Annotated in this window: 49 protein-coding genes (2 of these 49 running past the window's edge); 27 read left to right on the top strand and 22 right to left on the bottom strand. The window is 62.9% G+C overall.

Annotated features, from left to right (window positions below; all coding sequences use genetic code 11):
* The 6 genes from AC0969_RS06525 to AC0969_RS06500 form a co-directional block, all read right to left on the bottom strand.
* Positions 1 to 378 carry the 5' portion of a DMT family transporter gene (locus AC0969_RS06525; protein WP_479623324.1) on the bottom strand. It extends 528 nt beyond the left edge of the window, so 378 of the gene's 906 nt are visible here — the first part of the coding sequence; its start codon is at positions 376 to 378; its stop codon lies beyond the left edge, outside the window.
* Positions 375 to 872, bottom strand: a complete 498-nt coding sequence (locus AC0969_RS06520; protein WP_479623323.1) for a methylated-DNA--[protein]-cysteine S-methyltransferase — start codon at positions 870 to 872, stop codon at positions 375 to 377. The genes AC0969_RS06525 and AC0969_RS06520 overlap by 4 nt, the downstream gene beginning before the upstream one ends.
* Positions 873 to 899: 27 nt before the next feature.
* Complete coding sequence (locus AC0969_RS06515) at positions 900 to 2,459, bottom strand: DNA-3-methyladenine glycosylase 2 family protein (RefSeq protein WP_479623322.1); 1,560 nt, start codon at positions 2,457 to 2,459, stop codon at positions 900 to 902.
* Positions 2,460 to 2,532: 73 nt separating this feature from the next.
* Positions 2,533 to 4,692, bottom strand: coding sequence for a glycogen debranching protein GlgX (gene glgX / locus AC0969_RS06510; protein ID WP_479623321.1), 2,160 nt, complete (start codon positions 4,690 to 4,692; stop codon positions 2,533 to 2,535).
* Positions 4,680 to 6,854 carry a 1,4-alpha-glucan branching protein GlgB gene (glgB, locus tag AC0969_RS06505; protein WP_479623320.1) on the bottom strand — a complete coding sequence of 725 codons (2,175 nt, stop codon included), beginning with the start codon at positions 6,852 to 6,854 and terminating at the stop codon, positions 4,680 to 4,682. The genes glgX and glgB overlap by 13 nt, the downstream gene beginning before the upstream one ends.
* Before the next feature lie 57 nt (positions 6,855 to 6,911).
* Positions 6,912 to 9,380, bottom strand: a complete 2,469-nt coding sequence (locus tag AC0969_RS06500) for a glycogen/starch/alpha-glucan phosphorylase (RefSeq protein WP_479623319.1) — start codon at positions 9,378 to 9,380, stop codon at positions 6,912 to 6,914.
* A gap of 186 nt (positions 9,381 to 9,566) precedes the next feature.
* On the opposite strand from AC0969_RS06500, the gene glgC reads away from it, so the two are divergent.
* The 6 genes from glgC (at position 9,567) to AC0969_RS06470 (ending at position 17,227) form a co-directional block, all read left to right on the top strand.
* On the top strand, positions 9,567 to 10,835 hold the full coding sequence (glgC, locus tag AC0969_RS06495) for a glucose-1-phosphate adenylyltransferase (RefSeq protein ID WP_479623318.1): 1,269 nt from the start codon (positions 9,567 to 9,569) through the stop codon (positions 10,833 to 10,835).
* Positions 10,832 to 12,310 (top strand): glycogen synthase GlgA, encoded by a 1,479-nt coding sequence (glgA, locus tag AC0969_RS06490; protein WP_479623317.1) that lies wholly within the window; start codon positions 10,832 to 10,834, stop codon positions 12,308 to 12,310. Before glgC ends, glgA begins: the two co-directional genes overlap by 4 nt.
* A 132-nt stretch (positions 12,311 to 12,442) precedes the next feature.
* Positions 12,443 to 13,840, top strand: a complete 1,398-nt coding sequence (locus tag AC0969_RS06485; RefSeq protein WP_479623316.1) for a phosphomannomutase/phosphoglucomutase — start codon at positions 12,443 to 12,445, stop codon at positions 13,838 to 13,840.
* 26 nt (positions 13,841 to 13,866) lie between these two features.
* The gene (gene waaC / locus AC0969_RS06480) at positions 13,867 to 14,865 is read left to right on the top strand and encodes a lipopolysaccharide heptosyltransferase I (protein ID WP_479623315.1); all 999 of its coding nucleotides are present in this window, start codon (positions 13,867 to 13,869) and stop codon (positions 14,863 to 14,865) included.
* A complete protein-coding gene (waaC, locus tag AC0969_RS06475) occupies positions 14,862 to 15,902 on the top strand; it encodes a lipopolysaccharide heptosyltransferase I (protein ID WP_479623314.1) in 1,041 nt (346 codons plus the stop codon). Before waaC (AC0969_RS06480) ends, waaC (AC0969_RS06475) begins: the two co-directional genes overlap by 4 nt.
* Complete coding sequence (locus AC0969_RS06470) at positions 15,899 to 17,227, top strand: 3-deoxy-D-manno-octulosonic acid transferase (RefSeq protein WP_479623313.1); 1,329 nt, start codon at positions 15,899 to 15,901, stop codon at positions 17,225 to 17,227. Before waaC (AC0969_RS06475) ends, AC0969_RS06470 begins: the two co-directional genes overlap by 4 nt.
* A gap of 61 nt (positions 17,228 to 17,288) precedes the next feature.
* Here AC0969_RS06470 and AC0969_RS06465 read toward each other — a convergent pair whose 3' ends face one another.
* The 6 genes from AC0969_RS06465 to AC0969_RS06440 all read right to left on the bottom strand — a co-directional run bounded on the left by AC0969_RS06465 (position 17,289) and on the right by AC0969_RS06440 (position 23,943).
* Complete coding sequence (locus AC0969_RS06465; protein ID WP_479623312.1) at positions 17,289 to 18,065, bottom strand: L-fucose dehydrogenase; 777 nt, start codon at positions 18,063 to 18,065, stop codon at positions 17,289 to 17,291.
* 8 nt (positions 18,066 to 18,073) lie between these two features.
* Positions 18,074 to 18,937 carry an amidohydrolase family protein gene (locus AC0969_RS06460; protein ID WP_479623311.1) on the bottom strand — a complete coding sequence of 288 codons (864 nt, stop codon included), beginning with the start codon at positions 18,935 to 18,937 and terminating at the stop codon, positions 18,074 to 18,076.
* Positions 18,937 to 20,214 carry an L-fuconate dehydratase gene (locus AC0969_RS06455; RefSeq protein WP_479623310.1) on the bottom strand — a complete coding sequence of 426 codons (1,278 nt, stop codon included), beginning with the start codon at positions 20,212 to 20,214 and terminating at the stop codon, positions 18,937 to 18,939. The genes AC0969_RS06460 and AC0969_RS06455 overlap by 1 nt, the downstream gene beginning before the upstream one ends.
* Before the next feature lie 195 nt (positions 20,215 to 20,409).
* Positions 20,410 to 21,354, bottom strand: a complete 945-nt coding sequence (locus tag AC0969_RS06450) for a substrate-binding domain-containing protein (RefSeq protein ID WP_479623360.1) — start codon at positions 21,352 to 21,354, stop codon at positions 20,410 to 20,412.
* 58 nt (positions 21,355 to 21,412) lie between these two features.
* Entirely contained in the window at positions 21,413 to 22,414 is a 1,002-nt protein-coding gene (locus AC0969_RS06445) for an ABC transporter permease (protein WP_479623309.1), read from the bottom strand.
* A gap of 5 nt (positions 22,415 to 22,419) precedes the next feature.
* Positions 22,420 to 23,943 (bottom strand): sugar ABC transporter ATP-binding protein, encoded by a 1,524-nt coding sequence (locus AC0969_RS06440; RefSeq protein ID WP_479623308.1) that lies wholly within the window; start codon positions 23,941 to 23,943, stop codon positions 22,420 to 22,422.
* A gap of 116 nt (positions 23,944 to 24,059) precedes the next feature.
* On the opposite strand from AC0969_RS06440, the gene AC0969_RS06435 reads away from it, so the two are divergent.
* Complete coding sequence (locus AC0969_RS06435) at positions 24,060 to 24,854, top strand: IclR family transcriptional regulator (protein ID WP_479623307.1); 795 nt, start codon at positions 24,060 to 24,062, stop codon at positions 24,852 to 24,854.
* Here AC0969_RS06435 and AC0969_RS06430 read toward each other — a convergent pair.
* The 3 genes from AC0969_RS06430 to AC0969_RS06420 form a co-directional block, all read right to left on the bottom strand.
* Positions 24,838 to 25,890: a DUF3616 domain-containing protein gene (locus AC0969_RS06430; RefSeq protein WP_479623306.1), complete on the bottom strand. Its 1,053-nt coding sequence runs from the start codon at positions 25,888 to 25,890 to the stop codon at positions 24,838 to 24,840. The two genes, AC0969_RS06435 and AC0969_RS06430, sit on opposite strands and share 17 nt — an antisense overlap.
* Before the next feature lie 228 nt (positions 25,891 to 26,118).
* Positions 26,119 to 26,886 (bottom strand): hypothetical protein, encoded by a 768-nt coding sequence (locus tag AC0969_RS06425; protein WP_479623305.1) that lies wholly within the window; start codon positions 26,884 to 26,886, stop codon positions 26,119 to 26,121.
* Between the two features lie 67 nt (positions 26,887 to 26,953).
* Positions 26,954 to 27,859: a LysR substrate-binding domain-containing protein gene (locus tag AC0969_RS06420; protein ID WP_479623304.1), complete on the bottom strand. Its 906-nt coding sequence runs from the start codon at positions 27,857 to 27,859 to the stop codon at positions 26,954 to 26,956.
* Between the two features lie 247 nt (positions 27,860 to 28,106).
* Between AC0969_RS06420 and AC0969_RS06415 the strand changes: the two genes are divergently transcribed.
* The 8 genes from AC0969_RS06415 to AC0969_RS06380 all read left to right on the top strand — a co-directional run bounded on the left by AC0969_RS06415 (position 28,107) and on the right by AC0969_RS06380 (position 34,885).
* The gene (locus AC0969_RS06415) at positions 28,107 to 28,796 is read left to right on the top strand and encodes a substrate-binding domain-containing protein (RefSeq protein ID WP_479623303.1); all 690 of its coding nucleotides are present in this window, start codon (positions 28,107 to 28,109) and stop codon (positions 28,794 to 28,796) included.
* Between the two features lie 56 nt (positions 28,797 to 28,852).
* On the top strand, positions 28,853 to 29,881 hold the full coding sequence (locus tag AC0969_RS06410; RefSeq protein ID WP_479623359.1) for an amidohydrolase family protein: 1,029 nt from the start codon (positions 28,853 to 28,855) through the stop codon (positions 29,879 to 29,881).
* A 23-nt stretch (positions 29,882 to 29,904) separates the two neighbouring features.
* Positions 29,905 to 30,588, top strand: a complete 684-nt coding sequence (ligK, locus tag AC0969_RS06405) for a 4-carboxy-4-hydroxy-2-oxoadipate aldolase/oxaloacetate decarboxylase (protein ID WP_479623358.1) — start codon at positions 29,905 to 29,907, stop codon at positions 30,586 to 30,588.
* Between the two features lie 89 nt (positions 30,589 to 30,677).
* Entirely contained in the window at positions 30,678 to 31,670 is a 993-nt protein-coding gene (locus AC0969_RS06400) for a Bug family tripartite tricarboxylate transporter substrate binding protein (RefSeq protein ID WP_479623302.1), read from the top strand.
* A gap of 47 nt (positions 31,671 to 31,717) precedes the next feature.
* Positions 31,718 to 32,623, top strand: a complete 906-nt coding sequence (locus AC0969_RS06395; RefSeq protein ID WP_479623301.1) for an amidohydrolase family protein — start codon at positions 31,718 to 31,720, stop codon at positions 32,621 to 32,623.
* A 2-nt stretch (positions 32,624 to 32,625) separates the two neighbouring features.
* Entirely contained in the window at positions 32,626 to 33,066 is a 441-nt protein-coding gene (gene ligA, locus AC0969_RS06390; protein ID WP_479623300.1) for a protocatechuate 4,5-dioxygenase subunit alpha, read from the top strand.
* Position 33,067: 1 nt separating this feature from the next.
* On the top strand, positions 33,068 to 33,922 hold the full coding sequence (locus AC0969_RS06385) for a class III extradiol dioxygenase subunit beta (protein ID WP_479623299.1): 855 nt from the start codon (positions 33,068 to 33,070) through the stop codon (positions 33,920 to 33,922).
* Positions 33,923 to 34,885 carry a Gfo/Idh/MocA family oxidoreductase gene (locus AC0969_RS06380; RefSeq protein WP_479623298.1) on the top strand — a complete coding sequence of 321 codons (963 nt, stop codon included), beginning with the start codon at positions 33,923 to 33,925 and terminating at the stop codon, positions 34,883 to 34,885.
* On the opposite strand, the gene AC0969_RS06375 is transcribed toward AC0969_RS06380, so the two are convergent.
* Positions 34,886 to 35,554, bottom strand: coding sequence for a glutathione S-transferase (locus tag AC0969_RS06375; RefSeq protein ID WP_479623297.1), 669 nt, complete (start codon positions 35,552 to 35,554; stop codon positions 34,886 to 34,888). It abuts the gene before it with no gap.
* Between the two features lie 201 nt (positions 35,555 to 35,755).
* Here AC0969_RS06375 and AC0969_RS06370 point away from each other — a divergent pair, with 201 nt between their 5' ends.
* From AC0969_RS06370 to AC0969_RS06325, 10 genes are all read left to right on the top strand, one after another.
* Positions 35,756 to 36,955 carry an efflux RND transporter periplasmic adaptor subunit gene (locus tag AC0969_RS06370; RefSeq protein ID WP_479623296.1) on the top strand — a complete coding sequence of 400 codons (1,200 nt, stop codon included), beginning with the start codon at positions 35,756 to 35,758 and terminating at the stop codon, positions 36,953 to 36,955.
* Complete coding sequence (locus AC0969_RS06365) at positions 36,952 to 40,035, top strand: efflux RND transporter permease subunit (RefSeq protein WP_479623295.1); 3,084 nt, start codon at positions 36,952 to 36,954, stop codon at positions 40,033 to 40,035. Before AC0969_RS06370 ends, AC0969_RS06365 begins: the two co-directional genes overlap by 4 nt.
* 61 nt (positions 40,036 to 40,096) lie before the next feature.
* Positions 40,097 to 41,086, top strand: coding sequence for an aldo/keto reductase (locus AC0969_RS06360; RefSeq protein ID WP_479623294.1), 990 nt, complete (start codon positions 40,097 to 40,099; stop codon positions 41,084 to 41,086).
* 75 nt (positions 41,087 to 41,161) lie between these two features.
* Entirely contained in the window at positions 41,162 to 41,821 is a 660-nt protein-coding gene (locus AC0969_RS06355; protein ID WP_479623293.1) for a type IV pili methyl-accepting chemotaxis transducer N-terminal domain-containing protein, read from the top strand.
* A 59-nt stretch (positions 41,822 to 41,880) separates the two neighbouring features.
* Positions 41,881 to 42,960, top strand: a complete 1,080-nt coding sequence (locus AC0969_RS06350; protein ID WP_479623292.1) for a 3'-5' exonuclease — start codon at positions 41,881 to 41,883, stop codon at positions 42,958 to 42,960.
* 265 nt (positions 42,961 to 43,225) lie between these two features.
* A complete protein-coding gene (locus AC0969_RS06345) occupies positions 43,226 to 43,459 on the top strand; it encodes a hypothetical protein (protein WP_295954953.1) in 234 nt (77 codons plus the stop codon).
* A gap of 88 nt (positions 43,460 to 43,547) precedes the next feature.
* On the top strand, positions 43,548 to 43,712 hold the full coding sequence (locus AC0969_RS06340; RefSeq protein ID WP_479623291.1) for a hypothetical protein: 165 nt from the start codon (positions 43,548 to 43,550) through the stop codon (positions 43,710 to 43,712).
* Between the two features lie 97 nt (positions 43,713 to 43,809).
* Entirely contained in the window at positions 43,810 to 44,049 is a 240-nt protein-coding gene (locus tag AC0969_RS06335; protein WP_479623290.1) for a hypothetical protein, read from the top strand.
* A complete protein-coding gene (locus AC0969_RS06330; RefSeq protein WP_479623289.1) occupies positions 44,046 to 44,417 on the top strand; it encodes a DOPA 4,5-dioxygenase family protein in 372 nt (123 codons plus the stop codon). The genes AC0969_RS06335 and AC0969_RS06330 overlap by 4 nt, the downstream gene beginning before the upstream one ends.
* Before the next feature lie 2 nt (positions 44,418 to 44,419).
* Entirely contained in the window at positions 44,420 to 44,968 is a 549-nt protein-coding gene (locus AC0969_RS06325) for a DUF2242 domain-containing protein (protein ID WP_479623288.1), read from the top strand.
* Here AC0969_RS06325 and AC0969_RS06320 read toward each other — a convergent pair.
* The 5 genes from AC0969_RS06320 to AC0969_RS06300 all read right to left on the bottom strand — a co-directional run bounded on the left by AC0969_RS06320 (position 44,957) and on the right by AC0969_RS06300 (position 52,504).
* Complete coding sequence (locus tag AC0969_RS06320; protein WP_479623287.1) at positions 44,957 to 45,316, bottom strand: thioredoxin family protein; 360 nt, start codon at positions 45,314 to 45,316, stop codon at positions 44,957 to 44,959. The two genes, AC0969_RS06325 and AC0969_RS06320, sit on opposite strands and share 12 nt — an antisense overlap.
* Before the next feature lie 98 nt (positions 45,317 to 45,414).
* Positions 45,415 to 47,781 carry an RNA polymerase sigma factor RpoD gene (gene rpoD, locus AC0969_RS06315; RefSeq protein WP_479623286.1) on the bottom strand — a complete coding sequence of 789 codons (2,367 nt, stop codon included), beginning with the start codon at positions 47,779 to 47,781 and terminating at the stop codon, positions 45,415 to 45,417.
* A 322-nt stretch (positions 47,782 to 48,103) separates the two neighbouring features.
* Positions 48,104 to 49,981, bottom strand: a complete 1,878-nt coding sequence (dnaG, locus tag AC0969_RS06310; RefSeq protein WP_479623285.1) for a DNA primase — start codon at positions 49,979 to 49,981, stop codon at positions 48,104 to 48,106.
* 201 nt (positions 49,982 to 50,182) lie between these two features.
* Positions 50,183 to 51,208 (bottom strand): alpha/beta fold hydrolase, encoded by a 1,026-nt coding sequence (locus tag AC0969_RS06305; protein WP_479623284.1) that lies wholly within the window; start codon positions 51,206 to 51,208, stop codon positions 50,183 to 50,185.
* Positions 51,209 to 51,394: 186 nt separating this feature from the next.
* Positions 51,395 to 52,504: an MFS transporter gene (locus tag AC0969_RS06300; RefSeq protein ID WP_479623283.1), complete on the bottom strand. Its 1,110-nt coding sequence runs from the start codon at positions 52,502 to 52,504 to the stop codon at positions 51,395 to 51,397.
* Between AC0969_RS06300 and AC0969_RS06295 the strand changes: the two genes are divergently transcribed.
* Positions 52,491 to 52,628, top strand: a complete 138-nt coding sequence (locus AC0969_RS06295) for a hypothetical protein (RefSeq protein ID WP_479623282.1) — start codon at positions 52,491 to 52,493, stop codon at positions 52,626 to 52,628. The genes AC0969_RS06300 and AC0969_RS06295 overlap by 14 nt on opposite strands.
* Before the next feature lie 127 nt (positions 52,629 to 52,755).
* On the opposite strand, the gene mfd is transcribed toward AC0969_RS06295, so the two are convergent.
* Complete coding sequence (mfd, locus tag AC0969_RS06290) at positions 52,756 to 56,238, bottom strand: transcription-repair coupling factor (protein WP_479623281.1); 3,483 nt, start codon at positions 56,236 to 56,238, stop codon at positions 52,756 to 52,758.
* Positions 56,239 to 56,326: 88 nt separating this feature from the next.
* Between mfd and ispD the strand changes: the two genes are divergently transcribed.
* Positions 56,327 to 56,790: the 5' portion of a 2-C-methyl-D-erythritol 4-phosphate cytidylyltransferase gene (ispD, locus tag AC0969_RS06285; RefSeq protein ID WP_479623280.1), read on the top strand. It continues 274 nt past the right edge of the window; the window shows 464 of its 738 coding nt (coding positions 1-464); its start codon is at positions 56,327 to 56,329; the stop codon falls past the right edge of the window.

The following is a 56,790-nucleotide window of genomic DNA, read 5'->3' as shown; positions in this document are numbered from 1 at the left end:
CAGGCTGCGCGAGGCGTTGGGCCGGTCTTTGAGCCAGAACCAGGCAATCAGGGAGGCAAACAGCGGCGTGGTGGCATTCAGAATGGCCGACAGGCCCGAGCTGATGGACAGCAGCGCAAAAGCGAACAGGGCAAACGGGATGCCCGAATTCAGCATGCCCACGAAAAACACGGCCTTCCAATGTTGGTGCAGGGCGGGTACCAGCCCACGCTGAATCAGCAAGGGGAGCAGGGCCAGGGCGGCAATGGCTACACGGATGGCGGCGGTGGGGACGGCACCGAATTCCAGCACGGCGATGTGCGTGAACAAAAACGATGCGCCCCAGATGGCGGCCAGCAGCAGGAATTCCAGGGCCCAGGGCTGGGATGTGGTTTTCAAACTTGCACCCCTTCGAGTTGCAGCAGCGCGGTTTTGCGCTCCAGCCCGCCCGCGTAGCCGGTCAGGGAGCCGTCGCTGCCCAGCACCCGGTGGCAAGGCACCAGCACGCTGACGGGGTTGCGCCCTACCGCACCGGCCACGGCCCGCACGGCGTTGGGGCGGCCCAGGGATTGGCTCAACGCGCCATAGCTGGTGCTGGCACCGCGTGGAATCTGCAACAGCGCTTGCCACACCGCTTGCTGGAAGGGCGTGCCGCCGGACAGGTCCAGCGGCAGGGTGAAATGGGCAGGGCTGCCTGCAAAGTAGGCGGCCATGCAAGCGGCGGTTTGCAGTAGCAGCGGGTGCTGGGGGGCGGGTGTCCAGGTGGTCATGTCGGGTTGGTGGCGTTGGCCGTCAAACCACAGGCCACACAGGCCCTGCGGGGTGGCAGCGGCCCACATGGGGCCGAGGGGGGTGTCGAAAAGGAGGGTGGCCGGAGCCGGTGTAAATTTCATATTAAATGGGCAGTTAGCGCAGGTACATCATACGGGGGTAGCTATATTTTTAATAGCTTTAATAACTTTAACGGGGCTGGGCAACTCGGCCCAGGCGCGCAGCACGGCGTAGCTGCGCCAGGGTTTCCAAGCTTGGGATGCTGCCTCGGCGGCCAGGCTGGCCAGGCGCACATTCGGCTGGTCTTGCACGCCCAGGGCTTTGTGCAGGGCCACATCTCCGGCCGGAAAGGCATCGGGCCAGCGCAGGGCACGCATGGCGATGTACTGCGCCGTCCAGTCGCCGATGCCGGGCAGGGCTTTCAGGGCGGTGATGCTGGTCTGCACCGGGCTGCCGCCGTGCAGGGCGAGCTGGCCGCTGGCCACGGCGCGGGCCAGGGCTTGGATGGCGCGTTGCCGTTGTTGGTTGATGCCCAGTTGGCCCAGTGCGTCGCCGCCCACCTGCGCCAGCACCTCGGCACTGGGGAATAAGCGGGTCAGCTCCGGGAAGGGCGTGGCGATGGGGGCGCCAAACGCATCCACCATCCGCTGGGCCAGGGTGCGGGCCGCTGCCACGGTTATCTGCTGGCCCAGCACGGCGCGCACCGCCAGCTCAAAGCCGTCCAGCGTACCGGGCACGCGCAGACCTTCGCCGCCAGGGAAGCGGTGGTGCAGTACCTGGTGGATGGCCTGGGGGTCGGCATCCAGGTCCAGCCAGGCGCGCACCCGGCGGACCAGCAGCGGCAGCACGCTGTGCAGGCTGTCGCTGGTGTGCAGCAGCACGTGGTGGCGCGCGGGCACAAACTCGGCCCGCAGCCAGCCGGTGTGGGTGGTGGTACCCATTTTTATAGAAAAAGTGCGGCTAGCGCATATTCCACTTGCGTTAGTAGCTATTAATTCAATAGCGTTTATCTGCCGCTTGGCCAGAAATGCGCCCATCGCCGCCAGGTCATAGGGCGGGCGGTAGCCGAGTTGGATGGCCATGCCTTGGGCACTTTGGGCACGTTCGGCCCCGTTGCGGCGCAGTTGCGACGGGTTGAGCCCGTAGCGCTCGGCAAACACGGTGTTGAAGCGGCGCACGCTGGCAAAGCCGCTGGCCAGGGCGACCTGCGCCACCGGCAGCTGGGTATCGGCCAGCAGCTGTTTGGCGGCCAGCAGGCGGCGGGTTTGCAGGTATTGCAGCGGCGATACGCCCAGATGTGCCTCAAAGATACGCCGCAGATGCCGGTCGCTGACCCCCAGCCGGGCGGCTAAGGCCGGTAGCACGGGCAGGGCGCTGCCGTCTGCATCGCTCCAAGCCTCTACCGCGTCCAGTAGGCGGGCGGCCTGGTGGGCCAAGATGTGGGTGGCATCCTGCACCGACCAGACCCGCGCCTGCGGTGCCAGCTCGGGGCGGCAGCGCAGGCAGGGCCGAAAGCCCGCGCTCTCGGCCTGCGCCGGGTGGGCAAAGAAGCGGCAGTTTTCGGGCTTGGGGGTTTTGACGGCGCAGACCGGGCGGCAGTAAATGCCGGTGGAGGTGACGCCGGTGAAGAAGCTGCCGTCGAACCGGGCATCGCGGGCTTGCAAGGCCCGGTAGCAGGCGGCGGTGTCGTGCAGGATGTCGGGTGTCATGGCCGCAATGGTACGCGGGCATTGTGGCACCGATAGCCGTTTTCGGACCTGTGAATCGCCCCGAATACGCGTCTCAAAGCACCAGAGCCGCGCCCTTGGCCGCCAGCAGCACCAGGCTGTTGGCGGGCAGCGGAAACAGGTCTTTGCCTTGGCCGGTCCAGCCGCCCAGGCTATCCAGGCCACGGGGCTGGCTGCTGTCCAGCACCACCTGCCACTGGCCCGCAGGCAGCAGAAACGGGTCCACGCGGTTGCCTGCGTTGACCAGCAGCAGCAGCGGGGCACGGGCCTTGCCGGGTTTGCCGATCAGGCAGCCCAGCGCCCGGTACTGCGGGTCGCGCCAGGCATCGCCCTCCAGCGGTACACCGCTGCCGCGCAGCCAGGACAGATCGGGCAGGCCCAGCGCATCGGCCACGCCGCTGTACCAGTGGTTGGCAAAAGGCAGGGCCTGGCGGCGCAGGCGAATAGCGCGGCGGGTGAAGGCGATGAGGTCTTCGTCGGCGGCGGCCCAGGCTATCCAGGTGGTGGGGTTGTCTTGGCAATAGGGGTTGTTGTTGCCGCCCTGGGTATGGCCTAATTCGTCTCCAGCGCATATCAGTGGTGTGCCTTGCGCTAGCAAAGTAGTAGCAAGCAGGGCGCGTTGCAGCTTGCCGCGCAGGGCGTTGACGGCGGGGTCGGTGCTGGGGCCTTCGGCTCCGCAGTTGAAGTTGAGATTGTGGCCGTGGCCGTCGCGGTTGTCTTCCTGGTTGGCCAGGTTGTGGCGCTGGTTGTAGCTGACCAGGTCGCGCAGGGTAAAGCCGTCGTGTGACACCACGTAGTTGACCGACTCGGCCGGGGCGCGCTGGCGCGGCTGGTACAGGTCGCTGGAGCCGCACAGGCGCTGGGCCATGTCGGCACGGGTGTTGTCGGCCACCGGCGCACCGGAGGCGGCAGCAGTTTGTATCCAGAAGCCGCGCATGCTGTCGCGGAAGTGGTCGTTCCACTCTTGCCAGCCGCGCGGGAAGTTGCCGGTTTGGTAGCCGCCAGGGCCGATGTCCCAGGGTTCGGCCACCATCTTCACCCGCGATAGCACCGGGTCTTGCGCCACGGCGGTAAAGAAGGCGCTGTTGCGGTCAAAGCCGTGGTCGGTGCGGCCCAGCACCGGGGCCAGGTCGAAGCGGAAGCCGTCCACGTGCATTTCGCTCACCCAATAGCGCAGGCTGTCCAGCACCATTTGCAGCACCCGGGGCTGGCGGATGTCGATGGTGTTGCCGCAGCCGGAGTAGTTGTCGTAGGTGGCAGGGGATTCGGGCGGCAGGCGGTAGTAGCTGGCGTTGTCCAGGCCGCGAAAGCTGATGGTGGGGCCGTCTTCACCGGCTTCGGCCGTGTGGTTGTAGACCACATCCAGCAGCACCTCTAACCCGGCGGCGTGCAGGGTTTTGACCATAGCGCGGAATTCGTCGCGGGGTGATAGGCCGCCTGCGCCGCTGGCCAGGCGCGGATCGACGCTGAAAAACCCCAGCGTGTTGTAGCCCCAGTAGTTGCTCAGGCCCAGCGTGCCCAGGCGCTCTTCGCTGAGGGCGTAGTGCACCGGCAGCAGGCTCACAGCGGTGATGCCCAACTGCTGGAGATGCTGCACCGAGGCCGGGTGTGCCAAGCCCGCAAACGTGCCGCGCAGGGCGGGGGGGATGTTTTCATTCAGCCGCGAGAAGCCTTTGACGTGGCATTCGTAGTACACCGAATCGGCCAGTGGTGTGCGCGGCGGCTTGTCGCCCGCCCAGTCAAACGCATCGAAGGTGACGCGGGCTTTCAGGGCCAGGGCGGCGTTGTCGCGGGTGTCCATGTGGCGCGGATGCAGCCGGTCGCCTGCAAAGTGCTCGTCGCGCCACGCGAACGTGCCGACGATGTCGCGGGCGTAAGGGTCGAGCAGGAGCTTGGAGGCATCAAAACGGTGCCCCCGGTCGGGCCGCCAAGGGCCGTGGGCGCGCAGGCCGTAGACCAGGCCGGGCTGGCCCCCTGGCAGATAGCCGTGCCACACGTCGCTGGTGTGGGCGGGTAGCCGAAACCGGGTGAGCTCGGTGCTGCCGGAGGCATCAAAAATGCACACATCCATCGCCTGGGCGTGGGCGGAAAACACGGCGAAGTTGATACCGGTGCCATCAAAGCTGGCCCCCAGCGGCCAGGGCTGGCCGGGTTGCACGTCGGGCGGGGTGGTCCGGTGGACCGAAGGGGTGGGTGGTGGTTTTAGGCTGTCCATTCGAGAATAACGGTGGCCAATGGTGGCAGGTTAAGCACTACGGAATAGGGTTTCCCGTGCATCGCCGTGGCCTCTGCGGTGGCCGTAGCCAGCGGGGTTCCCACGTTGCTGCCGCCGTAGTGCGCGGAATCGGTATTGAGTTTTTCGCAATAGGTGCCGGGCTGCGGCACACCCAGGCGGTATCCATTCCAGACGTTGGGGGTGAAATTGCACACCACCACTATAAAGGAGGTGCTATCGATACCTCGGCGGATAAAGCTGAGTACCGAGTGCTCGGTATCGTCGTGTTCAATCCATTCAAAACCGGCGGGTTCAAAGTCCAGCTGGTACAGGGCCGGAGTGGCGCGGTAGAGCTGGTTCAGGTCACGTACCAGCCGTTGGATGCCGGCGTGGGGCGCTTGTTCTAGCAGATGCCAGTCCAGGCTTTGGTCGTGGTTCCATTCGCGGTCTTGGGCAAATTCACAGCCCATGAAGAGCAGTTTTTTACCCGGGTGGGCAAACATGTAGCCCATGAAGGCGCGCAGATTGGCAAATTGCTGCCAGCGGTCGCCGGGCATTTTGTTCAGCAGCGAACCCTTGCCGTGCACCACTTCGTCGTGCGAAATCGGCAGCACGAAGTTTTCGGTAAAGGCATACACCAGGCTAAAGCTGATTTCGCCCTGGTGGTGCTTGCGGTAGACCGGGTCGCGCTCCATGTAGGCCAGCGTGTCGTGCATCCAGCCCATGTTCCATTTGTAGTGGAAGCCCAGGCCCCCGGCGTAGGTGGGGCGCGATACGTTGGGGAAGGCGGTGGATTCTTCGGCCAGGGTGATGGCCTGTGGGCGTTCGCCGCCCACCACCTCGTTCATGCGCTTGAGGAAGGCGATGGTTTCTAAATTTTCGCGGCCGCCGTGCACGTTGGGAATCCATTCCCCGGCCTTGCGGCTGTAGTCGCGGTAGAGCATGGAGGCCACGGCATCGACGCGCAGGCCGTCCACGCCAAAGCGCTCCAGCCAGTACAGGCTGTTGCCGACTAAAAAGTTGCTGACTTCGGTGCGGCCCAGGTTGTAGATCAGGGTGTTCCAGTCGTTGTGGAAGCCCTCGCGCGGGTCGGCGTACTCGTACAGGTGGGTGCCGTCAAAGTTGCCCAGGCCGTGCGCATCGGTGGGGAAGTGGGCGGGCACCCAGTCCAGGATCAGGCCGACATCGGCTGCATGGCAGCGTGCCACAAAGCGGGCAAAGCCTGCCGGGTTGCCAAAACGGGCGGTAGGCGCATACATGCCGACCGGCTGGTAGCCCCAGGAGCCGTCAAACGGATGTTCGCTGATGGGCAGCAGCTCCAGGTGGGTGAAGCCCATGTCTACGGCATAGGGCACCAGGGTTTCGCCGAGTTCGTCCCAGTCCAGCCACTGGTTGCCTTCCTTGCGCCGCCAGGAGCCCAGATGCACCTCGTAGATGCTGATGGGGGCATTCAGCGCATTGGCCTGTTTGCGCGCGGCAGACGGCGGCACAAATGGTGGCAGGTGGGCCACTACGCTGGCGGTGGCCGGGCGCAATTCGGCTTGCAGTGCATAGGGGTCGGAGCGGGCGGGCAGCACCTCGCCGTTGTGGGCCCGAATTTCGTATTTGTACCTGGCTCCGGCCTGTACGCCGGGCAAGAACAGCTCCCACACACCGCAGTCGCGCCGCAAGCGCATGGGGTGGCAGCGGCCATCCCAGAAGTTGAAATCGCCCACCACGCTGACACGGCTGGCGTTGGGGGCCCATACGGCAAGCCGGGTGCCTGCCACGCCTTCCATGGCGCAAGGCTGTGCGCCCAACACCTCATAAGGCCGCAGGTGCGTGCCTTCGCCCAGCAACCACACATCCATTTCGCCCAGCACCGGTGGGAAACGGTAGGGATCTTCGATGCTGGCGCTGTGGCCGTCGGCCCATTGCACCCGCAGGCGGTAGGCCGCGCCCACAGGCAGCGCGACTTCAGCCTCGAAAAAACCGGCTTCGTCTTGCAAGGCCAGCGGCCCCAGCAGCAGGCCCTTTGTCGATTCCACCGCCACGCTGAGTGCGCCGGGCAAGAAGCAGCGCACCGAGGTGCTCCCCGCCGCCGCCACGTGGGGGCCGAGTACCGCAAAGGGGTCGCCGTGGCGGGCTCCGCAAATCATTTCTACGTCATGGGCGTGCAGCATAAGAACCGATCTCTGTGGTTTTGAGGGGGCGCGGTGTTGTCTGTCACCGCGTGGGGTTTATAGCGCGTTCGGTGCGTCCGCCGCGATATGCCAGATGTGTTGGGCGTATGCGCGGATGGTGCGGTCGGATGAGAACACCCCCATACCCGCCACATTGGCGATGGCCTTGGCACACCAGGCCGACGGCTGGCGGTACAGGTCGTCTACCAGGGATTGCGTGGCGACATAGGAGGCGTAATCGGCCAGCAGCAGGTAGTGGTCGCCGCCCCACAGCAGCGAATCCACCAGCGCGCGGTAGCGGCCGGGCTCATCGGGCGAGAACTGGCCGCCGGAGATGGCATCCAGCACCGCCTTCAGGGCGGGGGTGCTTTCGTAGTAGCGCATGGGCTGGTAGCCGCTTTGCTTCAGGGCCTGCACTTCCGGGGTTTTGAGGCCGAAGATGAAGATGTTGTCGTCGCCCACGTTTTGGCGGATTTCGATGTTGGCACCGTCGTCGGTGCCGATGGTCAATGCGCCGTTCAGGGCCAGTTTCATGTTGCCGGTGCCGGATGCTTCGGTGCCTGCGGTCGAAATTTGCTCGGACAAATCCGCACCCGGCATGATGATTTCAGCCACCGACACGCCGTAGTTCGGCATGAACACCAGCTTCAGCTTGTCGCCAATGCGAGGGTCGTTGTTGATGACGCTGCCCACGTCGTGGATCAAACGGATGATGGACTTGGCCGTCACATAGCTGGAAGCCGCTTTGCCCGCAAAAATCACGGTGCGTGGCACCCAGTCGGCATCGGGGTTCGCCAAAATGGCCTGGTAACGGGTCACCACGTGTAGAACATTCAGCAGTTGGCGTTTGTATTCGTGGATACGTTTGACCTGCACATCGAACAGGCTGTCCGGGCTGACCTGGATGCCGGTGCTTTTTTCGATGGCCTCGGCCAAGCGCACTTTGTTGGCGCGTTTGACCTGCATGAACGACTTTTGGAAGGCTGCATCGTCTTTTTTGGACTTGAGCTGTTGCAGTTGGTCCAGGTCCAGACGCCAGCCCTTGCCCAGCGTGCTGTCCAGCAGATTCGACAGGCCGGGGTTGGCCTGGGCCAGCCAGCGGCGCGGGGTCACGCCGTTGGTCATGTTGGTGAAACGGTCGGGCCAGATGGCGGCGAAGTCAGCAAAAATGGTTTGCACCAGCAACTCGGAGTGCAGGGCCGACACACCATTTACCTTGTGGCTGCCCACGATGGACAAATTGGCCATGCGCACCCGGCGCTCGCCCTGCTCGTCGATCAGCGACAGGCGTGCCAAGAAGGCGTTGTCGCCCGGCCGGTGCTGGGCCGCCATTTCCAGAAACTCTTTGTTGATGCGGAAGATGATTTCCAGGTGGCGCGGCAGCACATGCTGCATCAGGCCCACGGGCCAGGTTTCCAGCGCCTCGGGCATCAGGGTGTGGTTGGTGTACGAGAAGGTTTTGCAGCAAATCGCCCAGGCTTTGTCCCAGGGCATGCCGTGTTCGTCGCACAGCACCCGCACCAGCTCGGCCACGCCGATGGCGGGGTGGGTGTCGTTCAGGTGGATGGCCACGTGCTCGGCCAGGTTGTCCAGCGTGGGGTGCTCGCTCAGGTGGCGTGCCACCAGGTCTTGCACCGATGCGGAGACAAAGAAGTACTCTTGCTTCAGGCGCAGTTCTCGCCCGGCAGGCGTGCTGTCATTGGGGTAGAGCACCCACGAGATGTTCTCGTATTCATTTTTCATGCTGGCCGCACGGGCGTAATCGCCGGTGTTGAAGGCATTCAGGTCGATATGGGCGGGGGCCACGGCTTTCCATAAGCGCAGGGTGCTGACCTTCTCGGTGCCGTGGCCGGGGACCACCATGTCGTAGGCCTTGGCCGCCACTTCACCGGCGTTGCGCCATACGGGTGCACCGTTGACCTGCTCGACCCAGCCGCCAAAGCGCACGGGGTAGCTGATGTCGGCCCGGGGAAACTCCCAGGGCGTGCCGTTTTCCAGCCACGGGTCGGGGTATTCCATCTGCGTGCCATTCTGAATGTCTTGCGCAAACATGCCGTATTCGTAGCGGATGCCATAACCAAACGAGGGCAGGCCGACGGTGGCCATCGAATCCAGAAAACACGCGGCCAGGCGGCCCAGGCCACCGTTGCCCAGCGCGGCATCGGGTTCGCGGTCGGTCACCGTTTCCAGGGTTTGGGCAAAGTGTTGCAGGCCAGCAGCAGTTTCGCCCCGGATATCCAGCGCGCCCAGCGCATTGGACAGGGTACGACCCATCAAAAACTCCATCGACAAATACACCACGCGCCGGGCCTTGGCGGCATGGTCGCGGGCCTGGGTTTGGACCCAGCGCTGGGACAGTTGCTGGCGCGCAACTTGCGACACGGCCAGCATGACGTCGTTCGGTGTGGCTTGGGCGGGACTGACCCCGACGGTGTCGAGCAAATGCTGCGCAATGGCGGCCTGGATGGAGGTGGCGGAGGGGGCAATACTCTGGGTCACAGGGGCATCCTTTCGGTGGGGTGGCATAAGCCTAAATACGAGGTATAGACGGCTTTTTTTGTAGTCTAAGCGCTTTGAATTCGGGTAAACCGCTTATTTCCAGAATTCTCGCATGAGGTAACCGGTCGGTAACTGTTTTTTAAATCCTCGGATTAAGATGCTGAGGTTGGCCACCAACCCGGCTAATATTTTCCCTTTCTCTGGAGACAAAAAATGCAGCAAAACAACTTAGCACTCGGACTGGATCTGCCCAAAAAAGCCATTGCATTGGTGCTCGCTGGTGGGCGCGGCAGCCGTTTGATGAACTTGACCGACCGCCGTGCCAAACCGGCGGTGTACTTTGGTGGCAAATTTCGCATTGTTGACTTTGCGTTGTCCAATTGCCTGAACTCCGGTATTCGCCGCATTGGTGTCATAACCCAGTACAAGTCGCACAGTTTGCTGCGCCACATGCAGCGCGGCTGGGCGTTTTTGAAGAACGAGATGAACGAGTTTGTGGATTTGCTGCCCGCCCAGCAACGCAACGATAACGAAAATTGGTACCGGGGCACGGCCGATGCGGTCTACCAGAATCAGGACATTCTGGAGAGCTACGGTGCCGAGTACATCGTGGTGCTGGCGGGCGACCACATCTACAAAATGAACTATGCCCTGATGCTGGCCGACCACGTGGCCCTGGGGCGTGAATGCACGGTGGGCTGCATTGCCGTGCCACGTGCCGAGGCCACGGCTTTTGGCGTGATGGCGATTGACGACAACCGCCTGATCACCGAATTTTTGGAAAAACCCGCTGACCCTCCGCACATGCCGGGCAACCCCGATATGTCGCTGGCCAGCATGGGCATTTATATTTTCAACGCGGCATTCCTGTATGCCGAGTTGGAGCGCGACATGGCCGACCCCGAGTCCAGCCATGACTTTGGCAAAGACATCATTCCCCGTGCCGTGCGCAACGGCTTGGCTACCGCCCACCCGTTTTCCATGAGCTGCGTTCCCGATGCCGCCGAGGAAGAGCCTTACTGGCGGGATGTGGGCACCATCGACGCCTACTGGGATGCCAATATCGACCTGACTGCGACCGAGCCCAAGCTCAATCTGTACGACACCCACTGGCCCATCTGGACCTACCAGGCGCAGCTACCGCCCGCCAAATTTGTCCACAACCAAGACGACCAGCGCGGCATGGCCATTGAATCGATGGTGTCCGGTGGTTGCATCGTGTCGGGCAGCGTGCACAAGTCGGTGTTGTTCTCTAGTGTTCGCGTGCATTCCTTCTCCAAAGTGAGCTGGTCGGTGCTCTTACCCGATGTGGAGGTTGGACGGGGTGCGCGCATCCACCGGGCAGTGATCGACCGGGGTTGCGTAATCCCCGACGGCATGGTGATCGGTGAAGACGCGGCGCTGGATGCTGAGCGCTTCCACCGCAGCGAAAATGGCATCACCTTGGTGACCCCCACCATGTTGAGGAAGTTGATGGAATGAAAGTACTCCAGGTTGGAGCCGAGGTTTTTCCTCTGGTTAAAACGGGTGGCCTGGCCGATGTGCTGGGTGCTTTGCCCCAGGCGTTGGTTGCAGCCGGTGTCGATGTGCGCTTGCTGCTGCCGGGTTTTCCCGCGATTTTGGCGGGCCTGCACAAGCCGGTGGTGGTCTGCGAGATCGGTGCGGCCTTCGGGGCTGCGCGGGTGCGGCTGCTGCGCGGCACCATCGCCGCCAGTGGCATATCGGCCTATGTGGTCGATGCGCCTTATTACTACCAGCGCGCGGGCAATCCGTATCTGGGTGCCGACGGCATCGAGTGGCCCGATAACGCCCAGCGCTTTGCCTTGCTGGGCTGGGTGGCCGCGCATGTGGCTACCGGTGGGCTCGACCCGGCCTGGAGCCCCGACGTGCTGCACGCCCACGACTGGCATGCCGGTATGGCCTGTGCGTATGTGGCGGCCAACCAGGCGGCCACCGTGGCCACCGTTTACACGGTACACAACCTGGCCTACCAGGGGTTGTTCGATGCCAAGGACTTCCATTTACTTGGCTTGCCGGTGCGCTTTATGGACCCGACCCGGCTGGAATACCACGGCAAGTTTTCGTTCATGAAAGCCGGTTTGACCCTGGCCCAGCGCATCACCACCGTCAGCCCCAGTTACGCCGGAGAAATCGCCACCCCTGCATTTGGCTGCGGACTGGACGGCGTGGTGCGCTCGCGTGGTGCCGATGTGTCGGGCATCTTGAATGGTGTGGACGACGCGGTGTGGAACCCGGGTACCGACAAAGACACCTCTGCGCAGTATTCGGCCGCCGACTTGTCGGGCAAAGCTGTCTGCAAAGCTGCCCTGCAAAAAAAGCTGGGTTTGCACGTAGACGCCCAACGGCCGCTGTTCACCCTGGTCAGCCGCCTCACCGAGCAAAAGGGGCTGGACCTGGTGCTGGCCGCCATCCCTGACATGCTGGCCGCCGGTGCGCAGCTGGCGGTGCAAGGCAGTGGCGATGCGGCGCTGGAAAAAGCCTTTACCGAGGCCGCTGCCGCGCACCCGGGCCAGGTGGCGGTGCGCCTAGGTTACGACGAGCCGTTTGCCCACCAGATGATTGCCGGGGCCGATGCCATGCTGGTGCCGTCCCGGTTTGAACCCTGTGGCCTCACCCAGCTCTACGCCCTGCGCTACGGCACCGTGCCGGTGGTGCGGCGGGTGGGCGGCTTGATTGATACGGTGGTGGATACCCACGAAGCCAGCTTGCAGGCAGACACCGCTACCGGCTTCATGTTTGGCCCGGCGAGTAAAGAGGCACTGGCCTTGGCGGTACACCGTGCCGTACATGCCTTTGGTCAGCCTGCGGTGTGGGCGCAGATACAGCAACGCGGCATGGCGCAAAACTTCTCCTGGGCGGCGGCGGCAACCCAGTATCTGGCTCTGTACCAAACCCTGTGCGGGCCATCCATTGCCCCGCTGACGGTCAAAAAATAGCCAAAAAGTGCCGGGCGGCACGCAGTCGAATCCGCACGTTGCGCGTGACTACAATTCGGCCAACCGGTCCGGCCATCCTTCAAGGATGACCGGATCTTTGATTTCAACCGCCCCTTCACCCGAGTCCATTCCATGCACATCGCCAGCTCCATCTTCAAAGCCTACGATATTCGCGGCATTGTGCCCACCACGGTGACCGAAGCCGTTGCCGAGGGAATCGGCAAAGCCTTTGGCACGATTGCGCTGGCCGAGGGTGAAACCACGGTGGCCGTGGGCCGCGACGGGCGCCTGAGTGGCCCGGTGCTGGTGGCGGCGTTGATCCGGGGCCTGGTGGAAGTTGGTATCCAAGTGATTGATGTGGGCACCGTCACCACGCCCTTGCTGTACTTTGCGGCCAACACCCTGTGCCGCAGCGGCATCCAGGTCACCGGCAGCCACAACCCCAAGGACTACAACGGCTTCAAGATGGTGATGGGGGGCCGGGCCATCCACGGCGATGAAATCCAGGCCCTGCGCCGCATGATCGAAGCCGAGACCTGGCTACCCCAAGCCGGTGGTGCTGTGCGCAGCGTGGATGTGCTGCCCGCCTACACCGCCCGCATCGTCTCCGACATCAAACTGGCCCGCCCGATGAAGATCGTGGTTGATTCCGGCAACGGCATTGCGGGCGCATCGGCCCCCGACATCCTGCGCGCCATTGGTTGCGAGGTGATCGAGCTGTTCAGCGAGGTGGACGGCAACTTCCCCAACCACCACCCCGACCCGAGCAAGCCCGAGAACCTGCTGGACCTGATCGCGGCCTTGAAAACCAGCGGTGCCGAACTCGGCCTGGCCTTCGACGGCGACGGCGACCGCCTGGGCATCGTCACCAGCGACGGCACCAACATTTACCCCGACCGCCAGATGCAGCTGTTCGCAGAGGACGTGCTGCGCCGCGTCCCCGGCGGTACGATTTTGTTTGACGTGAAATGCTCGCAGCGTCTGGCCCCGGCCATTGCCGCTGCCGGTGGCCACCCGCTGATGTTCAAAACCGGCCACTCCCTCATCAAAGCCAAGATGAAAGAAATCGAAGCCGCTGGTGGCCAGGCCCCGCTGGGCGGCGAAATGAGCGGCCACATCTTCTTCAAAGAGCGCTGGTTTGGTTTTGACGACGGCACCTACGCGGGCTGCCGCCTGCTGGAAATCGTCAGCCAGTCGCCCGATGCCAATGTGGTGCTGCACGCCTTGCCCAGCAGCTTTTCCACCCCTGAATTGAACGTCGCCTGTGCCGAGGGCGAGCCGCCCGAGGTGGTGGCCAAGGCCCTGGCGATGGTGGACTTTGCCGCGCCGGCGGTGCTTAGCACCATCGACGGCCTGCGGGTCGATTGGCCGGACGGCTTTGGCCTGGTCCGCGCCAGCAACACCACGCCGGTATTAGTGCTGCGCTTTGAAGGCCATACGCCTGAAGCGCTAGAGCGCATCCAGCACGACATGCTGGCTCTGCTGCGCCGCGCCAAGCCCGATGCCACTTTGGCCGCCAGCGCACATTGATGCGCATAGCCGGTGAAGGGCAGGGCATGCGGGTTTTGATTGTCAAACTGTCGTCTTTTGGCGATGTGGTGCAAACCCTGCCGGCCCTGCACGACATGCGCCAGGCCTTGCCTTTGGCCACCTTTGACTGGGTGGTGGAAGAGGCCTTTGCCCCGCTGCTGCAAGCCCACGTACCGTGCCTGGGCCGGGTGCTGCCGATAGCCCAGCGGCGCTGGCGTAAAACCCCTTTCAGTGCCAGCGTACGGACTGAGAAAGCCCGGTTCCTCCAGACCTTGCAAGCCGAGGCGTACGACGCGGTGATTGACTTCCAGGGTCTGATCAAGTCCGCCCTGGTGGCCCGTCAGGCGCGGCTCACAACGGACGGCTGGCGTGCCACCTATGGCAACCGCAGCGAAGACTGCGGCTATGAATGGCCGGTGCGCTATATGGTGCAACGCCCCCAGCCCATGCCGCCGCGCATCCATGCGGTGCAGCGCACCCGGCATTTGGCCGCGCTGGCACTGGGCTACCCACCGCGTGAAGACGGCATTGCCTACGACGCATTACAAGTCACCCCCGCGCAGCCCGATGGCAGTGTGGTGCTGGTCCACGGCACGACGCGGGTGGAAAACGAATGGCCGTTGGCCCACTGGGTGCAATTGGGCCAGCGGCTGGTGGCCCAGGGCTTGCCGGTCAGCGTGCCGCAGGCCAACGCCTACGAAGAAGCCTTTGCCCAGCAACTGTGCCAGGCGATGGGCCCGCAAGCCCGGGTGCTGCCGCGCATGGGTTTGGCTGCGTTGGCTACGCACATGGCGGGTTGCGTGGGCGTGGTGGGGGTGGACTCGGGTTTGAGCCATCTGGCCGTGGCCCTGAACCTGCCGCACGTGCAAATCTTCAGCCAGCCGCGCATCTGGCGCGCCGGGCCTCTGGGCCAAGCGCACCAGGTGGCGGTGGGTGGGGCGCAAGCTCCTGGTGTAGACACCGTCTGGCAGGCATGGCAAGCTGTGTGGCGCTCCCGCCCTTGCCCACACCCGGGGTCTGCATGAATGTCCTGATCGTCAAACTCTTTTCTCTGGGGGATGTGGTGCATGCCATGCCGGCGGTGCAAGACATCTTGTCCCAGCTGCCCAGTGCCCAGGTGGACTGGGTGACTGAGCCCGAGTTCGCGCCCTTGGTACGCCGCTGCGCGGGGGTGCACCGGGTGATCGAATGCGACCTGCGGCGCTGGCGCGAGACGGTGTTTACCGCCGACACGCGCAACGCCTGGCGGGCTTTTTCGTCTGACCTGCAATACGAGTGTTATGACGCGGTACTGGATCTGCAAGGCCTGAACAAGTCGGCTCTGGTGGCCAAAATGGCGCGTTTGAGCCTGGCTGGCCTGCGCTACACCCTGGCCAGCCAGACCAACGGCGCGGCCTTCCAGGCGGCGACCCGCGTGGTGGCGGATGTCGCCGTGCCGGTGGAGTCGCACATCCACGCCGTGGAGCGGACCCGGGTGATGTGTGCCCGTGCGCTGGTCTATGCCCTGCCAGAAAAACCACGTTTTGGGCTGGTTGCGCATGTGGATCCTGCACGCCGTGCTACTAAAACCATAGTAAATCAGTTTTTTGACGTAGGCCACGTCGAAGCCACCCCCATCGTGGCCTTTCTGCACGGCAGTACCCGGGCCGACAAACATTGGCCCGAAGCCCATTGGCTGGAGCTGGGCCACCGCATGAACGATTTTGGCTACACCGTGGCGTTTGCCCACGGCAATGACGAAGAGCAGTTTCGCAGCGAAAGCATTGCCAACCGCCTGGAGCAGGCCGTTGTTTGGCCCCGCATGGCCCTTGGCGCGCTCACCGATGCGCTGGGGGAGTGCCTGGGGGTTGTGGGTATTGACAGCGGCCCGAGCCGTATCGCCGGGGCACTCGATCTGCCGCTGGTCAATATCTTCAACTTTGACACCGTGTGGCGCACCGGCCCGCAAAACGGCGAGCACCAGCTCAGCGTATTGGGTGCACCGACCCCCTCGGTCGATGCCGTGTGGAACGCCTGGATGCAGGCGTCTGCCTTGGCCGCACTGCGGGATTCCTCGCATTGATTCTGCGGCTGTATTCCCTGTTGCTCTGGCTGGCCATCCCGCTGCTGCGGCGCAAATTGCGGCTGCGGGCGCGGGCCGAGCCGGGGTATGCCGTGGCCGTGCCGGAACGCTTTGGCCACTACACCCAGCACATCCAGCCGTCTGACCAGTGCTACGTGTGGGTCCACGCCGTCTCGCTGGGCGAAACCCGTGCCGCCGCCATCCTGCTGGCCACCTTGCGCCGCCAGATGCCGGGCATGCGCCTGCTGCTGACGCATGGCACCGCCACCGGTCGGGCCGAGGGGCAGGCACTGCTGCAACCAGGTGACGTGCAGGTCTGGCAGCCCTGGGACAGCCGGGGCGCGGTGCAGCGCTTTGTGCAGCACTTTCAACCCGCCATCGGCATCCTGATGGAGACCGAAATCTGGCCGAATCTGCTGGCGGCATGCCGGGCTGCGGGCATTCCCGTGGCGCTGGCCAACGCCCGCCTCAGCGCCAAATCCTTGCGCCAGGCACAGCGCTTGTCGGCCCTGTCGCGGCCCGCCTATGCCGCGCTGACTGCCGTGTGGGCGCAGACCACCGCCGACGCGCAGCGACTGGCCGAGGCGGGCGCACCCGCCCCCGAGGTGCTGGGCAATCTGAAGTTTGATGCCACACCCAACGCCCAGCAGCTGGCGCTGGGCCGCGCTTGGCGCAAACCTGCAACAGCAGGCGGGCGCCCGGTGGTGCTGCTGGCCAGCGCCCGCGAGGGCGAAGAGCTGCTGCTGCTGCAATATTTACAGTCTTTAAAGGCTCTAGCGCATACGCCATCTGCGCAGGCAGCTACGCTATTAGGAGCATTGGATGTGCAGTGGTTGATCGTGCCCCGCCACCCCCAGCGCTTCGACGAAGTGGCGGCGCTGGTAGCCGAGCATGGTTTCAGCGTGTCGCGGCGCAGCGCTTGGCCCGCCCAGCCGCAGTCGGCGGATGTCTGGCTGGGCGATTCTCTCGGTGAAATGTCCGTGTACTACGGCCTGGCCGAGCTGGCTTTGCTGGGCGGCAGCTTTGCCCCGCTGGGCGGTCAAAACCTGATCGAAGCCGCTGCCTGTGGCTGTCCGGTGCTGCTGGGGCCATCGACCTTCAACTTTACCGAAGCCGCCGAACTCGCCCTGGCAGCCGGGGCCGCTTGCCGGGTGGCCGACATGCCCGCAGCCGTTCAGCAGGCCCTGGCCTGGCTGAACACCCCCGCCACCCTGGCCCGCGCCGCTGCCGCCGGCCCGCAATTCGCCAGCGCCCACCAGGGGGCAGCCCAGACAACCGCTGCGGCGGTGCAGGCGCTGCTGGCCGTACCACGAAAATTGCTATAAAAAATATAGCTTTTTGCGCAGATTTAATAAGCGCTAGAGGCCTATTTCTTATAAATTTTCTTCAGGACAGCGCCCGGTCTAAATGCGTGTAGCCACCATCTACAAACAGCCACTGCCCGGTGGTGTGGCTGGCGGCATCGGACAGCAAAAATACGGTGGTGCGGGCGATCTCTTCCGACGTTGTCATGCGCTGGCCCAGCGGTATTTTGCTTGTGATGCTGCGCAGCTTTTCTTCGGCGTTGTCAAAGCTGCTGATCCAGCGCTCGTACAGCGGGGTCATCACCTCGGCGGGAATTACGGCATTCACACGCACGCCGTCCGCTAGCAGCGAGGCCGCCCATTCACGGGTCAAAGACAGTTGCGCGCCCTTGGATGCTGTGTAGCCGCTGGTGTCGCCCTGGCCGGTAAGCGCCGTTTTGGACGAGATGTTGACTATTGAACCCCGCGAGGCCTTGAGGTGCGGCACGCAGTAGTGGGCCATCACGTAATAGTGGACGAGGTTTTTGTCCAGCGAGGCCACAAACGCATCGCGCCCCGCATCTAGGCCCACGCTGTCGTTGATGCCCGCGTTGTTGACAAGGCCGTCGATGCGCTGGAATTGGGAGATGGTGTGCGCTACGGCGGCACCGCATGCGGCTTCGTCTTGCAGGTCGAGGCGGATGAACTGGAACTTCGGTTGCAGCGCGCTGAGCTGGGCCGAGAAATCCTCACCCAAGGCGCTTTTTCCCAGGATGACGGGAATCGCGCCTTCTTGCGCCAGCGCCAGCGAAATCGCGCCACCAATGCCGCTGCCGCCACCGGTGACGATGACCACCTTGTCTTTGAGATGCAGATCCATAAGGGCTTTCAGGAAGTAGGGAGGTTGTAGCAACGGATGGTGTTGCCGGACCAAAAGGCGGTTTGTTCGGAATCTGACAGGCGTTTGGCCGCCCAAGTCTGTGCCAGTTGGTGTACGGCGGGGTAGGGTGCGGCCAATTCGCACACCGGCCAGTCGGAGCCGAACAGCAGGCGCGCTGGGCCAAAGGCTTCTAGCGCGGTGTCGAAGCAATCCCACACTGTCTGTTGCACGGCGGTGGGCAGGCGGTTGGCAACATTTGCAAACGGCCAGGCCGCTTCGGTGACCAGACCCGACAGCTTGCACACCACGTGGGGCAGGGCGGCCAAGGCCTTCAGCGACTGGGTCCATTGCCGCATCTGTTCCGGGTGCTGGAGGGGCGGCTTGCCCAGGTGGTCCAGCACCAGCCAGTGGGCATCGTGGGCGGTGCAGAAGTCGATGACCAGCGGCATCTGGTGGGCGAAGACCAGCACGTCATAGACCCGTTGGCGGCTTTGCAGCAGGGCCACGCCGCGCCGAAACAGCGGGTGGTTGACGACCTGCGCCACATCGGGTGCGTCTTGCAGGATGTGGCGAAAGCCGCAGAGCTTCGGGTTGTGTGCCCAGCCGTCGAGCTGCACTTCCAACGCGGGGCTGGTCAGATCGGCCCAGCCGACGACTCCGAGGATGCTGGGGGTGTGCGCGGCCAGGTCGAGCAGAAAGTCCGTCTCTGCCGCTTCACTGCGGGCCTGCACCGCGATGGTGCTGGTGATGCCCAGCATGGGGCAATCGCCGGGCCAGCGGTCTTGCGCCAGCACGGCCATGCCGGGGGTAATCCACGGAAAGGCCGCAGGCTCAAAACGCCAGTAGTGCTGGTGGCTGTCGATTTTCAGCATCACTTTTTGAATGCGTACTGCACCAGCGTTTCGGGCAGCATTTCAATCGAAAAACCCGCCGCCGTGGGCGGCATGTAGGCGGCGTTCTGGATGACGCAGGGGTCGATGAAGTGCTCGTGCAGGTGGTCCACGTATTCGATGACGCGGCCCTCGCGGGTGCCAGCGATGCAGAGAAAGTCGATCATCGACAGGTGTTGCACGTATTCGCACAGGCCCACGCCGCCGGCATGCGGGCAGACCGGCAAGTTGTATTTGGCGGCCATCAGCATCACGGCCAGGATTTCGTTCACACCGCCCAGGCGGCAGGAGTCGATCTGCACCACGTCAATCGCGCCGCGCATGATGAACTGCTTGAACATGATGCGGTTTTGGCACATCTCGCCGGTGGCCACCTGCATGGGGGCCACGCTTTCGCGGATGACGCGGTGGCCTTCGATGTCGTCGGGGCTGGTGGGCTCTTCGATGAACCAGGGCTTGGCAAAGGCCAGGTCTTGCAGCCAGTCCACCGCCTGGCCCACGTCCCAGACCTGGTTGGCGTCGATCATCAAATGCCGGTCTGGGCCCAGCACTTCGCGGGCAATGCGCAGGCGGCGGATGTCGTCGGCCTTGTCGCGGCCTACCTTGAGCTTGACGTGGTTGAAGCCTGCATCCACCGCCTCTTGGCAGAGTCGGCGCAGCTTCTCGTCGCCATAGCCCAGCCAACCGGCCGATGTGGTGTAGCAGGGGTAGCCTTCGCGCTGCAAGGTGGCCAGGCGCTCGGCCTTGCCCACAGCGCGCTCGGTGAGTAGCGCCAGGGCTTCAATGGGGGTGATGCAGTCGGTGATGTAGCGAAAGTCGATGCAGCGCACCAGCTCGGCAGGGCCCATTTCGCCCACCAGTTGCCACACCGGTTTGCCCACCGATTTGGCCCACAGGTCCCACACGGCGTTGACCACCGCACCGGTGGCCAGGTGGATCGCGCCTTTGTCGGGGCCGATCCAGCGCAGCTGGCTGTCAGAGGTGATGTGGCGCCAGAAGCGGCCCATATCGGCCGCGATCCAGTCCAAGTCCAGGCCCACCACCAGGTGCTGCATGGCATGGATGGCAGCGCAGCAGATGTCGTTGCCCCGGCCGATGGTGAAGGTCAGTCCGTGGCCATTCAAGCCAGGCTGGTCGGTTTCCAGGATGACGTAGGCGGCCGAATAGTCGGGGTCGGGGTTCATCGCATCCGAGCCGTCCAGGTGCTGCGAGGTGGGGAAGCGCAGGTCGATGGCGCGCAGGGATTGGATGACGGGCATGGTGGAAATTGTGTTGGGTGGGTGGTCGTTGGCCCTCACCCCAACCCTCTCCCGCGCGCGGGAGAGGGGGCAAAACCGGGGCAAAGAAGGTGTGTGTGTGCCGCTGCATTGCTCCCCCTCCCCGGCGGGGGAGAGGGTTGGGGTGAGGGTGGAGGAGGCTTGGCGTGCTTTTGCGCACGCCAAGACGGTCAGGTTTTAGTCGTACAGCACCGCAGAGATTTTGGGATCGTCCATATTGGTTTTGTCGTAGAAATAGAAGCCGGTGTCGAGGATCTTGGGCATCTTCTCGCCCTTGAGCGCTTTGACTGCGGCCTCTACCGTTTTGTAGCCAATGCCCACCGGGTTCTGGGTGATGGCGCCGGCCATGGCACCGCTGCGCACGGCATCTTTTTGCTGCTTGCCCGAGTCGTAGCCGATGATGACGATGCTGCGCTTCATTTCCTTGGCACCGTTCAATACGCCGATGGCCGAGCCCTCATTGGCACCAAAAATGCCTTTGATGTTGGGGTTGGCTTGCAGAATGGACTTGGTGATTTCGGTGGATTTGAGCTGGTCGCCGCCGCCGTATTGCACGCTAACGATCTTGATGTTGGGGTACTTGGCCTTGATGCGGTCCACAAAACCGTCGCGGCGGTCTACGCCGGTGCGGCTGGTCTGGTCGTGCACCACCAGGGCCACTTCACCGGCGTTGCCGATCAGCCCGGCCATCTTGTCGGCGGCCAGCGAGGCGGCGGCCTTGTTGTCGGTGGTGGCGGTGGTGACGGGGATGTCGCTGTCTACGCCCGAGTCAAACGCCACCACCGGAATTTTGGCGGCCTGGGCTTTTTTCAGCAGCGGAATAGCGGCCTTGCTGTCCAGCGCGGCAAAGCCGATGGCGGCGGGCTTTTTGGCCAGGGCCGAAGACAGCATGTCGATCTGCTTGTCCACCATGGCTTCGGTCTCTGGGCCTTCAAAGGTGACCTTGACCTTGAAGTCCTTGGCGGCCTGGTCGGCACCCGATTTCACGGCCTGCCAAAACTGGTGCTGGAAGCCCTTGGACACCAGCGGAATATAGATTTCGTCTGCCGCAAAGCTTTTTCCGGTGATCAGGCTAGTCAGGCTGAAACCAACAGCCAGGCAAATCAGTTTTCTTTTAAAAATCATTTTTTGTCTCCAAATATTGTAGGTATCTCAATTGCATGTGTGGTGTGCTTGTGGGTTATTTGCGCCTCCTTAAAATATCGGCATATACAGCCAAAATAATAATAATACCGGTAATTACGGTTTGCCATTCCTGGGCCACCGACATAATGCGCAGCCCGTTGGTCAATACGCTCATGATGAAGGCGCCAATAATCGTGCCCAATATCGTGCCCGCGCCGCCGCTGAGTGAGGTACCGCCAATTACCACCGCCGCAATCGCATCCAACTCGTAGCCTTGCCCCAGCGCGGGCTGGGCGGAGTTGAGGCGCGAGGCGATCAGCAAACCGGCAATGCCGCAAATGGCACCGTTGAGCGAATAAATAATTATTTTCCAGCGGTCTACATTCACGCCCGATAGGCGCACGGCTTCTTCGTTGCTGCCCAGGGCAAAGGTGTAGCTGCCCAAAATGGTTTTGTTCAAAATCAGGCTGGACACAATCGCCACCACAAACAAAATCAATACTGCATTGGGAATCGGCAGGCTGGGGAAGAAATAGCCGATCAGCGATTCCTGCGAGATATACGAGAAATCTGGCGTGTCATTGAAATAAATCGGCTTAGTGCCCGAGATCACCAGCGATAAGCCTTTAAGCAGCATCATCATGCCCAGCGTGGCGATGAAGGGCGGGATTTTCAGCTTGGCAATCAAAAAGCCCGACACCCAGCCCGCCAGCGCGCCAAACACAATTGCCGCCAGAACGCCCATGTACATCGGTAGGCCCCAGTAGGTCATAAACACGCCCGCCATCACCGCGCAAAACGTCATTAGCGTGCCCACCGACAAATCAATGCCCGAGGTGATGATGACGAAGGTGCAGGCAATCGCCAGCACACCGTTCACGGCGGTGGCTTGCAGGATGCCGACCAGGTTGTCGGTTTGCAAAAAGTTGGGCGAGGCGGCGCTGAAAAAAACCATCAACCCCACCAGGCTGGTGAAGGCCAGCAGCTTTTGCCGGGTGCTTTGGCTGAACAGGGCGGCTTTGAGGCGTTGCACGGGAGTCAGGTTGGACATAGTCATCTTTTTTAGTGGGTGAGCACTTCGCGCTGGGTCGCGAGTTGCATGATTTTTTCTTGGGTGGCCTCGGCCGCCGACAGCTCGCCGGTAATGCGGCCCTCGCACATCACCACGATGCGGTGGCTCATGCGCAGCACCTCGGGCAGCTCGCTGGAGATCATCACGATGGCGCGGCCCTGCTCGGCCAGGGCGTGCAGCAGCTTGTAGATTTCGGCCTTGGCGCCCACGTCGATACCGCGTGTGGGCTCGTCAAAAAACAGCACCTCGCAGTCGCGCAGCAGCCATTTGGCGATGACGATTTTTTGCTGGTTGCCGCCCGACAGCAGCCCGGCGCGCTGGAAGATGGACGGGGTTTTGATGCCCAGCTGGCCCACATATTTGTGCGCCACGGCTTCAATGGCATCGCGTTTGAGCCAGAAGCCCCAGGAGACAAAACTCTTCAGATTCGCCAGCAGGATGTTGGACTGCACGTCCATACCGGTGGCCAGGCCGTAGCGTTTGCGGTCTTCCGATAGGTAGCCGATGCCGCACCGGACCGCATCGCTGGGGGCCTGGATATCCACCACCTGGCCCTTGACCCGGATCTCGCCCGCGTCGCGCGCATCGGCCCCAAAGATGGCCCGCGCCACCTCGGTACGGCCCGCGCCCATGAGTCCGGCAAAGCCCAGAATCTCGCCCTTGCGCACCTTGAAACTCACGTCCTTGATGCTTCGGCCCCGGTTCAAGCCTTTCACTTCCAGCATCACGCCATCGCTGTTGTCGCTGTCGCCGGTGTGGGCGTAGGGGACGGGCGTGTGGGCTTCGAGTGCGCGGCCGACCATCATGGCGATGATGGTGTCCATGCTGGTGCTGGCGGTGGGCACGGTGCCAATGGTTTCGCCGTCGCGCATCACGGTGACGCGGTCTGAAATGACTTTGAGCTCGTCCATCTTGTGCGAGATGTAGACGATGCCCACGCCCTGGCTTTTGAGCTGGCGGATGATGCGAAACAGATCGTCAATCTCGGCGTTGTTCAGCGCGGCGGTGGGCTCGTCCATGATCAGCACGCGGGAGTCAAACGACAAGGCCTTGGCAATCTCCACCATCTGCTGCTTGGCCACGGTGAGCTCGCCCACCTCGACGCGGGGGTCGAGTTGCAGGTGCAGGCGGTCGAAGATGGCCTGGGTATCCACCACCATCTTCTGCTGGTCTACAAACAGGCCGAAGCGCCCCAGCGGCTCGCGCCCGATGAAGATGTTTTGCGCGGCGCTGAGGTGGTTCATCAGGTTCAGCTCCTGGTGGATGATGCCGATGCCCAGGGCCTGCGCGGCGCGGGGCGAGGGGATCTCCACCGCCTGCCCGTTCATGCGGATCTCGCCTGTGTCTTTGGTATAGACCCCCGCCAACACCTTCATCAGCGTGGACTTGCCCGCGCCGTTTTCGCCCATCAGCGCATGCACCTCGCCCGGGGCCAGTTCAAACTGGCAGCGGTTCAACGCCTTTACGCCGGGGAACGACTTGCTCAGGTGGGTGATGGAGATGAGGGCGGCCATGCGGTGGTGTGTATTTATATGCGAACAAACTATTCAAATATGAACATTGCTGGTAATGTTAGGGCTGGAGACACATCCATGCGTTGGTACTTTCCCTTGAAAAATAAAATGCTGGTATGAAAAAAGAAGAACCCGCCACCGTGGCACCCGACGACCGCTACCGCGCCCCCGCTCTCGATAAAGGGCTAGACATTCTGGAGCTGCTGGCCAGCCAACCGCAGGGCCTGACCCGGGCCGAAATCGTCAAGGCGATGGACCGGGGCGCCAGCGAGATCTACCGCATGCTGGAGCGGCTGGTGGTGCGCCAGTACGTGGTGCGCTCGGTGTCGGGCGACCGCTACGCGCTGAGCCTGAAACTGTTTGCGCTGGCCCACATGCACCCGCCGTTGAACCGGCTGGTGGCCCAAGCGCTGCCGGTGATGGATGTGTTTGCCCAGCGGGCCGAGCAGTCGTGCCACATGGGCGTGTACGACCGGGGCAGTGTGCTGATTACTGCGCAGGTCAACGGCCCCAGTGCCTGGGGCATGTCCACCCGGCTGGGGGCGCGGGTGGGGCTGGTGGATTCGGCGTCAGGCCATGTGCTGCTGGCCTTCAGCGGTGCTGAGCAGGCCCAGCGCATGCGGGCCGAGCACACCGCGCTGGACGGCGAAGTGCCGATGGACAGCGCCGCGCTGGCCGCCGTGGTGGCCACCGTGCGCCAGCAGGGTTACTGGCAGGGCAGCAGCTTGCAGTCGTTTGGCGTGGTGGATATTTCGTACCCGATTCTGGGTGTGGACGGCAGCGCCCTGGCGGTGCTGACCTGTCCCTACATCCGCCGCATCGACCTGCATGCAGGGCCGACCGAGATGGATGCCCGTGCCCATTTGCAGCAGGCCGCGCAGGCTTTGTCGCTGCTTACTTCGGCACCGTAAACGCCAGCGGCCCGCCATCGCACATGCCGTCGGACAGCACCAGCACCTCGAAGCTGGTGGGGGTTTCTTTCAGCATGGTGATGGCTTCGGGCTTGGTTTCTTTGTCGCAATCGCCGAGCTTGACCTGGCGGAGGTCTAGCGATGCCAGCACTTTGGGGGTGACCGGGGTGGCGCTGGCTTGGCCGTCCCACCAGGCGATGGTCCAGCCCACGTTTTGCTGGGCTTGCACATCGTTGGGCCCGGCCAGCAGCAAAAAGCCGTTGGCCACCGCCTCCATGTCGCGGATGCCGCGCCCGGCACCCAGGTGCAGCGGTGTCACCGTGGCCTGCACCGCGCCAGCGGGGGTGAACAGGGCGGCGGCATCCACCGCCAGTACGGCACCCATGCTGCGCAGACCAAAGTACAAACGTCCGTCGCGCACCGCCACGCCTTCGATGTTGACCCCGGCATCCTCGCCCAAGCGGGCATTTTCTTGGGCAAAGGCTTGCAGCGCGGGCTGGGCCTGCATCACCGTCCATAGCCTGCCAGTATCGGCATAGCCCACCAGGGCCCCATTCGCATCAGGCAGTGCGCGGCCCGTGGCCGGGTCGCGCTGGAAGCGGATGACGTGGCGGCTGTGCGGGTTGCTTTCACCGCTTTTGCGCTTGGCCGAGTGCGAGCCGGTCACATAGAAGTAGCGGCCATCGGTGGCCGCCCCCTCGGCATCCAGCTCGCCGGTGTTGTCGCGCAGCAGCAGGGGGGCGGGTTCGGCTACCAGGGTGTTGTCTTGCAGCGTGGCCCAGCGGGCGTGCACACCTTCGTCAAACGCCAGCAGGCACACGCGCTGCTGCTGTGCGTTCAGGCTACAGGCGATGCCGCTGACCGATTGGCGGGTTTTAGTGGCCTGTTTTTTGCCTTGGTTGAACCCAAACCCGGCCTGGACAGACCACACACCGCCATGCGGCTGGATGCTGGGCGGTGCCGGTTGGGCATGCGCACTTGCCATGCCCAGGAGCAGGCTGGCGGCGATGCCAGAGAGTGGTGCGGAGGGCTGCATGCGGGGGACTCCCTAATAGATTTGCTATGAAAAAAGAAGCTGCTTGCGTAGGTGCTATATGCGCTAGACCCTATTTTTTTATAAATCCTTGTAACTACTCAGATCCAACGCAGCTTTGCGAAGAAGCCTTCCAGAAACACCGCAGAACTGGCTCCGCCAGGCTGCTGGTGTTGCCCCCTGCAAGGGGGTTGGCGAAAAGCGCTTGCGCTGTAGCCTGGGGGTGAGTAGTTATAAATCCTTCATGGCGTTGCGGGTGAGCTGCTCCAGCAGGTTGGTGCGGTACTTGCGCCAGGCATCGTCGGACAGGTAGCGCGGTGGCGGGGTGGTAGACGGTGCCTCGCTCTCGCGGCGGGGGCAGAGCCAGCCCATCGCCGGGCGCTCGCCCAGCATTTCTTCCAGCGACACGGCCTCCATGATAGAGATGGATTTGTCTTGCATCCCCATTTTGGCGATTTTGGCGAGCAAGGGCTGGAGGGATTGTTGTGCCGGATACCACTCCATCAGGTGCTCGGCTTTGCGGCGGTCGGTGCAGCGGTTGCCGTCCAGTACCAGCGCCAGCTTGGCGTGGAAGTAGAAGGTGACGGCCTCTTGTCCAAAGTCGCCTTCTTTGTCGCGCATTTGGCTCAGGTGCTGGGCGTAGACAAAGGAGTAACGGGCATCGGCGTTGCCCGACAGGATGCGCCAGCGCAGCCAACTGGCGTGGGCCAGGCGCTGCGGGGCATCGCGTGCCGAGGTGACTTCTTCCAGTGGGGCCTTGCCAATCAGCGGATCGGTTTGCTGGTCTAGCGCGCCCCAGATGGCCAGGGTGGCCGGATTGCTCTCTTGTGCCCATGCCGCCTGGGTGTGGGTGGCGGCTTCTTTCCAGTGGGGAATGGCCACCTGGTTTTTGATGCGTTGGATTTCGGCAAAACTGGCCGCCCCCGCGCTGGTGACAGCGCAGCCCAGGGCCAGGCACCACAGAATTGCTAACCGGGCGGAGAAGCGCTTTACAAACATGGGGTAGGTACGGCGGAGGGGTGAACGTGGAGAAGACCGGGCGGGATTATGCGGCGGGCAGCCCGCCTCAGCCCGACACCTTCGCTACCGTGCTGCGGATCAGCGCCAGCGTGGCCTGCTGGGTCAGGGTGGTGGGGCGCAGCGAGCTGGTGGCCAGGGCCACCTTGGTGCGTAGGGCGGGTTGGTGGATGGCGCGGGTGGTGAAGGCCGACGGCCGTATCGAGCTGGCCACGGCGTGGCGCGATAGCAGGGCGCATCCTGCGCCGTCGGCCACCAGGTCCAGGATGGCGGCCACGCCGTCGATCTCCAGCGCCACCAGCGGGCGGCAGCCGATGTTGGCCATCTCGGCCTCCACGTGCATGCGGATGGCGTTGGGGCGGCTGGGGATGATCAGCGGCAGCAGGGCCACGGCCTTGAGCGCTATCGGGGCGGGCGGCGGGTCTTCGGGCAGGCCGGGTGGGCGGGCCTGCACTAGCAGCAGCTCTTCTTCCATCAGCGGGCTGATGTCGGTGTCGGCGCTGCTCTGGACGTTGTAGAGCACCGCAATATCGAGCCGTCCAGACACCAGCGACTGCTGCAAATCTACCGACAGGCCCTCGCGGATGGACAGCGCCGCATCCGGCATCTGCTGGCGAAAGGCGCGGGTCAGCGGCACGGTAAGCACGCGCGCCAGGCTGCTGGGCAGGCCAATCGCCACCCGGCCGGCCAGCCCGCCGCGCACCCGGCCTAGCTCCTCAATGGCGCGTTCGACCTGGTGCAGGATGCCCCGGCCATGCTCTAGCAGCAGCTTGCCCGCCTCGGTAGGGGTCGCGCCCCGGCCATTACGCACCAGCAGGTTTTGGCGCAGCTCCACCTCCAGCAGGCGCACCTGGCGGCTTAGGGCGGGCTGGGCCATGTCTAGCGCCACTGCGGCACGGGTAAAGCTGCCCAGCTCGGCCACCCGTACGAAATATTCGATTTGTTTGAGATCCATATTTTTGGCTCACCCCCAGGCTACAGTGCTTCGCATCTTTCGCCACCCCCCTTGCTGGGGGCGATACCACTGGCCCGGCAAAGCCGGTTCCAGGGTACCTCTGGAAAGGCCACGTTATGGCTGAAACTGGCGGCTAAGTAGTTACCCTATATTAAATATATCAGTGCCCGCATTATGCCGAATTGCTATAACTGATAGTAGGCGTGCGGCCTTGGTTGTGGGCATGGCCGTGGCCACAATCGCTGCCATGACAACACCTATGACCGGAATTTCTTCGATGGCTACGCGCCTGTTGCTGGCGGAGTTGCTGGCGGACTACCAGCAGCGCACGGGCGTGCAGGTGGATATGGTGTCTGTCGGCGGGGTGGATGCCGCCCGCCGCGTGCAGGCCGGTGAGGCGTTTGACCTGGTGGTGCTGGCATCGGACGCCATCGACAAGCTGGTTGCCGCAGGCCATGTGCGGGCGGGCTCCAGGGTGGATCTGGTGCGCTCGGGCGTGGCCGTGGCGGTACGTGCCGGTGCGGCGCAGCCCGATATTTCCAGTGAAGAGGCGGTGCGCGCTGCCGTGCTGGCCGCCCGCAGTATCAGCTATTCCACCGGCCCCAGCGGCGTGGCGCTGGCCAAGCTGTTTGAGCGCTGGGGCATTGCCGCAGAGATACAGAGCCGCATTGTCCAGGCTCCACCCGGTGTGCCGGTGGGCGCGCTGGTGGCGCGGGGCGAGGTGGAACTGGGTTTTCAGCAACTCAGCGAACTGCTGCCGCTGGACGGCATTACCGTGCTGGGGCCGCTGCCACCGGCCATCCAGGTCACCACCATCTTTTCGGCTGCCGTATTGGCCAACAGCCAACAGCCGGAGGCCGTACGCGCCCTGCTGGACTACATGGCATCGCCCGACACGGCCAGCATGAAGCGCGCTCAGGGTATGGACCCTTTTTAAGAACTTGCCCGCAGATTAAATTTGAACCCAAGGAGACATTCGCCATGACACAACCCCTGATCATCGACTGCCACGGCCACTACACCACGGCCCCTAAGTCGCTGGAAAACTGGCGCAACCAGCAAATTAAAGGTATCCAGGACCCGGCCCTGATGCCCAAAGTGTCCGACCTGCACATCAGCGACGACGAGCTGATCGAAACCATAGAGTCCAACCAGTTGCGCCTGATGAAAGAGCGCGGCAGCGACCTGACCATCTTCAGTCCACGCGCCAGCTTCATGGCCCACCACATCGGCGACTTCAATGTGTCCAGCACCTGGGCGGCCATCTGCAACGAGCTGTGCTACCGCGTGGCGCAGTTGTTTCCGCAGCATTTCATCGGCGCAGCCATGCTGCCGCAAAGCCCCGGCGTGGACCCCGCTACCTGCATCCCCGAGCTGGAAAAGTGCGTCAAGGAATACGGCAATGTCGGCATCAACCTGAACCCCGATCCGAGCGGCGGCCACTGGACATCGCCGCCCTTGAGCGACAAGGCGTGGTATCCCATTTACGAGAAGATGGTGGAGTACGACATCCCCGCCATGATCCACGTGAGCACCAGCTGCAACGCCTGCTTCCACACCACCGGTGCGCATTATTTGAACGCCGACACCACGGCCTTCATGCAGTGCCTGACCAGCGATTTGTTTAAAGAATTCCCCACCCTGCGCTTTCTGATTCCGCACGGCGGCGGCGCAGTGCCCTACCACTGGGGGCGCTTTCGGGGTCTGGCGCAAGAGCTGAAGAAGCCGCTGCTGAGCGAGCATTTGCTGAACAACATCTACTTCGACACCTGCGTGTACCACCAGCCCGGCATTGACCTGCTGAACACCGTGATCCCGGTGAAAAACGTGCTGTTTGCCAGCGAGATGATCGGCGCGGTGCGCGGCATCGACCCCGAAACCGGCAACTACTACGACGACACCAAGCGCTATATCGAAGCCAGCAAAATTTTGAGCGACGCCGACCGCGCCCAGATTTATGAAGGTAACGCCCGCCGCGTTTTCCCCCGCCTGGATGCCGCCCTTAAGGCCCAAAATCGTTAACCGTCCAGGAGACCCCTATGAGCATGAACAACCTAGGCATCGTTAAACGCAACATCACCCGCGCCGACCCGGCCGCTGTAGAGCGCCTGTCCAAACTGGGCGTGGCCACCATCCACGAGGCGATGGGCCGTGTCGGCCTGATGAAGCCCTACATGCGCCCGGTCTACCAGGGCGCGCGCATCTGCGGAACGGCAGTCACCGTGCTGCTGCAACCCGGCGACAACTGGATGATGCACGTGGCCGCCGAGCAATTGCAGCCCGGCGACGTGGCCGTGGCGGCCTGCACCACCGACAACGAAGACGGCTTCTTCGGCGACCTGCTGGCCACCAGCTTCCAGGCACGCGGTGCCAAGGGCCTGGTCATCGACGGCGGCGTGCGCGATGTGGACGAGCTGCAAAAAATGGGTTTCCCGGTGTTCAGCAAAGCCATCCACGCCAAGGGCACGATCAAGGCCACGCTGGGTTCGGTCAACGTGCAGATCGTCTGCGCCGGTGCCATCGTCAACCCCGGTGACGTGGTGATCGCCGATGTAGATGGCATCGTCGTAGTGCCCGCCGCCATCGCCATGCAAGTGGCCGAAACGGCCGAACACCGCGAAAGCTTTGAAGGCGAAAAGCGCGCCAAGCTGGCAGCGGGCGTGCTGGGCTTGGACATGTACAAGATGCGTGAACCGCTGGAAAAAGCGGGTTTGAAATATATCGACTGATTTTTAAGAGAAATTGGCACCAAGCGCAGGTGCTATATGCGCAAGTAGCTATTATTTTGATAGTAAGTTAAACACCAGGAGACAACACCATGAAGATCACCCTACGCCGCTTCGGCATCACCCTCGGCTTGGCGGCTATTGCGGCTGCTTTGCCCGGCTTGGCCAGCGCCCAGGCGGTCAACTTTCCCACCAAGCCGGTGCGCATCATCACGCCGTTCCCGGTGGGTGGTGGCCCGGACGGCGTGGCCCGTTTGATCGCCGATAAGCTGTCCCGCACCTGGGGCCAGCCGGTGGTAGTGGAAAACCGCCCCGGCGGCAATGGCTTCATCGCCATCGACGCGTTCAAGCGCGGTGCCAAGGACGGGCACGACCTGATCCAGCTCGACTTTGTGCACATCACTGCCTACCAAAGCCTGTTCAAAAAGCTGCCCTATGACGCAGACAAAGACTTTGACACGCTGCTGCCGCTATTCAAAACCTACTTCTACTTCACCGTGGCCCAAGACAGCCCGTACAAGAAGATCGGCGACCTGATTGCCGATGCCAAGGCCCACCCCGGCAAGCTGAACTACGGCTCCTGGGCCATCGGCACACCGGTGCACCTGGGCGGCGAGCTGTTCGACACCGTGGCCGGTACCCAGATGCAGAACGTGATTTACAAAGAAACCACGCAGCTCTACACCGCCGTGGCCACCGGCGAGCTGTCGTACGCCCTGGGCACCAGCGCCACCGCAGGCCCCTTGCAGCGCGCGGGCAAACTCCGCTACCTGGCCGTGGCCGCGCCCAAGCGCCTGGCGGGCAACCCCGATGTGCCCACAGTTACCGAAGCCGGTGGCCCGGCCAACTTTGAAGTCAGCGGCTGGAACGCGATTGGCGTGCCCAAGGGCCTGCCGCCCGCCGTGGCCGAAAAGATTAAGCGCGATATCGAAAAAGCCCTTGCCGAGCCGGACGTGAAAGAGAAATACCTGTCGTTTGGCTACGAACCCTTTGTACAGACCCGCGAGCAGCTGGCGACCTACATCCAGGCCGAGACCAAGCGCTACGCCGAGATCATCAAGAAGGCAAACATCAGCCTGGACTGATGTCCTGACCCGCGCGGTGCGGGTGTACTTTTAACTTAGGAGCTTTCATGGACTTCACCAAAACCCCGGGCTGGATGGACTGGTACACCGGCCCGGCCAAGCCCCGCTTCCAGCTGCCGGCGGGCGCTGTGGACGCGCATTGCCACGTATTCGGCCCCGGTGCGGAGTTCCCGTTTGCCCCCGAGCGCAAGTACACCCCCTGCGATGCCTCCAAAGCCCAGCTGTTTGCCCTGCGCGACCACCTGGGATTTGCCAAGAACGTGGTGGTGCAGGCCACCTGCCACGGCTCGGACAACAGTGCGATGGTCGATGCGCTGAAAGCCTCCAACGGTTTGGCGCGCGGCGTGGCCACCATCAAGCGCAGCATCAGCGATGCCGAGATCCAGGCCATGCACGACGCCGGTGTGCGCGGCGTGCGCTTCAACTTCGTCAAGCGGCTGGTGGACTTCACCCCCAAAGACGAGCTGCTGGAAATCGCCACCCGCATCCATGCCTGGGGCTGGCATGTGGTGATCTACTTTGAAGCGGTGGATTTGCCCGAGCTGTGGGACTTCTTCACCGCGCTGCCCACCACCGTGGTGGTAGACCACATGGGCCGCCCCGACGTGTCGCTGCCGGTCGATGGCCCGCAGTTCGCGTTGTTTGAAAAATTCATGCGCGAGCACAGCAATGTGTGGAGCAAAGTCACCTGCCCCGAGCGCCTGAGCGTGACCGGCCCCAAGGCTTTGAACGGCGAGCAAAATGCCTACCTGGACGTGATCCCGTTTGCCAAACGCATCGTCGAACAGTTCCCCGACCGCGTGCTCTGGGGCACCGACTGGCCGCACCCCAACCTGAAAGACCACATGCCCGACGACGGCCTGCTGGTGGACTTCATCCCCCACATCGCGCCCACCGCCGAATTGCAGCAAAAACTGCTGGTCGATAACCCCAACCGCCTTTACTGGAGCTGAACGTGTCTTTAGAGAAACCTTATTTGGATGTGCCCGGCACCACCATTTTTGATGCCGAGCAAAGCCGCACCGGCTACCACCTGAACCAGTTTTGCATGTCGCTGATGAAGGCCGAGAACCGCGAAGCCTTCAAGGCCGACCAGCGCGCCTACCTCGACACCTGGCCCATGACCGAAGGCCAGAGGCTGGCTGTGCTCGACATGGACCTGAACCGCTGCATCGCCCAGGGCGGCAACATCTACTTTTTGGCCAAGATCGGTGCGACGCACGGCATGAGCTTCCAGCAAATGGCGGGCAGCATGACCGGCATGACCGAAGAGGAATACCGCAACATGATGGTGTCCGGTGGCCGTTCGGTCGAAGGCAACCGTGTTTTAGGCGAGCAGGGTGATGCCCAACCCCACCGCCAACCCCAAGGCTCTGGCAAGAAAGCAACGAACTGATATGGCCAAAATCACCGCCAGCGTTTACACCTCCCACGTCCCCGCCATCGGCGCGGCCATCGACCTGGGCAAGACCACCGAGCCGTACTGGCAGCCCCTGTTTGCCGGTTACGACTATTCCAAGCAGTGGATGAAGGACAACAAGCCCGACGTGATCTTCCTGGTCTTCAACGACCACGCCACCGCGTTCAGCCTGGACATGATCCCGACCTTCGCCATCGGCACCGCAGCCGAATACCAGCCCGCCGACGAAGGCTGGGGCCCGCGCCCGGTGCCCAAAGTGATGGGCCACCCCGAGCTGGCCGCGCACATCGCCCAGTCGGTGATCCAGCAAGACTTTGACCTGACCATCGTCAACAAGATGGACGTGGACCACGGCCTGACCGTGCCCCTGAGCCTGATGTGCGGCCAACCGGACGCCTGGCCCTGCCCGGTGATCCCGTTTGCCGTCAACGTGGTGCAGTACCCCGTGCCGTCGGGTCGCCGCTGCTTCGAGCTGGGCAAGGCCATCCGCAAAGCCATTGAGTCGTTTGACCAGCCCCTGAACGTGCAAATCTGGGGCACCGGCGGCATGAGCCACCAGTTGCAAGGCGCGCGTGCCGGGCTGATCAACAAAGAGTGGGACAACGCCTTCCTGGACCGCCTGATCGCCGACCCCGATGGCCTGGCCAGCGTGTCGCACATCGACTACGTGCGCGAAGCCGGTTCCGAAGGCATTGAGCTGGTGATGTGGCTGATCGCACGCGGTGCGATGGCCGATGTGGCCGGAGGCCCGGCCCCCACGCTTAAGCACCGCTTCTACCATGTACCCGCATCCAACACGGCCGTCGGCCATTTGATTATGGAGAACAACTAAATGGCTAAAACCATCAAAGTCGCCCTGGCGGGCGCAGGCGCTTTCGGCACCAAACACCTGGATGCGATCGCCCTGATCGACGGCGTGGAAGCCGTATCCGTCATTGGCCGCGACATGGAAAAAACCCGTGAAGTGGCCGATAAATACGGCATCAAGCACATCACCAACGACCTGGCCGAAAGCCTGGCCTTGCCCGAAGTGGACGCGGTGATTCTGTGCACCCCTACGCAAATCCACGCCGAGCAAACCTTGCAGTGCCTGCGTGCAGGCAAGCATGTGCAGGTGGAGATTCCGCTGGCTGACAGCCTGGCCGGTGCCGAAGAGGTGGCCGCTTTTGCGGCTACCTCGGGCCTGGTGGCCATGGTGGGCCACACCCGCCGCTTCAACCCCAGCCACCAGTACGTGCACCAGCAGATCCAGTCTGGTGCGTTCAACATCCAGCAAATGGATGTGCAGACCTACTTCTTCCGCCGCACCAACACCAACGCGCTGGGCCAAGCCCGCAGCTGGACCGACCACCTGCTGTGGCACCACGCAGCCCACACGGTGGACTTGTTTGCCTACCAGGCGGGCAGCCCCATCGTGCAGGCCAACGCCATCCAGGGCCCGATCCATCCGGCGCTGGGCATTGCGATGGACATGAGCATCCAGCTCAAGGCCGCTAATGGCGCTATCTGCACCTTGTCGTTGAGCTTCAACAACGACGGCCCGCTGGGTACCTACTTCCGCTACATCGGCGACACAGCCACCTACCTGGCCCGCTACGACGACCTGTTTACGGGCAAGGACGAGAAAATCGATGTGAGCCAGGTGGCGGTGTCGATGAACGGCATCGAGCTGCAAGACCGCGAATTCTTTGCCGCCATCCGCGAGGGCCGCGAGCCCAACAGCAGCGTCGCCAAGGTGCTGCCGTGCTACCGCGTGCTGCACCAGCTAGAGCAGCAGCTGAACGCGGCGGGCTGATTAGCCCAAGGTGTATGGCCCGCCCTGCGCCAGCGCCCGCTGGTAGGCCGGTCGGGCGTGGATGCGCGCCAGGTAGGCCATCAGATTGGGGCGTGATGCATCCAGTCCGCCCCGGGCGGCAGCGGCCTCCAGGGGGAAGCTCATCTGGATGTCGGCCCCGCTGAATTCTTCGCCCGCAAACCACAGGCTTTTACCCAACTCGGCCTCCATGAAGTCCAGGTGGGTGGTGATTTGCGGCAGGATGAAACTGGCTTTTACCTTGGCGCTGATGGCTTTGGCGATGGGTTTCACAAAGAAGGGCATGGGCGTGCGTTCGATCTTGTCAAACACCAGCTTCAGCAACAGCGGCGGCATGGCCGAGCCCTCGGCGTAGTGCAGCCAGTAGTGATACTGCAGCCGCTCGGGCGTGCCCAGGGCCGGGGCCAGGCGGCCTTGGCCGTAGTGCTCGATCAGCGTCTCCACAATCGCCCCCGACTCGGCCAGCACCTGGTCGCCATCGGTCACCACCGGCGACTTACCCAGCGGGTGCACGGCGCGCAGGCTGGGTGGGGCCAGCATGGTTTTTGCGTCGCGCTGGTAGCGGGTGATCTGGTAGGGCACGGCCAGTTCCTCCAGCAGCCACAGCACGCGCTGCGAGCGGGAATTGTTCAGGTGGTGGACAGTGATCATGGTGTATTGTTTACTCTCAAAAAAATAGCTGCTTGCGCAAGCAGAATAAGCGCTAGCGGCATAAAACATGCTTAAGTGCGGTGTGTGGACTTTGTCTTTACACAGCTTTTGCAATTCGTTGGCACGCTGTCACTTGGGGCGCAGGTGCTGGTTTTATGATGCGTTTCGAAACTTTATACCCAACCCCCACATAACAACACCATGAAGACAGCTCCCCTTGTTTTGAATTTTGCCTGCGGCCTGGTGGCCTTGGGGTTGTGGGGCTGCTCTGGCAAGTCCGACGTGGCCGCGCCTGCTGCGGGGGCATCTGCGGCATCTACGCCCGCAGGGGCGGCATCCGGTGCGGGTGCGCCGGTCAATGTCACCACCACCAAGGCCCAGCAGCGCGATATGCCGGTGCTGCTCAAGGCCACCGGCACGGTCACCGCCCTGACCAGTGTGGATGTGCGCGCCCAGGTAACCAGCGTGGTGGCCAAGGTGCATATCGAGGAGGGCCAGTTCGTCAAGGCCGGGCAGCTGCTGTTCAGCCTGGATAGCCGCACCGACGAGGCCAACGCCGCCAAGGCCCGCGCCCAGTTGGCCAAAGACAACGCTGCGCTGGCCGATGCGCAGCGCCAACTGGCCCGCAGCCAAGACCTGCTAGCCAAAAACTTCATTTCGCAAGGCGCACTGGACACCGCCCAGGCCGGGGTGGACGGCCTGGTGGCCACCATCGCCGCCGACCAGGCCGCCATTGATGCCAGCCGCGTGGCGCTGTCGTATGGCCGCATCACCGCCCCCAACACCGGGCGCGCCGGGCTGGTGCCGGTGTCTGCGGGCAGCGTGGTGCAGGCCAATGTGACTAACTTGGTCACCATCACCCAGCTCGATCCGATGGCAGTGGCCTACAGCCTGCCGCAGCGCAACCTAGGCGATGCCCTGGCGGCCCTCAAAGGCGGCGGCGCGGCGGTCACGGCCACGCTGGCCGACAATGGCGGCGTGTTTAAAGGGCGGCTGCAGTTTGTAGACAACCAGATCGATGCCAGCTCGGGTACGGTCAAGGCCAAGGCGGTGTTTGCCAACCCCGACGGCAAACTCTGGCCCGGCGCATTTGTGGAGGTGGCGCAAACCGTCAGCACGCTCAAAGACGCAGTTGTGGTGCCGCAGGCGGCGCTGATCCAGGGCGCACGCGGCACGGTGGTCTACACCGTGGAAGACGGCAAGGCTGTGTCCAAGCCGGTGCAACAGGTGTATGCCCAAGGGCTGGATGCGGCCGTCACCGGCATCCAGGCGGGCGATGTGGTGGTGCTAGACGGCAAGCAGAACCTGCGCCCCGGGGCACGGGTGGTAGAGCGGGCCCCCGGCCCGCAAAAGTCGGCCAGCGCCCCTGGCAGCGCAGCCTCGAAGTCGGCTGCACCATGAACTTCTCTGAACTCTTTATCCGCCGTCCGGTGATGACGGTGCTGCTGAACCTGGCCATCGTGCTGGCCGGGGTGATTGGCTTTCGCAGTATTCCGGTGGCGGCGCTGCCCAGTTACGACACGCCGGTGATCAACGTCTCGGCCAGCCTGGCCGGGGCCAGCCCCGAAACTATGGCTACCTCGGTGGCGCTGCCGTTGGAGAAGCAGTTCCAGACCGTGCCGGGGCTGAAAACCATCAGCTCCACCAGCACCTTGGGCAGCACCTCGCTGACGCTGGAATTCGACGAGGGCCGCAACATCGACGCGGCGGCAGTGGATGTGCAGGCCGCGCTGCTGCGGGCCCAGCGCTCCCTGCCCGACGACATGAGCAACCCGCCGTCGTACCGCAAGGTGAACCCGGCCGACGCGCCGATTTTGCTGGTGGCCATGACCTCGCCCTCGCTGGCCCCGGCCGACCTGCAAGACTTTGCCGAGCACCTGATCTCGCCCACCTTCTCGACCATCCAAGGCGTGGCCCAGGTGAATGTGTTTGGCGCCAAGCGTTTTGCCGTGCGGGTGCGGGTCAATCCGCAGGCCCTGGCGGCGCGCAATATCGGGCTGGACGAGCTCAGCAGCGCCCTCAAGTCCGCCAATGTCAACACCCCCGTGGGCACGCTGGACGGCCCCAACCAAACCCTGGTGCTGCAAGCCAACCGCCAACTCCAAGATGCCGCCGGTTTCGCCAACCTGATCGTCAGTACCAAGGGCGGCAACCCGGTGCGCTTGCGCGACGTGGCCACCGTGGAAGACAGCCTGGAAACCCTGAAAAGCTGGGCCACCCTGAACGGCGAGCCCTCCATCACTCTGGCCATACAGCGCCAGCCCGGTGCCAACACAGTGCAGGTGGTCGATAAGGTGCTGGCCGCCTTGCCCGGCTTGCAGGCGCAGATGCCGCAGTCGATCAAGATGACCCCGGTGAACGACCGCTCCAAGTCGGTGCGCGAAGCGCTGCACGACGTGTCCCTCACCCTGGTGGGTACGGTGGTGTTGGTGGTGTTGGTGATCTTTTTGTTCCTGCGCCGCTTTGTGGCCACGGTGATCCCGGCCTTGTCGCTGCCGGTATCGCTGGTGGGTGCGGTGGCCTTGCTGTGGGGCATGAACTACAGCCTGGACAACATCTCCCTGCTGGGCCTCACCTTGGCCGTGGGCCTGGTGGTGGACGACGCGATTGTGGTGCTGGAGGAAATCATCCGCCGCATCGAAAACGGCGAGCCACCGTTCCAGGCCGCGCTGCGCGGTTCGCGGGCGGTGGGCTTCACAATTGTGTCCATGTCTACCTCGCTGATTGCGGTGTTCATCCCGATCTTCTTCATGCCCGGTGTGATCGGCCTGCTGTTCCATGAATTTGCGGTGGTGGTGGGCTTGTCCATCGTGGTGTCGGCCTTTGTGTCGCTGACCCTGGTGCCCATGCTGGCCAGCCGCTTTTTGAGTGACGAAACCCACAAAAAGCCGCCGGGCCGCATCGTCCACTCTTTCGAGGTGGGGTTCGACAAATTTCTGGCCGGCTACACCCGTTGGCTGGATGCCGCGTTGCGCTACCGCAAGCTGGTGCTGCTGTTGGCGCTGGCCACGTTTGTGGCCACCATCTGGCTGGCCATCGTGATCCCCAAGGGCTTCTTCCCCGAAGAAGACATCGGCCAGATCCAGGTCACCACCGAGGCATCCGAAGACATCTCTTTCCCCGCTATGGTGGCGCTGCAAGAGCGTGCCGCCGCCATCGTGCGGGCGGACCCCAGTGTGCTTACCGTCAGCTCGTTCAACGGCGGCAATAACGCCCAGAACAGCGGCCGCATGTTCATCAACCTCAAACCGCAAAGCGAGCGGCCGAAGATGAAAGAGGTGGTGGAGGGCCTGCGCAAGAAGCTGCGTGGCGTGGCCGGTATCAACGTGTTCATGCGCCCGGTGCAAAACCTGCAACTCGGGGGCCGCCAGAGCAAGGCGCAGTACCAGTACATTTTGCAAAGCATCAAGGCCGATGAGCTCAACACCTGGGCCACCCAGTTGCAGGAGCAGTTGCGCGGCGACCCGTTGTTTCGAGATGTCACCAGCGATGCCCAGCTGCGCGGCCTGATCGCCCAGCTCAAGATCGACCGCGACGCCGCCAACACCCTGGGCGTGTCCATCGACAGCATCCGCACCGCGCTGTACAACGCGTTTGGCGAGCGCCAGGTGTCCACCATCTACCTGCCCACCGACAGCTACCAGGTAATCATGGAAGTGACCCCCGAGGCCAAGCAGGACGAGCGGGCCCTGGGCGGCATATACGTGCGCTCCAGCAACGGCACGCTGGTGCCTCTGAGCAGCTTTACCACCGTGACCCGCACGGTGGGGCCCACCTCGATCAACCACGTGGGCCAGTTGCAGGCGGTGACGGTGTCGTTCAACCTGGCCCCCGGCGCGGCCCTGGGCGCCGCCACCGCCCGCATCACCGAGGCCAGCCGGGCCATCAACCTGCCCAGCAGCATCATCACCAGCTACGGCGGCGACGCGGCGGTGTTCCAAAGTTCGCAGGGCAGCCAGATGGTGCTGGTGCTGGCGGCCTTGCTGGTCATCTACGTGCTGCTGGGTGTGCTGTACGAGAGCTACATCCACCCGCTGACCATCCTGGCCGGGCTGCCGTCGGCAGCGGTGGGCGCGCTGGCTACGCTGATGTTGTTTGGGCAAGATTTGACGCTGATCGCCACCATCGGCATCGTGCTGCTGATCGGCATCGTCAAAAAGAACGCCATCATGATGATCGACTTTGCGCTGGACGCGCAGCGCCACCAGGGCATGACCCCCGAGCAGGCCATCCGCGAGGCCTGCATCCTGCGCTTCCGCCCCATCATGATGACCACCTTGGCTGCACTGATGGGCGCGCTGCCCATCGCCCTGGGCCTGGGTGCCGGTGCCGAGCTGCGCCAGCCGTTGGGCCTGGCGGTGGTCGGCGGCATGGTGTTCTCGCAGGCCATCACGCTGTTCATCACCCCGGTGATCTACCTCACGCTGGAGCGCTTCAGCGGCACCGGCCCGGTGCTCACGCCCGAAGAAGCGGTTGTTTGATTTACTATTAAAAATATAGCTGCATGCGCATGTTTAATAAGCGCTAGAAGGACTTTTGACTATGAAAACACGTGCCCTCGGCCCTTTTACCGTGTCGGCCATCGGCCTGGGCTGCATGAACCTCAGCCATGCCTACGGTGCGCCGGTATCGGCAGAGCAGGGCGAAGCGGTGCTGATGCAGGCCCTGGACCGGGGAGTCACCCTGTTCGACACCGCAGCCCTGTACGGCTTTGGCGCGAACGAAGATTTGGTCGGCAAAGTGCTGTCCAGGCACCGCCACCAATTCACTTTGGCCAGCAAATGCGGCATGACCGGTGTAGACGGCAAGCGCGTCATTGATGGCCGCCCCGCCACCCTCCAGCGCACCTGCGAAGAAGCCTTACGCCGTCTGCGCACCGACGTAATCGACCTGTACTACCTGCACCGCTGGGACAAAACCGTACCCATCGAAGACAGCGTGGGCGCGCTGTCCGACCTGGTGCGCCAGGGCAAGGTGCAAACCATCGGCCTGTCCGAGGTATCCGCCAGCACTCTGCGCAAAGCCCACGCCGTGCACCCCATTACCGCGCTGCAAACCGAGTATTCGTTGTGGACCCGCAACCCCGAGATCGCGGTACTGCAAGCCTGCAAAGAGCTGGGCATCGCCTTCGTCGCCTTTAGCCCGGTGGCGCGCGGCTTTTTGACCGGCACGCTGACCGACGTGGCCACGCTGGATGCCAAAGACATCCGCCGCAGCATGCCCCGCTTTGCCCCCGACCACTACGCCGCCAACCTGCGCCTGCTGCCCCGCCTACAGGCCATCGCCACGGATGCCGGTTGCACCCTGCCCCAGCTGGCCATTGCCTGGTTGCTGCACCAGGGTGAGCACATCCTGCCCATCCCCGGCACCACCAGCCTGGCCCATCTGATGGAGGACCTGGCAGCTGCCGATGTGGTTTTGTCGCCAGAAACCCTGGCCCACCTGGACGCGCTCATGGCCCCCCAAGCCATCACCGCCGGTCGCTATAACGCGCAGTCGCAATCCGAAGTGGATACCGAGGAGTTTTCGTAACCTTATGTAACGGTGGCATGGGATTTGCATCATGGACATTACTAAATTTTGTCTAGGCTGTTTAAGGAGGTATCCATGCACCCAAGCCCCCGGTCTTTGGCCACCACCATGCCCGCGCATACGGGCATCTCCATCGTCAACATGGCGGCCCGCCAGCGCATGCTGTCGCAGCGCATGGTGTTGCAAACGGTATTGGCCTTGCAGGGCGATAAAGCCCAGTTGCAGGCCGCCGAACGCACCCTGGCCCTGTTCAACGAAAGCCAAGCGACGCTACTGCAAGTGCCCAAAAAGCTGGACGATACCAATGCCCGCAAAGTAGAGGCCGTGTACCACGATGTGCAGGGCGTGGGCGGCAGCATCCAGGCATTCTCCAAGCTGGTGCGCACTGCCTTGGAGCACATCGCCCAACGCGACCGCCGCCAGGCCGAATCGGTGGCCCAGGTGGTCGCGCACACCGACTCGGTGCTGGATGCGCTGAACAAAGCCACCACCGTGTTCGATGAAATCAGTAAAAACAAATCCGACCACATGATGCGCGAGCTGACCGGCATCGTCAGCGACATCCAGAACGTCGCCCGCGAAGCCAAGGTGGTGAGCTTTAACGCCTTGGTGATCGCCGCCCGCGCAGGTCAATTCGGCCGTGAATTTGCCGTGGTAGCCAACGTGCTGACCGGCATCACCGGCAAGATAGACGGCTTATCGCGCGAGGCGATTGTGCTGGCCGGGCGCGGCTAGGACGCGCACAGAGGGTAGGGCGCGTACACTCGCGACCTTTTCCTTTTGTGCGTTATTCGATGCCTTCTTCCCCGGCCAAATCGCCCCGTAAACACAAGCCCCTGGTGGCCGATGCGCAACAGCAACTCAGCCTGTTGTTTGCCGAGTCCCCGGCTGTGGCAATCCCCCCCGCAGCGGTAGTTCTGCCGCCTGTGCCTGTCGCCGTGGTGTCGATGGCCGTGGTGCCCGTGGCGATAGACACCGAAGCCCTGGCGCAGCAACTCGAAAAAAACCCTGACTACCGTGTCTTGCGCCGTCTGGTGCCGCAGTTGCAATTCACCGCCGTGCCTGCCCAGGGCATCCAACGCCTGCTGGTGCTGGACACCGAAACTACCGGCCTGGAGCACGGCCGCGACAAGATCATTGAGCTGGCCCTGCTGCGCGTCGATATCGACACCGCCACCGGTCTGCCCTGCGGCAGCGTGCAGGTGTACGACGGCCTGGAAGACCCCGGCCAGCCCATCCCTGACATCGCCCGCAAGATCACCGGCATCGACGACAGCATGGTGGCGGGCCAGGCGCTGGATGAGGCCCGCATCGCCGAGCTGCTGGATGGTGTAGACCTGGTGGTGGCGCACAACGCCGGTTTTGACCGTCCGTTTGTCGAAGCCCGCCTGCCCGCGTTTGCCACCAAGGCCTGGGCCTGCTCGTTTGCCGATATCGACTGGAAGCAGGAGGGCCGTGACTCCGCCAAGCTCACTGCCCTGGCATTGGACCTGGGCCTGTTCTACGACGCACACCGGGCAGAGATGGACTGCCATGCCCTGCTGGCCGTGCTGCAAGCCCCCATGCCCGTGGCCGGTCATAGCGGCCTGGCGCATCTGCTGGCCGCCGCTGAGGGTACCCGCTTGCGCTTGCAGGCCACCGGCGCACCGTTTGACGCCAAAGATGCGTTGAAAGAACGCGGTTACCGCTGGGATGCGACCCACAAGGTGTGGCACACCCGGCTAAATGACGAGGCCGCCTTGCAACAGGAGTGCGACTGGCTGGCGGCGGCCGTCTACGGCGGGCGCCCGGCACGGGTGCAGGTGGAGGCCTTGGATGCCCGCGTGCGCTATGCCCAGCGTGCCGGAGTATTGGCATGGCGAAATATAGGGTGAAACAAGGCTGTAGCGTTTGATTGAATTGCGTTAATTGCTATTAAAATAATAGCAATTAAGATGTACTGTTATGCAGCTGTCAATCGCTTGGCAGGAAAAACATCCTTCAAGTTGAGGATAAAACAACCCCGGGTAACCCACGGTATACACCGGCTTTGCTTGGATGCATGCGGATCAAGAGGATAATGCAGCCTTCAATTCTGCCGTATGGCGAATTATTTCCTTGCCAAACCTCGTAGGTTGGCACACAACAAAGGCACTATCCATGGCGAAAGCTGATTCTAAAACTGCCATGCTGGCCGACGGCCTGCGTTACAAGTCCAAAGCCTCTGGTTCCCCTTTTGCGGCTGCGGCATCCTTTGGCGGCGCTACCATGTCGTGCTTTTTGTGCGGTAAACACCGTACCCGCTCCCTCATGGGCACCCGTAAAGTGCTGGGCAAATCGCAAGCCGTGTGCGCACCTTCGTGCCAGGCGATGGACGAGGCAGCAGCAGGCTAATTTCAATTTAAACCGGTAATTGGGGAAATCGCCTTCGCGGTTGTGGCCTAATTGCGGGTTTTCTAATTTTCAATGGAGTAATTTCAAAATGGCACAAGAACCCCGTACCGAAGCAGAACGTCGCGCTTCCCCCAAGCCCACGCCCATGCCCGGCTACGCCAGCCCCGTCAGCCGTGGCCAAAAGCGCAGCCTGGAGCGCGGTGTCGCGACCCGTAGCAAGAAGAACCCCGGTAAGCGCGCCCGCCAAGGCTAAGCCCTCTTACGCTCTTCGTAAGCCACAACGCCGCGTAGGCGGGCCTTCGGGCCGTCTACGCGGCGTTGTCGTTTTTGCATGGTGACAAAATAGACGTATGTCCAAACACAAATCCGGGCCCAGCGAATGGGTCACCAAAATGCTGGCCGTGATCCGTACCGGCAACGCCCAGGCCGCCATTGCCCAAATCAAGGCCGCCCCCAGCGCCAAAGACGTGGGCCAGCTGCGCGTCTTGCTGCAGCTGCCCAGTGCCCCGGCGCGGCATCCCAACGTGGACACCGCCATCAACGAGCAAGTGGTCGCCCTGGCCAGCCCGCGCCTGCACCGCGCCCCATGAGCGACAGCAGCCGTATCAAGGGCTTCCACGCCCATGTCTACTTTGATACGGCTACGCTGGAGCAGGGCCGGGCCCTGTGCCTGGAGGCCGCCAGCCGCTTCAAACTAGTGATGGGCCGGGTCCACCCTGGTCCGGTCGGCCCGCACCCGGACGGCAGCTGCCAGCTGGCCTTCGCACCAACGGTGTTTGCCGAGCTGGTGCCCTGGCTTGCAATGCACCGGCGCGGTCTGGTGGTGTTCATCCACCCCATCACGGGCAACGATCTGATCGACCACCGCGATTTTGCGATGTGGATGGGGGCGGTGCGGCCTTTGAACTTGTCGGTGCTGTCCGGGTCGGACACGGTCTATGACCTTCCCGAAGATTGACGATGCGCGCTAGCCTATGTTGCCTGTTGGTGGCCGCGTGCGGGGCGGGTTGCAGCACCGCCATGAAGCCGATTGCCCAGCAAGAAGAGTTCAACTCGGCGGGCAAGTACTCGCGCATGTTCGATGCCAGCCCGGCCGACACCTGCGAAGCGGCCCGGCGCGCCTTGTTGAGCCAGGGCTATGTGATCTCCACTGCCGCCAAGGAGCTGGTGCAGGGCCAAAAGAACTTCCAGCCCGAAAACGAAATCCATGTGCAAATGGACATCCGCGTGGTCTGCGCGTCCGAGAGCCGGGACGGCAAGCTCAGCCTGGGCTTTGTCACCGCGCTACAAGACCGCTACGCCCTCAAAAAGAGCAATACCTCGGCCAGTCTGGGCGTAGGTGCGCTGGGCTCGGTGTCGGTACCGGTGAGCTCCAGCAACGATGCGATGGTCCGGGTGGGCAGCGAAACCGTATCCAGTGAAAAGTTTTACGACCGGTTCTTTGCCTTGGTGCAGCACTACCTTGCGCAAGGCCGTGACGAGGCGGACGACGCTGTACTAGCCCCGTAATCGCTGTGCCAGTGCGGCCACAGCCGTGTTGGCGGGGGATACCGCAGGGGCTTCCAGTTGCGCCTGCACCAGCCGTTGCAGCGTCTCAGTTTGCGGCGTAATGCTGCCAAAAAAGCGCACTGCACCGTCCACCACCACCAGCACGGTAGGGAAGTTGTCCACCTCGATGGGGTCCACCAGATCCGCCTGGTCTTCAATATCCACCCAGACAAATTGCGCACCGGCAAACGTGCGCCCCACCTGCTCGAAGCGCTGCTGGTAGTCGCGGCAGCTCCCGCACCAGTCGGCGCACAGGCAGGCTACCCAGAGTGCGGGGAGCGGGGGAGATTGGGTTACTACTGTTTTCATAGCTGCTTGCGCTGGTGGAATATGCGGTAGAAGTCGATTTTATGCATAAAAAAGCCCCCAGCTGCGTTGGCAGGCGGGGGCGTTTGGAGTTGGCTGACTTACAGAGTGTCGATGAAACTGCGCAGCTTGTCACTGCGGCTGGGGTGCTTCAGCTTGCGCAGTGCCTTGGCTTCTATTTGGCGGATGCGTTCGCGGGTCACGTCGAACTGCTTACCCACTTCTTCCAGTGTGTGGTCGGTGCTCATCTCGATGCCGAAGCGCATGCGCAGCACCTTGGCTTCGCGCGGGGTCAGGCTGTCGAGGATGTCCTTCACGACATCGCGCAGACCGGCTTGCATGGCGGCTTCGATGGGCGCGGTGTTGGCACCGTCTTCGATGAAGTCACCCAGGTGGCTGTCGTCATCATCGCCAATCGGCGTTTCCATGGAGATCGGCTCTTTGGCGATCTTCATGATCTTGCGGATCTTGTCTTCCGGGATCTCCATGCGCTCGGCCAGGATGGAGGCATCGGGCTCAAAACCAAACTCTTGCAAGTGCTGGCGGCTGATGCGGTTCATCTTGTTGATGGTTTCGATCATGTGCACCGGTATACGGATGGTGCGTGCCTGGTCGGCGATCGAACGCGTGATGGCCTGGCGAATCCACCACGTGGCGTAGGTGGAGAACTTGTAGCCCCGGCGGTATTCAAATTTGTCCACCGCCTTCATCAGGCCGATGTTGCCTTCCTGGATCAAGTCCAGGAACTGCAGGCCCCGGTTGGTGTACTTTTTGGCGATAGAGATCACCAGGCGCAAGTTGGCCTCGATCATTTCCTTCTTGGCATTGCGCGACGAGGTTTCGCCTTCGTTCATGCGCTTGTTGATGCCCTTGAGCTCGTCCAGGGGCACCACCACGCGAGATTGCAGGTCGGTCAGCTTTTGCTGCAAATCCTGCACGGGCGGAATGTTGCGGCCCATGATGGAGCTCCAGGGCTTGCCCGCAGCGGTTTGGCGTTCGATCCACTTCAGGTCCAGCAGGTACGACACGGCTTTGTTGCCCGCCTTGTCACGGCCGCTGAAATCGGCAATGAAGTTCTCTTGCGGGTAGCCGCACTTGTCCACAATGATGCGGCGCAGTTCGCGCTCTTTCTTGCGCACGTCGTCCACCTGGCTGCGCAGCAAATCGCACAGCTTTTCGATGGTTTTGGCGGTAAAGCGGATGGTCATCAGCTCTTCACTCAAAGCCGCCTGGGCCTTGGTGTAGTGCGGCGTGCCGTAGCCTTCCTTGTCGTAGATCTTGTGGACCTTCTCGAACAGGTCGCGCAGGGTGTCGAAGCGGGTCAGGGCTTCTTTTTTCAGCTCTTCGAGCTTCTTGGTCAGCGCCTTGGAGCCGCCCTTGCCGTCGTCGTCGTCGGCTGCGTCAAATTCGTCGAAGTCTTCTTCGGCCACGTAATCGTCGGCTTCGTTGGGGTTCGAGAAGCCGTCCACGATGGTGGAAATGACGACCTTGCCGTCGCGGATTGACTCGCCCAAGGTAAACACTTCGGCCAGCGTCGCCGGGCTGGCGCTGATGGCTTCCATCATGCGCATCAGGCCGCCTTCGATGCGCTTGGCGATTTCAATTTCGCCTTCGCGGGTCAGCAGTTCGACCGTGCCCATTTCACGCATGTACATGCGCACCGGGTCGGTGGTGCGGCCAAATTCGCTGTCCACGGTGCTCAAGGCGGCTTCGGCGGCTTCTTCGGCTTCTTCTTCCGAGCTGCCGGCGGGGGCGTTGTTGGTCAGGATCATCGACTCGGCATCGGGCGTTTGTTCGTACACCGCCACGCCCAGGTCGTTCAGGGTGTTGATCACCGCTTCCATTGTTTCCGCGTCGATCAGCTTGTCGGGCAGGTGGTCAGAGATTTCGCCGTGCGTCAGGTAGCCACGGGTTTTGCCGAGCTTGATCAGGGCTTTTAGGCGCAGGCGGCGCTTGGCCAGGTCTTCTTCGCTCAGGACGGTTTCGTCCAGGCCGAATTCCTTCATCAGCGCGCGCTCTTTGGCCTTGCTGATTTTCATGCGCAGTGGCTTGATCTTCTCGCCGGTGGGGCTGAGCTGAACCGGCACTTCTTCGACCGGATCTTCCTCGATCTCGATCAAATCATCGAGGTTGATTTCGGTGGAGATGGAGCCCTTGGGCTTGGGGCCGCGCTTGGCACCGGCGGGCTTGACTTTGGCGGGTGCGGCTGCGGCGGGTGCGGCCTTGGCTGTTTTGGCCGGCACGGCGACTTTGGCGGCGACTTTGGCGTTTGGCATGGTGATGACTTTGGGCGCGCGGACCGGTTTTGGCGCGGCTTCGGCCTCGACGGCGACGACCTCTGGTGCAGCGGCTAGTTTGGATACCTTGACCTTGATCGCGGGCTTGACCACAACCTTGGGGGCAGAGACGGCGGCGGCACCATCGGCAACTACGGGTTTTGCGGATTTATCGGACTTTGGGCTAGGCATGGGCAAACGACCTCTGGACATCAAAAAACAAACGGATCACCCGGTGCTGGGGTGCGCGGCGGCAAACGTACGGGCAGGCAGGGGCAATTTCGGGTTTTGCGGGCGGTGTAGGCATACACCCCCACAAAAGCGGACAAGATGGGCGGGCGATCATTTGCAAAATTTTTTTAAGAAATCTTTGCAGGCAGTCCTTGCGGTGGGGTGGCCGGTGCGCGCTGTGGCAGCTAGTGGCCGTATCCGGAGGTGTTGCTGTCGCTCTTGTCAAGCAGTTAGCCTTAGATTATAGCCTGAACGCCAAAATACAAGCCCTATTTGCGGACTTTTAGCCTACTTTGATGGCCGTGAGTTCCAGGCGGCGGCGGTTCAGGGTGCGGTAGCGCTCCAGGGCCGAGGGATCGGACTTGGCGGCATCCAGGGCTTCGGTTTCTTGCTGCTTGAGTTGGTCGATTAGCATCAGATTGAGCAGGGCCCGCAGCTCTTGCAGGGCCTCCATGTCGATCACGGTCTCGGTGGCCTCGGTCGCTTCGGGCGCGTTGCTGGGCACTGGGCCCGACATGAGGCGCAGAGCCAGGTCTTCAAACATCTGGCCGCGTACGCCCGCGCGCAGTGCCTCCCAGGCTTGCGGGCCGTGCGCGTGCTGCTGGGCTTCCAGCCAGACGAACAATGCGCCGTAGGGCGGGGGTAGCTCGCACAGCAAGGCGTGGTCTTCGTGGGTCAGGCTGTCCCAGCCGGTAGCGTTGGACAGCAGCTGCCGGGCGGCGTGGTCAGCCCGGCTGGCGGGCTTACGGCGACCAGCGCTGTCGGAGCCGATGGGGGGTGGTTTTGGCTCGTAGCGCTTGCCGGGTGTGTACGGGGTGCTATATTTTTTGCTACCTTTGCCTTCGGGGCGGCTGCCGATGGCTTTGCCGCTCCATACATCGGTCAGTTCGCTGCTGCTGATCTGCACCAGGTCGGCGATTTCGCCCAGTAGTTGGCGCTTGAGCGCGCCTTCGGGCAGCTGGCTCCACAGCGGTTTGGCGTTGCTGGCCAGCAGGGAGCGGCCTTCGGCGGTGTGCAGTTCGCAACCTTCGCGGATGGATTCGATCAAGAACCGGCTCAGCGGCGTTGCCTCGGATACGTAACGTGCAAACGCGTCGCGGCCATGCGCGCGGATGAAGCTGTCGGGGTCGTGCTCGGCGGGCAGGAACAAAAATTTGCAGCTGCGCACGTCGGTGGCCATCGACAACGCGCCGTCCAGCGCCTTGCGGGCGGCGCGGCGGCCCGCCGCATCGCCGTCAAAGCTGAACACCACCGCATCGGTGAAGCGGAATAATTTTTGCAGATGGTCGGTGGTGCAAGCCGTGCCCAGCGTGGCCACCGCGTTGGGAAATCCCAGCTGCGCCAGCGCCACCACATCCATGTAGCCTTCGGTGACCAGGGCGTAACCTGCGTCGCGCAGGGCATTGCGGGCCTCGAACAGGCCGTAGAGCTCGCGGCCCTTGCTGAAGACCGGGGTTTCGGGGGAGTTGAGGTATTTGGGCTTGTCGTCGCCCAGCACCCGGCCGCCAAAGCCGATGCATTCACCCTTGACGTTGCGGATCGGGAACATCACCCGGTCGCGGAAGCGGTCGTAGCGCTTCTCGGGATCGTCTTCGCTGGTGATGACCAGGCCGCTCTCGGCCAGCAGCGGGTCGTCGTAACGAGGAAACACGCCCGCCAGGCTGCGCCATCCTTCGGGTGCGTAGCCCAGGTCGAATTGCTTGGCGATTTCGCCCGACAGGCCCCGGCCCTTGAAGTAGTCGATGGCGCGGGGCGAGTCGCGCAGGTGCTTTTTGTAGGCGGTGCAGGCCTGCTCCAGCACGTCGGTCAGGGTGGCTTGCTTCTGCTTTTGTTCGGCAGCGCGGGCCCGGTCTTGGGGGGATGCATCGTCTTCGGGGATCTGCATGCCGAATTGCTGGGCCAGGTCTTGCACGGCTTCGATGAAGGTCATGCCCGCGTGGTCCATCAAAAAGCGCAACGCGTCGCCGCTCTTGCCACAGCCGAAGCAGTGGTAGAACTGCTTGGTCGGGCTGACCGAGAAGGAGGGCGACTTCTCCGCGTGGAATGGGCACAGGCCCATGAAGTTGGCACCGCCTTTTTTGAGCTGCACGTAGCGGCCAACGATCTCGACCACGTCGGCGCGGGCGATGAGTTCCTGGATGAAGGTATGGGGGATGGTCACCCCCTTATTGTCCCAGTGAATTGGCTCACCCCCAGGCTCAGCGCAAGCACTTTTCGCCAACCCCCTTGCAGGGGGCAACACCAGCAGCCTGGCGGAGCCAGTTCTGCGGTGTTTCTGGACGGGGCAGGGCGGGTGGTTTTTATTGAAATAGGCTTCTAGCGCATATTCCATCTGCGCAAGTAGCTATAAAAATAGTAGTAATCAGCTTTTGTTTTTAGCTTGCGCGTAGCGGGCGGCGGCGATGACGCTGAGGATGGCCGTGGTCACCATGTCGGGTTGGTCCTGGTGGATGTTGTGGCTGCTGTCTTCCACAACTTTCATGCGGCCCAGGCGCGACATTTTGGCCATGTTGCGCTGGCTGGCATCCCATACCTTGCCCAGGCGTTCGGGCCAGCGGCTGACGGCGCGGTCCTGGCTGAGCACGATCAGCGGGACGGGGGGGAAGTCTCCGGCCCGGCGTGCCTGCCGGGCGGTCAGCGTTGCAGAGGCCAACTCGCCGCGCATGGCGGCGGATGCCATCGCAAACAAAATAGAGGGCGGGGCATACAACATGCTTGGCAGGCCAATTTGCTTGCAGCGTTTGGCAAATTCGGCGTGGCGTGCGTCCACTAGCACCACGCCGACCACTTCTTCTGGATAGGTTTTTGCAAATAGCTTGACGATGGTGCCGCCTAAAGAATGGCCCACCAGCACGTAAGGCGGCTTGATTTCTTCTATTTGCAACATGGCCCGAAGCTCGCCCACGATTTGCAGGCCGTCGCGGGGCTGGTCGGAGCGTTCGCTGTGTCCATAGCCAGCGCGGTCGTAGGCCACGGCGTGGGTGATGGCGCTGATTTCGTTAAAAATGCGGCCCCAGGCACTTTTGCCGTGACCCAGACCCGACTCGAACAGGACGGTAGGCCCGCCTGTACCAGCGCTGATGAAGGCCCGTGCACCAAAAGGGGTGTAGCTGAGCGTGTGCGGCGGCAATACGTTGGAGCGCGCACTGGCATTGATGTTGGCGCGCAGGGCATCGACCGACAGCAAGGGCAGCGTGCGTTCCGGTGGGTTGGGCACGGTGGTCACGGGGAGCTCGCCGACTGTGAAGCGCTCGGTGGGTTGCAAGCCGGGGGAGGCCTTGCTCGCCGATGCGGTCAATACCGTCGTGCGCCGTTGGGCGGTCTGGGCCGCCACCATTTCGGGCAGCTTCTGGTCGTCTTGGAGAGGAGTCGAGAAAGCCCTGAACATTTCAAAAACGAGACGGGATGACCGTGCCCATCCTTTGGAAGGGCACAGTTGTGGTGCATAGGAACAGCATTTTCATGCAGTGATTATCAAACACGCTGCGCGTGGTTTTGTGTAACACCTTGATTTACGCTGAAACATTCGGTGGCGGGGGCATGGACCAGACCCCCACTTTTGGCTGCACGGCTCTCAGGCGCTGCGCGCCCGCCCACCCTTTTCAGCCCAGGTGCGGGTCCAGCGGACTTGCATGATGCGCAACATAAACAGCATGACTACGGCCAGTACGGCAAAGAGGATGAAACCCCACATGTAGCTGCCTGCGTATTGCTTGGACAGGCCCATCGCGTTGGGCACCAAGCCGCCGCCGAGGGCACCAATTTCGCCAATCATCGAACCGGCCACCGCAGTGGCTAGGGGCCAGCGCAGGGGCACCAGCTGGAACAGTGCGCCATTGCCTGCGCCCAAGGCGGCAAAGCACAGAATCATCAGCAGCGTGGTCAGCACCAGCGAGCCACCGGCCAGACCGGCGGCCACCAGCGTGACGGCTACGGTGATCAGCACAATGTTCAAGGTGTTGACACCGCCCCAGCGGTCCGAGATCCAGCCGCCAAAAACCCGCAGGGCCGCGCCCATGAAGGCTGCCAGCATGGTGAGTTGACCGGCCTGCACCTTGCTTACACCAAATTGGTCGTAGTAGTAGGTGGGCAGGAAGGTGATCAGGCCGATGAAGCCGCCGAAGGTCACGGCGTAGATCAGGCTGAATGCCCAGCCGTCTTTTTCAAACAGGCAAGAAATGTGCTCTTTGAAGCTGGCGTGGGGGTCCAGATCGGGTGGTTCCTGGGCGTAGATCACCATCACCACCATCGGGATGGCAATCGCCACGGCTGCAAAGCCGTACACCGCGACCCAGCCGTAGGCCTGGGCCAGCGGCGGCGCTACCAGCACGCATACCGCCGTGCCGACGTTGCCCGCGCCCACCAGGCCCATCGCCAAGCCCTTGTGTTTGGGCGGGAACGAGCCCGAACCTAGCGACAAGGCTACGCCAAAGCTGGCTCCGGCAATGCCCAGTAGCACGCCCATAGCGAGCAGGTCGTTAAAGCTTTTGACAAAGAAAAAGCCGAACAGCATGGCCACCATGATCAGGCCCATTTCGACCAGCGTGGCTTTTTTGCGTCCGATGTATTGCGACAGCAGGCCCAGCGGAAAGCGCATCAGCGCCCCGGCCATGATGGGGATCGACAGCATCAAGCCTTTTTGGGCGGGGCTGAGGTTGAAGGTTTCGGAGATGAATGGTGCCATCGCGCCGTTGAGCACCCAAATGCAGCAAGAAAATGAAAAATACAGAAAAGAAGCGAAAAGCGTGGGCGAGTGGCCACTTTTTAGAAAACTGCGAAATCCCGACATGGTGCAAATCCTGAAATAAAAGGTAACAAATGCACCAAAGCAAGTTGCGCGCCAAATATTGGGGCGAAAAAAGGCTTCCCCTGGCGCATAGCGAGCGCAAGAGGTGTTTATTGGTGCGCGTATGCACCGTAACGGGAAGTTTTTGGCTAGGCCAGCACCGCATCTACTACCAGGGGCTGGCCCAGGCTGCGCAGCACGTCGCGCACCATTTGTGCCCGGGCTGAAGCCTCTGGCAGCGCCCGCTCAATCCGCAGCTTCTCATTGCCCGCCAGTTTGATGTGGCGGTTTTTCTGGATGAGCTCGATGATGCGCAGTGGCTCAATCGGCGGGTTGGCTTTGAAGGTGATGTTGATCACGCCGGGCGCCGCATCCACCTTGACCACGCCATAGGGCCGCGCCAGCACGCGCAGGCGGTGGCCGTCGATGAGGGTCTGGGCCTGCGCGGGCAGCTTGCCAAAGCGGTCCACGATTTCTTCCAGCAGCGCGTCGATCTGGTCGGTGGTCTTGGCAGTGGCCAGTTTTTTGTAAAAACTGAGCCGCAGGTGCACATCGCCGCAGTAGTCGTTGGGCAGCAGCGCCGGGGCGTGCAGGTTGATCTCAGTCGTCACGCCCAGGGGACTCAGCAGGTCGGGTTCGATGCCGGCCTTGAGGCAGCGCACGGCCTCATTCAGCATCTCGTTGTAGAGCTGGAAGCCCACTTCCAGCATATTGCCGCTCTGGTTTTCGCCCAGCACCTCGCCCGCACCGCGAATCTCCAGGTCGTGCATGGCCAGGTAGAAGCCGGAGCCGAGTTCTTCCATTTTCTGGATCGCATCCAGCCGCTGTTGGGCCTGCTTGGTCAGGCCTTCCAGGTCGGGCACCATTAAGTAGGCGTAGGCCTGGTGGTGGCTGCGGCCCACCCGGCCACGCAGCTGGTGCAGCTGGGCCAGGCCAAATTTGTCGGCCCGGGCCATGACGATGGTGTTGGCGGTAGGCACGTCGATGCCGGTCTCGATGATGGTGGAGCACAGCAGCACGTTGAAGCGCTGGGCCACGAAGTCGCGCATCACGGCCTCCAGCTGGCGTTCGGGCATCTGGCCGTGGGCCACGGCGATGCGGGCCTCGGGCAGCAGCTCTTCCAGCCGCTGGCGGCGGTTTTCAATCGTCTCCACCTCGTTGTGCAAAAAGTACACCTGGCCGCCGCGCTTCAACTCGCGCAGCACGGCCTCGCGGATCACGCCATTGCCCTCGGTGCGCACAAAGGTTTTGATGGCCAGGCGGCGCTGCGGTGCGGTGGCGATCACGCTCAAGTCGCGCAGGCCTTCCAGCGCCATCCCTAAGGTGCGGGGGATGGGCGTGGCGGTCAGGGTCAGCACGTCGATTTCTGCGCGCAGGGCCTTCATTTGCTCTTTGTGGCGCACGCCGAAACGGTGCTCTTCGTCAATGATCAGCAGGCCCAGGTTGGCAAACTTGGTCGATTCGCTCAAGAGCTTATGCGTGCCCACCACAATGTCCACGCCACCGTCTGCTATGCCTTTGAGAGCGGCGGTAATTTCTTTGCCGGACCGGAAGCGCGACACCTCGGCCACCTTGACCGGCCACTTGGCGAAGCGGTCTACCAGCGTCTGGTAGTGCTGCTCGGCCAGCAGGGTGGTGGGCGCCAGCAGGGCCACCTGTTTGCCGCCGGTGATGGCGATGAAGGCGGCGCGCAGGGCCACCTCGGTCTTGCCAAAGCCCACGTCGCCGCAGACCAGCCGGTCCATCGGGCGCGGGCTGATCATGTCCTGGATCACGGCGTGGATGGCGGCGGCCTGGTCCGGGGTTTCGTCAAAGCCAAAGTCGTTGGCAAACACCTCGTAGTCGTTGGGCGAGTAGCGGAAGGCGTGGCCTTCGCGGGCCGCGCGGCGGGCGTAGATGTTGAGCAGCTCGGCCGCAGAGTCGCGCACCTGTTCGGCAGCGCGGCGCTTGGCTTTTTCCCACTGGCCTGACCCTAGGCGGTGCAGCGGGGCTTCGTCGGCGCTCACGCCGGTGTAGCGGCTGATGTGCTGGAGCTGGCTGACCGGCACGTACAGCGTGGCCTTGTCGGCGTATTCCAGGTGCAAAAACTCTTGCAGCATTGGGCTGCCATCGGCGTTTTTGCCCAGGCCCAGGTCCAGATGCATCAACCCCCGGTAGCGGCCAATGCCGTGGGCCGAGTGGACCACCGGGTCGCCCAGCGTCAATTCGCTCAAATCCTTGATCAACGCTTCGACATCGCTAACCTGTTCCTGCTTTTTGCGGCGGCGGGTGGTGGGCCCGGCGGCGAACAGCTCGGTCTCCGTCACGAAGTCGATGCCCTCGGCCATCCAGCTGAAACCGCTGTTCAGCGCGGCGGTGGCGATACCGACTTTTTCGGTGCTGGTCTGGAAGTCTTCCAGCGAATCGAATGCGGGCGGGCTGACCTGGCTGGCACGCAGCAGGTCCAGCAGGCTCTCGCGGCGGCCATTGCTTTCGGCCAGCAGCAGCACCCGGTGGGGGGTGCGCTGGATGTGCATTTTCAGCTGGGTCAGCGGGTCTTCGGCACCACGCGCCACCGACAGCACAGGCAGCGGCTCGAAGCCGGTGTCGCTGGTCACATCCACATTACGCAGGGCGAGCTGGGCATGCTGGTTGGTCAGCGCGTAGAACTGCTCGGTGGCCAGAAACAGCGACTCGGGCGGCAGGGCCGGGCGGTCGATATCACCCTGCACCAAGCGGTAGCGCTCCTTGGTGTCTTGCCAAAAGCGTTGCAGCGACGGTTCCAGGTCGCCGTGCAGCACCACGGTGGCATCGGCACCGATGTAGTCGAACACCGTAGCCGTTTCTTCAAAAAACAGCGGCAGGTAGTACTCGATACCGGCGGTGGCCACGCCATTGCCCATGTCTTTGTAGATGCGGCTCTTGGTCGGGTCGCCTTCCAGTAGTTCGCGCCAACGGCTGCGGAACTTGGCGCGGGCCTCGTCGTCCATGGGGAATTCGCGGCCGGGCAGCAGGCGCACTTCGGGCACCGGGTACAGGCTGCGTTGGGTGTCGGGGTCGAAGGTGCGGATGCTGTCAATCTCGTCGTCGAACAAATCCACCCGGTACGGCACCGGGCTGCCCATAGGGAACAGGTCGATCAGGCCGCCGCGCACGGCATATTCGCCGGGGCTGACCACCTGGGTCACATGGCTGTAGCCCGCCAGCGTCAACTGGGCCTTGAGCTTGGCCTCGTTGAGCTTTTGCTTGGTCTTGAATAAAAACGTGTAGCCCGCCATGAAGCTGGGCGGGGCCAGCCGGTACAGCGCGGTGGTGGCGGGCACGATGACCACGTCGGCCCCGGTGGTTTTGTCGCGCTGGCTGATGCGCCACAGGGTGGCCAGGCGCTCGCTGATCAGATCCTGGTGCGGCGAAAACGTGTCGTAGGGCAGCGTCTCCCAGTCTGGGAACAGGGCGCAGCGCAGGCTGGGCGCGAAGAACACCATCTCGTCCATCAGCCGCTGTGCGTCTGCCGCGTCTGACGTGACGATGGCCGTCAGCGACCCCCGTGCCTTGTCCCGCAGCGCCAGTTGCGCCAGCAGCACCGCGTCGGCCGAGCCTTGGGGGCGGGGCAGGGTGAAGCGTTTGCCAGGGGTGAGTTTGGGGAGGTCCATAAGCTGCAATGTGGAGTGTCAGGAATGCAAAAACACCCCCCGGCACGAGGGCGGGGGGTGTGGATGGGCTGATTTTAGAATGCAGGCCATGTCTATCGCTTCCACTTCCCCGATACCCCCCCAGCTTCCACGCTTCTTTGCCCTGATTCCTTGCGCCGGCGTGGGCAGCCGCGCCATGGCCGCAGGCAGCCCGGATGTGCCTAAGCAATACCAAATCGTGGCGGGCCAACCTATGGTGATGCACACCCTGGCCGCGTTCGCCAGCGTGCCACGCATTGCCGATGTGCTGGTGGTGGTGGCGGTGGGGGATGATTTTTTTGAGCACCAAAGTGCGCCCTGCGTGGTATCGGACTGTGGTGGCACCAGCCGGGCCGCGTCGGTGGACAACGGCCTGCATGATCTGTTTGACCACGGCGCGCTGGCCAGCGACTGGGTGCTGGTGCACGATGCCGCCCGCTGCCTCATCACCCCGGCGCAGATCAACGCGCTGATCGATGCGTGCCAGGATGATGCCGTGGGAGGCCTGCTGGCCCACAAGCTGCCGGACACGCT

Source organism: Rhodoferax sp. LB1P47 (genome assembly GCF_056521445.1).
Note: the sequence above shows the minus strand (reverse complement) of the source record. Positions and strands in the feature narration are given on the sequence as shown.

What these genes read in the sequence shown, in the direction of transcription:
- AC0969_RS06520 (WP_479623323.1), bottom strand. Translation starts at nt 872, where the DNA reads ATGAAATTTACACCGGCTCCGGCCACCCTCCTTTTCGACACCCCCCTC.
- AC0969_RS06515 (WP_479623322.1), bottom strand. Translation starts at nt 2,459, where the DNA reads ATGACACCCGACATCCTGCACGACACCGCCGCCTGCTACCGGGCCTTG.
- glgX (WP_479623321.1), bottom strand. Translation starts at nt 4,692, where the DNA reads ATGGACAGCCTAAAACCACCACCCACCCCTTCGGTCCACCGGACCACC.
- glgB (WP_479623320.1), bottom strand. Translation starts at nt 6,854, where the DNA reads ATGCTGCACGCCCATGACGTAGAAATGATTTGCGGAGCCCGCCACGGC.
- AC0969_RS06500 (WP_479623319.1), bottom strand. Translation starts at nt 9,380, where the DNA reads ATGCCACCCCACCGAAAGGATGCCCCTGTGACCCAGAGTATTGCCCCC.
- glgC (WP_479623318.1), top strand. Translation starts at nt 9,567, where the DNA reads ATGCAGCAAAACAACTTAGCACTCGGACTGGATCTGCCCAAAAAAGCC.
- glgA (WP_479623317.1), top strand. Translation starts at nt 10,832, where the DNA reads ATGAAAGTACTCCAGGTTGGAGCCGAGGTTTTTCCTCTGGTTAAAACG.
- AC0969_RS06485 (WP_479623316.1), top strand. Translation starts at nt 12,443, where the DNA reads ATGCACATCGCCAGCTCCATCTTCAAAGCCTACGATATTCGCGGCATT.
- waaC (WP_479623315.1), top strand. Translation starts at nt 13,867, where the DNA reads ATGCGGGTTTTGATTGTCAAACTGTCGTCTTTTGGCGATGTGGTGCAA.
- waaC (WP_479623314.1), top strand. Translation starts at nt 14,862, where the DNA reads ATGAATGTCCTGATCGTCAAACTCTTTTCTCTGGGGGATGTGGTGCAT.
- AC0969_RS06465 (WP_479623312.1), bottom strand. Translation starts at nt 18,065, where the DNA reads ATGGATCTGCATCTCAAAGACAAGGTGGTCATCGTCACCGGTGGCGGC.
- AC0969_RS06460 (WP_479623311.1), bottom strand. Translation starts at nt 18,937, where the DNA reads ATGCTGAAAATCGACAGCCACCAGCACTACTGGCGTTTTGAGCCTGCG.
- AC0969_RS06455 (WP_479623310.1), bottom strand. Translation starts at nt 20,214, where the DNA reads ATGCCCGTCATCCAATCCCTGCGCGCCATCGACCTGCGCTTCCCCACC.
- AC0969_RS06445 (WP_479623309.1), bottom strand. Translation starts at nt 22,414, where the DNA reads ATGACTATGTCCAACCTGACTCCCGTGCAACGCCTCAAAGCCGCCCTG.
- AC0969_RS06440 (WP_479623308.1), bottom strand. Translation starts at nt 23,943, where the DNA reads ATGGCCGCCCTCATCTCCATCACCCACCTGAGCAAGTCGTTCCCCGGC.
- AC0969_RS06435 (WP_479623307.1), top strand. Translation starts at nt 24,060, where the DNA reads ATGAAAAAAGAAGAACCCGCCACCGTGGCACCCGACGACCGCTACCGC.
- AC0969_RS06430 (WP_479623306.1), bottom strand. Translation starts at nt 25,890, where the DNA reads ATGCAGCCCTCCGCACCACTCTCTGGCATCGCCGCCAGCCTGCTCCTG.
- AC0969_RS06425 (WP_479623305.1), bottom strand. Translation starts at nt 26,886, where the DNA reads ATGTTTGTAAAGCGCTTCTCCGCCCGGTTAGCAATTCTGTGGTGCCTG.
- AC0969_RS06420 (WP_479623304.1), bottom strand. Translation starts at nt 27,859, where the DNA reads ATGGATCTCAAACAAATCGAATATTTCGTACGGGTGGCCGAGCTGGGC.
- AC0969_RS06415 (WP_479623303.1), top strand. Translation starts at nt 28,107, where the DNA reads ATGACAACACCTATGACCGGAATTTCTTCGATGGCTACGCGCCTGTTG.
- ligK (WP_479623358.1), top strand. Translation starts at nt 29,905, where the DNA reads ATGAACAACCTAGGCATCGTTAAACGCAACATCACCCGCGCCGACCCG.
- AC0969_RS06400 (WP_479623302.1), top strand. Translation starts at nt 30,678, where the DNA reads ATGAAGATCACCCTACGCCGCTTCGGCATCACCCTCGGCTTGGCGGCT.
- AC0969_RS06395 (WP_479623301.1), top strand. Translation starts at nt 31,718, where the DNA reads ATGGACTTCACCAAAACCCCGGGCTGGATGGACTGGTACACCGGCCCG.
- AC0969_RS06385 (WP_479623299.1), top strand. Translation starts at nt 33,068, where the DNA reads ATGGCCAAAATCACCGCCAGCGTTTACACCTCCCACGTCCCCGCCATC.
- AC0969_RS06380 (WP_479623298.1), top strand. Translation starts at nt 33,923, where the DNA reads ATGGCTAAAACCATCAAAGTCGCCCTGGCGGGCGCAGGCGCTTTCGGC.
- AC0969_RS06375 (WP_479623297.1), bottom strand. Translation starts at nt 35,554, where the DNA reads ATGATCACTGTCCACCACCTGAACAATTCCCGCTCGCAGCGCGTGCTG.
- AC0969_RS06370 (WP_479623296.1), top strand. Translation starts at nt 35,756, where the DNA reads ATGAAGACAGCTCCCCTTGTTTTGAATTTTGCCTGCGGCCTGGTGGCC.
- AC0969_RS06365 (WP_479623295.1), top strand. Translation starts at nt 36,952, where the DNA reads ATGAACTTCTCTGAACTCTTTATCCGCCGTCCGGTGATGACGGTGCTG.
- AC0969_RS06360 (WP_479623294.1), top strand. Translation starts at nt 40,097, where the DNA reads ATGAAAACACGTGCCCTCGGCCCTTTTACCGTGTCGGCCATCGGCCTG.
- AC0969_RS06355 (WP_479623293.1), top strand. Translation starts at nt 41,162, where the DNA reads ATGCACCCAAGCCCCCGGTCTTTGGCCACCACCATGCCCGCGCATACG.
- AC0969_RS06350 (WP_479623292.1), top strand. Translation starts at nt 41,881, where the DNA reads ATGCCTTCTTCCCCGGCCAAATCGCCCCGTAAACACAAGCCCCTGGTG.
- AC0969_RS06345 (WP_295954953.1), top strand. Translation starts at nt 43,226, where the DNA reads ATGGCGAAAGCTGATTCTAAAACTGCCATGCTGGCCGACGGCCTGCGT.
- AC0969_RS06340 (WP_479623291.1), top strand. Translation starts at nt 43,548, where the DNA reads ATGGCACAAGAACCCCGTACCGAAGCAGAACGTCGCGCTTCCCCCAAG.
- AC0969_RS06335 (WP_479623290.1), top strand. Translation starts at nt 43,810, where the DNA reads ATGTCCAAACACAAATCCGGGCCCAGCGAATGGGTCACCAAAATGCTG.
- AC0969_RS06330 (WP_479623289.1), top strand. Translation starts at nt 44,046, where the DNA reads ATGAGCGACAGCAGCCGTATCAAGGGCTTCCACGCCCATGTCTACTTT.
- AC0969_RS06325 (WP_479623288.1), top strand. Translation starts at nt 44,420, where the DNA reads ATGCGCGCTAGCCTATGTTGCCTGTTGGTGGCCGCGTGCGGGGCGGGT.
- AC0969_RS06320 (WP_479623287.1), bottom strand. Translation starts at nt 45,316, where the DNA reads ATGAAAACAGTAGTAACCCAATCTCCCCCGCTCCCCGCACTCTGGGTA.
- rpoD (WP_479623286.1), bottom strand. Translation starts at nt 47,781, where the DNA reads ATGCCTAGCCCAAAGTCCGATAAATCCGCAAAACCCGTAGTTGCCGAT.
- AC0969_RS06305 (WP_479623284.1), bottom strand. Translation starts at nt 51,208, where the DNA reads ATGTTCAGGGCTTTCTCGACTCCTCTCCAAGACGACCAGAAGCTGCCC.
- AC0969_RS06295 (WP_479623282.1), top strand. Translation starts at nt 52,491, where the DNA reads ATGAATGGTGCCATCGCGCCGTTGAGCACCCAAATGCAGCAAGAAAAT.
- AC0969_RS06300 (WP_479623283.1), bottom strand. Translation starts at nt 52,504, where the DNA reads ATGGCACCATTCATCTCCGAAACCTTCAACCTCAGCCCCGCCCAAAAA.
- mfd (WP_479623281.1), bottom strand. Translation starts at nt 56,238, where the DNA reads ATGGACCTCCCCAAACTCACCCCTGGCAAACGCTTCACCCTGCCCCGC.